Origin of the sequence: Pseudaquabacterium rugosum (assembly GCF_038066575.1) — a bacterium.
GTDB classification, from domain to species: domain Bacteria; phylum Pseudomonadota; class Gammaproteobacteria; order Burkholderiales; family Burkholderiaceae_C; genus Pseudaquabacterium; species Pseudaquabacterium rugosum.
Window position 1 is genome coordinate 1 of the sequence record NZ_JBBUTF010000018.1, and the last position, 55,510, is coordinate 55,510.

General features: G+C 73.3%; 52 protein-coding genes (1 of these 52 cut by a window edge). 26 read left to right on the forward strand and 26 right to left on the reverse strand.

The genetic code is table 11. The features are described 5' to 3' along the window. Positions 1–106: 106 nt before the first annotated feature. Both AACH11_RS18415 and AACH11_RS18420 read right to left on the reverse strand, forming a co-directional pair. Complete coding sequence (locus tag AACH11_RS18415; RefSeq protein ID WP_341375723.1) at positions 107–1,720, reverse strand: GDYXXLXY domain-containing protein; 1,614 nt, start codon at positions 1,718–1,720, stop codon at positions 107–109. Beyond that, positions 1,717–2,688, reverse strand: a complete 972-nt coding sequence (locus AACH11_RS18420) for a DUF2157 domain-containing protein (RefSeq protein ID WP_341375724.1) — start codon at positions 2,686–2,688, stop codon at positions 1,717–1,719. The genes AACH11_RS18415 and AACH11_RS18420 overlap by 4 nt, the downstream gene beginning before the upstream one ends. Before the next feature lie 277 nt (positions 2,689–2,965). Here AACH11_RS18420 and AACH11_RS18425 point away from each other — a divergent pair, with 277 nt between their 5' ends. After that, positions 2,966–4,030 (forward strand): porin, encoded by a 1,065-nt coding sequence (locus AACH11_RS18425; protein ID WP_341375725.1) that lies wholly within the window; start codon positions 2,966–2,968, stop codon positions 4,028–4,030. 96 nt (positions 4,031–4,126) lie between these two features. Here the strand turns inward: AACH11_RS18425 and AACH11_RS18430 are convergent, their stop codons facing one another. Then, a complete protein-coding gene (locus AACH11_RS18430) occupies positions 4,127–4,831 on the reverse strand; it encodes a response regulator transcription factor (protein WP_341375726.1) in 705 nt (234 codons plus the stop codon). A 21-nt stretch (positions 4,832–4,852) separates the two neighbouring features. On the opposite strand from AACH11_RS18430, the gene AACH11_RS18435 reads away from it, so the two are divergent. Then, on the forward strand, positions 4,853–5,794 hold the full coding sequence (locus AACH11_RS18435; RefSeq protein ID WP_341375727.1) for a LysR family transcriptional regulator: 942 nt from the start codon (positions 4,853–4,855) through the stop codon (positions 5,792–5,794). 25 nt (positions 5,795–5,819) lie between these two features. Here the strand turns inward: AACH11_RS18435 and AACH11_RS18440 are convergent, their stop codons facing one another. The 8 genes from AACH11_RS18440 to AACH11_RS18475 form a co-directional block, all read right to left on the reverse strand. Further along, entirely contained in the window at positions 5,820–6,707 is an 888-nt protein-coding gene (locus AACH11_RS18440; protein WP_341375728.1) for an isocitrate lyase/PEP mutase family protein, read from the reverse strand. Further along, entirely contained in the window at positions 6,704–8,212 is a 1,509-nt protein-coding gene (locus AACH11_RS18445; RefSeq protein ID WP_341375729.1) for a tripartite tricarboxylate transporter permease, read from the reverse strand. The genes AACH11_RS18440 and AACH11_RS18445 overlap by 4 nt, the downstream gene beginning before the upstream one ends. A gap of 59 nt (positions 8,213–8,271) precedes the next feature. Then, positions 8,272–8,769: a tripartite tricarboxylate transporter TctB family protein gene (locus tag AACH11_RS18450; RefSeq protein ID WP_341375730.1), complete on the reverse strand. Its 498-nt coding sequence runs from the start codon at positions 8,767–8,769 to the stop codon at positions 8,272–8,274. Then, positions 8,766–9,590, reverse strand: coding sequence for an HpcH/HpaI aldolase family protein (locus AACH11_RS18455; protein ID WP_341375731.1), 825 nt, complete (start codon positions 9,588–9,590; stop codon positions 8,766–8,768). Before AACH11_RS18455 ends, AACH11_RS18450 begins: the two co-directional genes overlap by 4 nt. Then, positions 9,587–10,546, reverse strand: a complete 960-nt coding sequence (locus AACH11_RS18460) for a Bug family tripartite tricarboxylate transporter substrate binding protein (protein ID WP_341375732.1) — start codon at positions 10,544–10,546, stop codon at positions 9,587–9,589. The genes AACH11_RS18455 and AACH11_RS18460 overlap by 4 nt, the downstream gene beginning before the upstream one ends. A gap of 185 nt (positions 10,547–10,731) precedes the next feature. Continuing rightward, a complete protein-coding gene (tynA, locus tag AACH11_RS18465; RefSeq protein WP_341375733.1) occupies positions 10,732–13,017 on the reverse strand; it encodes a primary-amine oxidase in 2,286 nt (761 codons plus the stop codon). Between the two features lie 62 nt (positions 13,018–13,079). After that, a complete protein-coding gene (locus AACH11_RS18470) occupies positions 13,080–13,427 on the reverse strand; it encodes a helix-turn-helix domain-containing protein (protein ID WP_341375734.1) in 348 nt (115 codons plus the stop codon). A 263-nt stretch (positions 13,428–13,690) separates the two neighbouring features. Beyond that, positions 13,691–14,605: a LysR family transcriptional regulator gene (locus AACH11_RS18475; protein ID WP_341375735.1), complete on the reverse strand. Its 915-nt coding sequence runs from the start codon at positions 14,603–14,605 to the stop codon at positions 13,691–13,693. Between the two features lie 147 nt (positions 14,606–14,752). Between AACH11_RS18475 and AACH11_RS18480 the strand changes: the two genes are divergently transcribed. Together AACH11_RS18480 and AACH11_RS18485 are read left to right on the forward strand one after the other, a co-directional pair. Next, complete coding sequence (locus tag AACH11_RS18480; RefSeq protein ID WP_341375736.1) at positions 14,753–15,697, forward strand: dihydrodipicolinate synthase family protein; 945 nt, start codon at positions 14,753–14,755, stop codon at positions 15,695–15,697. 78 nt (positions 15,698–15,775) lie between these two features. Then, complete coding sequence (locus tag AACH11_RS18485; protein WP_341375737.1) at positions 15,776–16,771, forward strand: Bug family tripartite tricarboxylate transporter substrate binding protein; 996 nt, start codon at positions 15,776–15,778, stop codon at positions 16,769–16,771. Positions 16,772–16,796: 25 nt separating this feature from the next. Here AACH11_RS18485 and AACH11_RS18490 read toward each other — a convergent pair whose 3' ends face one another. The 4 genes from AACH11_RS18490 to arsC all read right to left on the reverse strand — a co-directional run bounded on the left by AACH11_RS18490 (position 16,797) and on the right by arsC (position 22,759). Next, the gene (locus AACH11_RS18490; RefSeq protein WP_341375738.1) at positions 16,797–18,860 is read right to left on the reverse strand and encodes a PEP-CTERM sorting domain-containing protein; all 2,064 of its coding nucleotides are present in this window, start codon (positions 18,858–18,860) and stop codon (positions 16,797–16,799) included. A gap of 198 nt (positions 18,861–19,058) precedes the next feature. After that, a complete protein-coding gene (locus AACH11_RS18495; protein ID WP_341375739.1) occupies positions 19,059–20,012 on the reverse strand; it encodes an SHOCT domain-containing protein in 954 nt (317 codons plus the stop codon). 150 nt (positions 20,013–20,162) lie between these two features. Beyond that, positions 20,163–22,127: a methyl-accepting chemotaxis protein gene (locus AACH11_RS18500; RefSeq protein ID WP_341375740.1), complete on the reverse strand. Its 1,965-nt coding sequence runs from the start codon at positions 22,125–22,127 to the stop codon at positions 20,163–20,165. A 197-nt stretch (positions 22,128–22,324) separates the two neighbouring features. Then, positions 22,325–22,759: an arsenate reductase (glutaredoxin) gene (arsC, locus tag AACH11_RS18505; RefSeq protein WP_341375741.1), complete on the reverse strand. Its 435-nt coding sequence runs from the start codon at positions 22,757–22,759 to the stop codon at positions 22,325–22,327. 50 nt (positions 22,760–22,809) lie between these two features. Here arsC and AACH11_RS18510 point away from each other — a divergent pair, with 50 nt between their 5' ends. From AACH11_RS18510 to arsA, 4 genes are all read left to right on the forward strand, one after another. Continuing rightward, positions 22,810–23,130 carry an ArsR/SmtB family transcription factor gene (locus AACH11_RS18510; protein ID WP_341375815.1) on the forward strand — a complete coding sequence of 107 codons (321 nt, stop codon included), beginning with the start codon at positions 22,810–22,812 and terminating at the stop codon, positions 23,128–23,130. 2 nt (positions 23,131–23,132) lie between these two features. Beyond that, on the forward strand, positions 23,133–23,798 hold the full coding sequence (locus AACH11_RS18515) for an aquaporin (protein WP_341375742.1): 666 nt from the start codon (positions 23,133–23,135) through the stop codon (positions 23,796–23,798). 66 nt (positions 23,799–23,864) lie between these two features. After that, on the forward strand, positions 23,865–24,233 hold the full coding sequence (arsD, locus tag AACH11_RS18520; RefSeq protein WP_341375743.1) for an arsenite efflux transporter metallochaperone ArsD: 369 nt from the start codon (positions 23,865–23,867) through the stop codon (positions 24,231–24,233). A 147-nt stretch (positions 24,234–24,380) separates the two neighbouring features. After that, on the forward strand, positions 24,381–26,159 hold the full coding sequence (arsA, locus tag AACH11_RS18525; RefSeq protein WP_341375744.1) for an arsenical pump-driving ATPase: 1,779 nt from the start codon (positions 24,381–24,383) through the stop codon (positions 26,157–26,159). An 18-nt stretch (positions 26,160–26,177) separates the two neighbouring features. Here arsA and AACH11_RS18530 read toward each other — a convergent pair whose 3' ends face one another. Beyond that, the gene (locus tag AACH11_RS18530) at positions 26,178–27,644 is read right to left on the reverse strand and encodes a pyruvate kinase (protein ID WP_341375745.1); all 1,467 of its coding nucleotides are present in this window, start codon (positions 27,642–27,644) and stop codon (positions 26,178–26,180) included. 312 nt (positions 27,645–27,956) lie between these two features. On the opposite strand from AACH11_RS18530, the gene AACH11_RS18535 reads away from it, so the two are divergent. The 6 genes from AACH11_RS18535 (at position 27,957) to AACH11_RS18560 (ending at position 32,473) form a co-directional block, all read left to right on the forward strand. Next, positions 27,957–28,307, forward strand: coding sequence for a BufA1 family periplasmic bufferin-type metallophore (locus tag AACH11_RS18535; RefSeq protein ID WP_341375746.1), 351 nt, complete (start codon positions 27,957–27,959; stop codon positions 28,305–28,307). 34 nt (positions 28,308–28,341) lie between these two features. Beyond that, positions 28,342–29,391, forward strand: a complete 1,050-nt coding sequence (gene bufB, locus AACH11_RS18540; protein WP_341375747.1) for an MNIO family bufferin maturase — start codon at positions 28,342–28,344, stop codon at positions 29,389–29,391. Next, entirely contained in the window at positions 29,384–30,286 is a 903-nt protein-coding gene (locus AACH11_RS18545; RefSeq protein ID WP_341375748.1) for an HvfC/BufC family peptide modification chaperone, read from the forward strand. The genes bufB and AACH11_RS18545 overlap by 8 nt, the downstream gene beginning before the upstream one ends. 140 nt (positions 30,287–30,426) lie before the next feature. Next, positions 30,427–31,041 (forward strand): DoxX family membrane protein, encoded by a 615-nt coding sequence (locus AACH11_RS18550; RefSeq protein ID WP_341375749.1) that lies wholly within the window; start codon positions 30,427–30,429, stop codon positions 31,039–31,041. 131 nt (positions 31,042–31,172) lie between these two features. Beyond that, positions 31,173–31,841 (forward strand): sigma-70 family RNA polymerase sigma factor, encoded by a 669-nt coding sequence (locus AACH11_RS18555; protein ID WP_341375750.1) that lies wholly within the window; start codon positions 31,173–31,175, stop codon positions 31,839–31,841. Next, a complete protein-coding gene (locus tag AACH11_RS18560; protein WP_341375751.1) occupies positions 31,838–32,473 on the forward strand; it encodes an NrsF family protein in 636 nt (211 codons plus the stop codon). The genes AACH11_RS18555 and AACH11_RS18560 overlap by 4 nt, the downstream gene beginning before the upstream one ends. A 96-nt stretch (positions 32,474–32,569) precedes the next feature. Here the strand turns inward: AACH11_RS18560 and AACH11_RS18565 are convergent, their stop codons facing one another. Continuing rightward, positions 32,570–33,376: an SDR family NAD(P)-dependent oxidoreductase gene (locus AACH11_RS18565; RefSeq protein WP_341375752.1), complete on the reverse strand. Its 807-nt coding sequence runs from the start codon at positions 33,374–33,376 to the stop codon at positions 32,570–32,572. A gap of 137 nt (positions 33,377–33,513) precedes the next feature. Continuing rightward, positions 33,514–34,662, reverse strand: coding sequence for an iron-containing alcohol dehydrogenase (locus AACH11_RS18570; RefSeq protein ID WP_341375753.1), 1,149 nt, complete (start codon positions 34,660–34,662; stop codon positions 33,514–33,516). A gap of 314 nt (positions 34,663–34,976) precedes the next feature. Here AACH11_RS18570 and AACH11_RS18575 point away from each other — a divergent pair, with 314 nt between their 5' ends. The 3 genes from AACH11_RS18575 (at position 34,977) to AACH11_RS18585 (ending at position 37,898) form a co-directional block, all read left to right on the forward strand. Further along, positions 34,977–35,933, forward strand: a complete 957-nt coding sequence (locus AACH11_RS18575) for a LysR family transcriptional regulator (protein WP_341375754.1) — start codon at positions 34,977–34,979, stop codon at positions 35,931–35,933. 113 nt (positions 35,934–36,046) lie between these two features. Further along, the gene (locus AACH11_RS18580) at positions 36,047–37,345 is read left to right on the forward strand and encodes a CsgG/HfaB family protein (protein ID WP_341375755.1); all 1,299 of its coding nucleotides are present in this window, start codon (positions 36,047–36,049) and stop codon (positions 37,343–37,345) included. Positions 37,346–37,430: 85 nt separating this feature from the next. After that, a complete protein-coding gene (locus AACH11_RS18585) occupies positions 37,431–37,898 on the forward strand; it encodes a copper chaperone PCu(A)C (RefSeq protein ID WP_479725258.1) in 468 nt (155 codons plus the stop codon). 78 nt (positions 37,899–37,976) lie between these two features. Here the strand turns inward: AACH11_RS18585 and AACH11_RS18590 are convergent, their stop codons facing one another. Next, positions 37,977–38,381, reverse strand: a complete 405-nt coding sequence (locus AACH11_RS18590; RefSeq protein WP_341375757.1) for a hypothetical protein — start codon at positions 38,379–38,381, stop codon at positions 37,977–37,979. A gap of 130 nt (positions 38,382–38,511) precedes the next feature. Between AACH11_RS18590 and AACH11_RS18595 the strand changes: the two genes are divergently transcribed. Further along, on the forward strand, positions 38,512–38,952 hold the full coding sequence (locus AACH11_RS18595; RefSeq protein WP_341375758.1) for a winged helix-turn-helix transcriptional regulator: 441 nt from the start codon (positions 38,512–38,514) through the stop codon (positions 38,950–38,952). Between the two features lie 9 nt (positions 38,953–38,961). Here AACH11_RS18595 and AACH11_RS18600 read toward each other — a convergent pair whose 3' ends face one another. The 3 genes from AACH11_RS18600 to AACH11_RS18610 all read right to left on the reverse strand — a co-directional run bounded on the left by AACH11_RS18600 (position 38,962) and on the right by AACH11_RS18610 (position 42,389). Beyond that, positions 38,962–40,491 (reverse strand): putative bifunctional diguanylate cyclase/phosphodiesterase, encoded by a 1,530-nt coding sequence (locus AACH11_RS18600; RefSeq protein WP_341375759.1) that lies wholly within the window; start codon positions 40,489–40,491, stop codon positions 38,962–38,964. Next, the gene (locus tag AACH11_RS18605) at positions 40,488–41,030 is read right to left on the reverse strand and encodes a heme NO-binding domain-containing protein (RefSeq protein ID WP_341375760.1); all 543 of its coding nucleotides are present in this window, start codon (positions 41,028–41,030) and stop codon (positions 40,488–40,490) included. Before AACH11_RS18605 ends, AACH11_RS18600 begins: the two co-directional genes overlap by 4 nt. Before the next feature lie 195 nt (positions 41,031–41,225). Beyond that, positions 41,226–42,389, reverse strand: a complete 1,164-nt coding sequence (locus AACH11_RS18610; protein WP_341375761.1) for a glycerophosphodiester phosphodiesterase family protein — start codon at positions 42,387–42,389, stop codon at positions 41,226–41,228. A 238-nt stretch (positions 42,390–42,627) separates the two neighbouring features. Between AACH11_RS18610 and AACH11_RS18615 the strand changes: the two genes are divergently transcribed. Together AACH11_RS18615 and AACH11_RS18620 are read left to right on the forward strand one after the other, a co-directional pair. Continuing rightward, positions 42,628–44,391 (forward strand): subtype B tannase, encoded by a 1,764-nt coding sequence (locus AACH11_RS18615; RefSeq protein ID WP_341375762.1) that lies wholly within the window; start codon positions 42,628–42,630, stop codon positions 44,389–44,391. A 166-nt stretch (positions 44,392–44,557) separates the two neighbouring features. Continuing rightward, the gene (locus AACH11_RS18620; protein ID WP_341375763.1) at positions 44,558–45,103 is read left to right on the forward strand and encodes a DsbA family protein; all 546 of its coding nucleotides are present in this window, start codon (positions 44,558–44,560) and stop codon (positions 45,101–45,103) included. Here AACH11_RS18620 and map read toward each other — a convergent pair whose 3' ends face one another. Both map and AACH11_RS18630 read right to left on the reverse strand, forming a co-directional pair. Next, the gene (map, locus tag AACH11_RS18625) at positions 45,104–45,925 is read right to left on the reverse strand and encodes a type I methionyl aminopeptidase (RefSeq protein ID WP_341375764.1); all 822 of its coding nucleotides are present in this window, start codon (positions 45,923–45,925) and stop codon (positions 45,104–45,106) included. Further along, the gene (locus tag AACH11_RS18630; protein ID WP_341375765.1) at positions 45,925–46,233 is read right to left on the reverse strand and encodes a ParD-like family protein; all 309 of its coding nucleotides are present in this window, start codon (positions 46,231–46,233) and stop codon (positions 45,925–45,927) included. Before AACH11_RS18630 ends, map begins: the two co-directional genes overlap by 1 nt. A gap of 156 nt (positions 46,234–46,389) precedes the next feature. Between AACH11_RS18630 and AACH11_RS18635 the strand changes: the two genes are divergently transcribed. After that, the gene (locus AACH11_RS18635; RefSeq protein ID WP_341375766.1) at positions 46,390–46,923 is read left to right on the forward strand and encodes a Uma2 family endonuclease; all 534 of its coding nucleotides are present in this window, start codon (positions 46,390–46,392) and stop codon (positions 46,921–46,923) included. Here the strand turns inward: AACH11_RS18635 and AACH11_RS18640 are convergent. Then, positions 46,905–47,930, reverse strand: a complete 1,026-nt coding sequence (locus AACH11_RS18640; protein WP_341375767.1) for a LysR family transcriptional regulator — start codon at positions 47,928–47,930, stop codon at positions 46,905–46,907. The two genes, AACH11_RS18635 and AACH11_RS18640, sit on opposite strands and share 19 nt — an antisense overlap. Before the next feature lie 292 nt (positions 47,931–48,222). Here AACH11_RS18640 and AACH11_RS18645 point away from each other — a divergent pair, with 292 nt between their 5' ends. The 5 genes from AACH11_RS18645 (at position 48,223) to AACH11_RS18665 (ending at position 54,140) form a co-directional block, all read left to right on the forward strand. Then, positions 48,223–48,696, forward strand: a complete 474-nt coding sequence (locus AACH11_RS18645) for a (2Fe-2S)-binding protein (RefSeq protein ID WP_341375768.1) — start codon at positions 48,223–48,225, stop codon at positions 48,694–48,696. 21 nt (positions 48,697–48,717) lie between these two features. Further along, the gene (locus AACH11_RS18650) at positions 48,718–50,985 is read left to right on the forward strand and encodes a xanthine dehydrogenase family protein molybdopterin-binding subunit (protein ID WP_341375769.1); all 2,268 of its coding nucleotides are present in this window, start codon (positions 48,718–48,720) and stop codon (positions 50,983–50,985) included. An 80-nt stretch (positions 50,986–51,065) separates the two neighbouring features. After that, on the forward strand, positions 51,066–52,196 hold the full coding sequence (locus AACH11_RS18655) for an XdhC family protein (protein ID WP_341375770.1): 1,131 nt from the start codon (positions 51,066–51,068) through the stop codon (positions 52,194–52,196). Further along, positions 52,193–52,966 carry a nucleotidyltransferase family protein gene (locus tag AACH11_RS18660; RefSeq protein ID WP_341375771.1) on the forward strand — a complete coding sequence of 258 codons (774 nt, stop codon included), beginning with the start codon at positions 52,193–52,195 and terminating at the stop codon, positions 52,964–52,966. Before AACH11_RS18655 ends, AACH11_RS18660 begins: the two co-directional genes overlap by 4 nt. Beyond that, positions 52,938–54,140, forward strand: coding sequence for an MBL fold metallo-hydrolase (locus tag AACH11_RS18665; protein WP_341375772.1), 1,203 nt, complete (start codon positions 52,938–52,940; stop codon positions 54,138–54,140). The genes AACH11_RS18660 and AACH11_RS18665 overlap by 29 nt, the downstream gene beginning before the upstream one ends. A 26-nt stretch (positions 54,141–54,166) precedes the next feature. On the opposite strand, the gene AACH11_RS18670 is transcribed toward AACH11_RS18665, so the two are convergent. Further along, a protein-coding gene (locus AACH11_RS18670; RefSeq protein WP_341375773.1) for a hypothetical protein crosses the window boundary here: on the reverse strand, positions 54,167–55,510 show its 3' portion. 609 nt of this gene lie beyond the right edge of the window; the window shows 1,344 of its 1,953 coding nt (coding positions 610–1,953); the start codon falls outside the window, past its right edge; its stop codon occupies positions 54,167–54,169.

Below are 55,510 nucleotides of genomic sequence, written 5' to 3' on the forward strand. Positions count from 1 at the left end.
GCACAAACGGCCCTCACACCGCTCCCGCTGCGCATCGGCTCCCGCCTCCTCGCGCCACTGCGGCAATCAGCAGCCATGCGCTCCCCACGGTCGATCGGCGGTTCGTTCACGGCTTGTCATCCCTCAGGCCCACCAGCAACGCCCGCCCATCGGCCTGCACCCTGAACTCCCCATAACGCGCCCGCGCCCACCGCGCGCCGTCGCCTTCGCGGAAATACCAGGCGTCGGTCACCAGGGTCCAGCGTCCGTCGCGGGGGGTCAGTTCCATCAGCAGCTGTCCCGCGCCGGGGGTCTCGCCCGGCCGCGCCAGGCGCAGCGGGCGGGCCACGCCGCGCTCGTCCACGGCCAGCAGGATGCGCGGCCGGTGGGCGTCCAGCGGCCGCGTGACCGGCAGGTCGGCGGGCAGGCGGAAGGCCAGGCGCATGTAGTCGCCTTGCAGCAGGGATCGGGGGTCCACCGGCACGATCTCCACCAGCACCGGCCTGCCCTGGCGGATCAGCATCTCGTTGCGCCAGATGCCGGCGTTGACGATGAGCAGCGCGGCCACGCCGCAGGTGCAGGCGCCCCACCACCGGCGGCCGGTGGGCGGGCCGATCCGCGGGCCGGTGCGCGCGTCGGCGGACGGCCGGATCCACCCCGCGCAGGCCGCCAGCCAGGCGCCGGCCGCACACAGCAGCAGGGCCTTCTGCGTCAGCGGCAGGGCCGCCGCATAGTAGAAACCGCCCACCCCCCACAGCGCCACGGCCACCGAGGCCGCGGCCAGGCGGAAGCGGTGCATCACGGCGCAGCCGGCCGCGGCCAGCAGCGCCGGGCCCAGCGCGGGCACGAAGGCGGACAAGGCCAGGGGCACCAGCGCCGCCAACGCCCAATGTGGGCGGCGCGTCGAGGGCCAGGCCCGGGCCAGCAGGACGAGGGCCGCCGCGGCGGTCAGCACAGACAGCACCTTTGCCGGCCCCAGGTCGACCCCGCGCGGCAGCCGGGCCAGTTCACGGCCGATGTCGGCCACCGCGCCCGCCCCGGTGGCACCGCCCACCAGAAAGCTCATGCCGGAGGCGGCGGCCAGGCCCGCCAGCGCGCCCAGCAGGGCCCCGGAGGCCAGCGCGTCGACGGCGGCGGCCCTGCGCGGCGGGCCGGCACGTCCGGCGGCCACGGTGTGGAGCGCGGCCAGCGACAGGATCAGCACCAGCGGCCAGGCCCAGTGCAGACGCGCCGCAGCCGGCCCGCCGCCGAGGATCTGGCCGACCGAACCCGTCAGCATCAGCGCGGCCAGGCCGGCCGCGGCGGCGCCCAGCGGCAGTCGCAGCCAGGCCCGTGGCAGCAGCGCGCCACAGCCCAGCACCAGGGCCAGCGTCGCGGCATGGCCACCCCGCTCGGGCAGATCCCGGTGGAAGGCCGCGGCCAGGCCGAGCAGGCCGCTCAGCAGCACCGGCACCGCCATCTGCTCGATGAACAGGGCGACGCCCTGCGCGCGCAGCACCACCGCGCCCAAGGCCAGCAGCGCGCCGCCGACCAGATGGAGAACGGGGCCGTGGTCCAGCAGCCCACCCAGCAGCAGGGCCAGAAGGCCCAGCATCGGCAGGGCCGCCAGCCAGGCGCCGAAGGCCATCAGCAGGATCACCGGCCAGGGCCGCGGGTCGGCATCGTCCGCACGCGCATCCGCCGGCAGCAGACCGTGCGCAACGACCGCCTGCACGGCGGCCTGCACCCGATCGGCCCTCATGCCGGCCGCTCCGTCGTGCGGGCCTGGCGCACCCGGCGCAGCAGGCTGGCCACCGACGCTGCCACCAGCACCGCCGCCGCCACGCCCAGCACCAGCAGCTTGCCGGCCGTGTCACCGCCCGACCCGCGGAAGAGCCACCGCGCCAGCCCGCAGACCAGCAGCGTGTCCAGGCCCGCCCACGCGACGCTGAGCCCGTGCAGATCGACGGTGGCCGGCCGCGCCAGGCCCCACGTGAGCGCCAGCAGCACCACCAGCCCCAGGCCGTAGTGCGCCTGCACCGGGCTGCCGAACAGTGCGCCCAGCGCCGTGACGGTGATGGCGACCACCGCCAGGGTGATCGCCGTGCGCAGCGCCCACGGGCCGGCGCCGGTCCAGCGCGCGGCCGCCGGCGACAGCAGCGCCGGCAGTGCCAGCGTCGCACCCCAGGCCTGCAGGAAGAGCGGCAGCGTGTCGGCATCGGTGCGCCAGCGATGGCCGGCGTGGGCCTGCGTCCACAGCGACACGGCCACCATCGCCACCAGCACCCAGGGCACCCAGACGAGGTCGCTGCGCGCAGCCAGGGCCAGCGGCAGCGTCAACAAGGCCCACAGCGCGAACAGCGGCCAGGGGTCCGCCCCGGTCTGGTAGATCTGGCCGAAGCAGGCCAGCAGCCCACCCGTGACCAGCCAGGCCAGCAGGCTGAACGCCGCCCGCGCGGCCGGCCGCATCGCGGCACCCGCCAGCGCCAGCAAGAGCAGGCCCTGCAGCAACCCGAACCGCGCGGCGCGGCCCAGCGTGTCCCAGTTGGCCGCCACCCAGAACACCAGGCCCAGGCCGACCAGCGTGGCCGCCGTGGCCCGCAGCACGAAGGGCCCGCGGTGCCGCACGGCAGCGGGCTCACCCTGCAGACCGGCCGCGGCCTGCAGTCGGGCATCGGCCGCCACGCCGTGTTCAGCCGCCAGGGCGAAGAGGGTCTGTCGCAGGTCCATGGGGGCATGCTAGCGCCCGAGGTGACGGGGACGTGGCGTGGGGCGGCCCGCGCCGCTTGACGGACACGGCGCGCTCCGCAGAACAGCTGAAATCAGGGGCGATCAGCAGCCACCCCACGCGCCATGCCAGACACCCGTAAGACCCCTGCAAGGTCGCGGACAGAACGGCCTCGCGGCGCGCGCCGCGACCCGGGCGGCGACCGGGCTCGGCCGCCAGCATCACGACACCCCGGCGGATCGGCCGACCGGGGACGCTGATGACACCGGAGACACCGCCGTGAAACACCCCCTGCTGCTCGCCGCCGCCCTGTGCGCCGGCACCTGGTCGCCGCAGGTCCAGGCCCAGGCCCAGACCGCCCCCCAGACCCCGCCGCCAGCCCCGTCGCCGTCCACGTCGACGATGCAGCTCCAGGTCTACGGCCAGGTCGACATCGGCCTGCGCCACACGCCCAACCTGAGCACGGGCGCCGGTGGCACCCACGCCGTCGACGATGCCTCGCGCAGCCGCATCGGTGTGCGCGGCAAGGGGGATCTGGGCGGCGGCGCGCAGGCCTTCTTCCGCCTCGAACACAGCCTGCGCCTGGACACCGGCACCCAGCGCGACACCCGCTTCTGGGACGACAAGGCCTGGGTCGGTGTCGAGCATGCCGAGCGGGGCAGCCTGCTGGCGGGGCGGCTGCGCGCGCCGCTCGACGAGATGACCTCGGGCGCCCGCTTCGAGGCTTTCGAGGGCCTGAGCCTGGGCGCGGCCAGCGGCCGGGCCGGCCGTGCGGACGATGCCTGGGACAACGCGGTCTATGCGACGAGCCGCGCCTGGCAGGGCTGGAAGCTGGGCCTCGGCGCGCGCGCCGGTGAACGCACGGCCGGCAGCGCCCAGGGCCTGCACCTGGAGCGCACGCAAGGCGCCTGGGATCTGGGCCTGGCCGTGCAGCGCGACGGCGAATCCACCACGTCGACCAAGCGATCCTGGGGCGGTGGCCTGGCCTGGCGCGGTGACCGGCTGCGGCTGATGGCGACCCACGTGGCCACGCGCGACATCGGCGCCACCGATGCCGGGCGCGCCCGCACCAGCACGCTGGGGCTGCGCTGGCCGGCCGGGCCGGGCGAGGTGCGGGCCGCGCTGCGCCGGGTCGTCAACCACGAGATCAACGGCGCGGGCAACCGGGCCGGCGATGTCGACACCACGCACCTGGCCCTCGGCTACCAGCTGCCGCTGGCCCGCTGGGCGAGCCTGAACGGCAGCCTGGTGCACCAGCGCCGCACGACCCACGAGGCCGGCGGCGCGACGGCCACGCGGCGCTCGGGCCCGGGCGTCGAGCTGGCGCTGCGGCTGAGCTTCTGACGGTGGCGGTGGCGGGGGGCGGCCCCCAGGTCGTCCCACGGCGCACCCCTCAGGTCACCGCCCAGGCCGGCCGGTTCAGCCGGCCGCGGGCGGGCATCAAGCGCTGCCGGTCAAGGACGGGGACTGGGACTGGGGCTGCGGCTGTGCCTCGACCAGATAGCCGCAACCGCGCACGGTGCGCAGGCGCACGCCACCGCCCTGCAGCTTGCGGCGCAGGCGGCAGGTCAGCACGTCCAGCGCGCCCGGCGCGGGCGCGTCGCCGAAGACCGCCCGCACCAGCCGGTCACGGGGCACGACGAAGCCCGGGCGCACCAGCAGCGCGCGCAGGAAGCCCCGCTCGCGCGGCGAGAGCACCAGCAGTTCGCCGTCGAGATAGAACATGCCCGACAGCGCGTCCATCGACAGCGGCCCGCAGCGTGGCCCCTCGACGAGCGGGCCGCCGCTCAGGCGCCGGTGCAGCGCGCCCAGCCGGGCCACGACCTCGTCGATGTCGAAGGGCTTGCCGACGATGTCGTCGGCGCCGGCCTCCAGCCAGGTGCGGCGTGCGGCCGGGCTGGCCGCGGCCATCACCATCACCGGCACGGCCGCCCCGCCCTCACGGGCGCGCCGCAGCACGGTCAGGCCGTCCAGCACCCTCAGATCGGCGTCCAGCAGGCAGACATCGGTGGCCCCCAGCTGCAACGCATCCAGCACCCGGCGGCCGTCGCCGGCCGATTCGGCCCAGAAGCCCCGCCGCTCCAGCACCCGCTGCAGCGCGGCCGCGAACGCGTCATCGGCGGCGGCCAGCAGCACACGCATCATCGTTCCATCCCCTTAAGATCCATGCCTTTCGACGAAGCGCTCCTGACGATGGACATCGACGAGGAGGTGACCCTGCGCAAGATGCGGGTCTTTCTGTCCTTCATGCGGCTGGGCTCGCTGTCGGCGGTCGCCGACGAGCTGTCGCTGAGCACCGTCAGCGTCCACCGCGCGCTGCACAGCCTGGAAGAGGGGCTGCGCTGTCCGCTGTTCCGCAAGTCCGGCCGCGCGCTGCTGCCGCTGCCCACCGCGCACGCCTTCGCCGAGTACGCCCAGCGCTCGCTCGCGGCCTGCGAGGAAGGCATCCGCCGCACGCGCCAGGTCGCCGGCTTCGAGGACACACGCATGACGATCGGCAGCGGCTACTCGCTGACGGTGCGCACCATCCCGCAGCTGATCTTCGGCCTGAAGGCGCGCCGGCCGCAGCTCGACGTCAACCTCAAGCTGGGCTCGACGCGCGAGCTGCTGCAGATGCTGCGCGAGGAGGCCATCGACGCGGCCGTGGCCGTCATGAGCGACCAGGAGGCGATCGACGACGATGTGCTGACCGTCGAGCTCTACCGCGATCCGGTGATGTTCGCGGCGCCGCTGGATTCGCCGTACGCGGCCCTGGACACGATGGACCTGCGCCTGGCACGGGAGCAGCCTTTCGTCGCCCTCAACCAGGACTTCATCACCATGCAGGCGATGCAGCCGCTGTTCGACAAGGCCGGCTTCCAGCCCCGCATCGCGCTGCGGGCCGGCAACCTGTTCTCGCTGGCCAATCTGGTGGCCGAGGGCGTGGGCTGCGGCCTGCTGCCCAGCCGCGTGGCGCTGTTCAACACCCGGCTGCGCTTGATCCCGCTGACGGCGGAGTTCGCGCACTGGCAGTCGATCCGGCTGGTGGTGCCACGCATGCATGAGCGCAAGCCCAACGTGCTGGCGCTGATCGCCGAATGCCGCAGCCTGCCCGAGGCCAACGGCTGACGGCAGGCGGCTGACGGCGGGCCGCTCAAGCCATGCCCGACAGCGCCTGCTCGCGACGCATGAAGGCCTCCAGGCGCACCAGCGCGTCGTAGTCCGGGCGGGACATCAGGTGCGCGTCCAGGCCCCGCAGCGAGCCGCTGCGGCGGACCTCGCCCAGCACGTGGCCGACCGCCCGCGCCGCCGCGAACAGCGCCAGCGACGGCAGCGTCACCGCCGCCACGCCGAGGGCCTGCAGCGGCGCCAGATCGAGCCCCGGGCCGTGGGCCGCCTGCGACAGCGTGGCGAAATGCGGGCCCGGCACCTCGGCGATGGCGCGCGTGATCTGCGCGGCCTGGTCCAGCCCCTGGGGCTTGGCCATGTCCACCCCGATCGCCATGTAGCGCCGGCAGCGGGCGATGGCCGCGTCCTCGCCCTCCACGGCGGCCGCATCGGTGCGGGCGCAGATGAAGAAGGCCGGGTCCTCGCGCGCATCGAGCGCGGCCCGCAGCCGGGCCACCATCTCGTCGGTGCTGACCACGGTCTTGCCGGCCATGTAGCCGCAACGGTTGGGGAAGGTCTGGTCGCTGATGAACAGGCCCGCGGCGCCGGCGCCCTCCAGCGCGCGCACCGTCTCGCGCACGTTGTGCACGCCGCCGAAGCCGGTGTCGGCATCGACATAGACCGGCAGCTCGGTGGCCTGGCAGATGCGCTGACAGTGGCTGGCGATGTCGCGCAGGTTGGACTGCCCCAGATCCGGCTGGGCCAGCATGCTGCCGATGGCGGCATAACCGCCGACCGTGACGGCCTGGAAGCCCTCGGCCTCGGCGATGCGGGCGCTCAGCCCGTCGTAGACGCCGGCCAGCACCAGCAGGTCGGGCGCGGCGATCAGGCGGCGCAGGCGCTCGCGGCGCGCGGTTCGGGCCAGGGGGGTCATGCGGTCTCCAGGGCGGTGGGGGCGCGGCGGCGCAGGCGCAGCGCCAGCGGCGCGAGCACCAGCACGGCGGCGATGGCCAGCAGGCCGGCGGCGATCGGATGGGTCAGGAACACCGACGGGTCGCCCTGGCTGATGGCCAGCGCACGGCGGAACTGCTGCTCCAGCAGCGGGCCGATGATCAGCCCGACGACGGCCGGGGCCACCGGCATGCCGACCACCCGCATCGCGAAGCCGACCAGGCCGATCACCCACAGGATCACCAGATCGACGACGTTGTTGTTCAGCGTGTAGGCGCCCAGCGTGGCGAACACCAGGATGCCGGCATACAGCCAGGGCTTGGGAATCGCCAGCAGGCGCACCCAGACGCCGACCAGCGGCAGGTTGAGCACCAGCAGGAAGACGTTGCCGATGTAGAGGCTGGCGATCAGGCCCCAGACCAGGTCCGCGTTGTGGGTGAACAGCCCCGGGCCGGGCTGCACGCCGAACTGCTGGAAGGCCGTCAGCAGGATGGCCGCCGTGGCCGAGGTCGGCAGGCCGAAGGACAGCAGCGGCGCCAGCACGCCGGCCGCCGACGCGTTGTTGGCCGCCTCGGGCCCGGCCACGCCCTCGATGGCGCCGCGGCCGAATTCCTCCGGATGGCGTGAGAGCTTCTTCTCGGTCAGGTAGGACAGGAAGGTGGGGATCTCGCTGCCGCCGGCCGGCAGCGCACCGATCGGAAAGCCGATGCAGGTGCCGCGCAGCCAGGGCTTCCAGGACCGGCGCCAGTCCTCGCGGCTCAGCCACAGCGAGCCGGAGACCGCCGACAGGCTCTCGCCATCATGCACATGGCGGGAAGCGACGTACAGCGTCTCGCCGACCGCCAGCAGGCCGACGGCGACGATCACCACGTCGATGCCGTCCAGCAGCTCGGGCACACCGAGGGCGAAGCGCGCCTGGCCCGACTGCAGGTCGATGCCCACCAGGCCGAGCGCCAGACCGAACAGCAGGCTGGCCAGACCGCGCGACAGCGAATCGCCCAGCACCGCCGTCACGGTGGTCAGCGCCACCACCATCAGCGCGAAGTACTCGGGCGGTCCGAAGAGCAGCGCCAGACGCGCCAGTTGAGGAGCGACGAAGGTCAGCAGCGCCGTGGCGATGGTGCCGGCCACGAAGGAGCCGATGGCCGCCGTGGCCAGCGCCTGGGCGGCGCGGCCCTGACGGGCCATCGCGTGGCCGTCGAGCGTGGTGGCGATCGAGCTGGCCTCGCCGGGCGCGTTCAGCAGGATGGAGGTGGTCGAGCCACCGTACATCGCGCCGTAGTAGACGCCGGCGAACATGATGAAGGCCGAGGTCGGATCGACCACGTTGCCGGTCACCGGCAGCAGCAGCGCCAGCGCGAGGGCCGGCCCGATGCCGGGCAGCACGCCCACGGCCGTGCCCAACGTCACGCCGAGGGCCGACCACAGCAGGTTGACGGGGCTGAGTGCCACCGAGAACCCGTGCAGCAGGGAATTGAAGGTCTCCATGGATGGTCCTGTGGCGGCGTCGACGCGCCGCTTGTGGAAGGCGGGATCCGGCGGGCGGCTCAGTGGCCGACCGCGCCCTCGATGAGGCGGCCCAGCGGCAGCTCCAGGCCGAGCCCGACGTTGAACAGCGCCAGCGTGCCGGCCCCGAGCGCCAGCCCGATCAGCGCGTCACGCCGCCAGCGGCGGCTGCCGAAGGCCCGCGCCACACCGGTGAACACCAGCGCCGCACACGGCAGCCAGCCCAGCCAGTCGAGCAGCAGGATCTGCGCCGCCAGCGCGGCCGCGATCCAGCCGACGGCCCGCCAGTCGTGCGGCCGCTCATCGTCGGCGGCAGGGGGTCCGCCGCGCCAGGCCCGGGCACCGATCAGCAGGCCGATCGCGCACAGGCCACCGGCGATCAGGCCGGGGAACACCCGCGGGCCGACTGCCGCATAGGCCGGACCGGCGGGGATGGTGGTCAGGGTCTCGATGCCGATGAACAGGCCGAGTGTGCCCAGCACGCCGCCGACGGCCAGATCACCGAGGCGCGCGGCGGCCCTGGCGGTCCTGGCGCTCATGGCCCGGCCTCGGTCGGCGCGGCACGCAGCGCGTCGGTCTTGCCGCGGGCCGCGGCACGCAGAAAGCCCAGATCGCTGTCGGTGGTCAGGAAGCGCCCGCCGGCCTGCAGGAAGCGGCGCTGCCGCGCGACATCGCGGTCACCGCCCATGCCGGCGAACTTGCCGTGCCGCTGGCAGGCCGCCAGCAGCCGCTCGACGATGGCGGCCAGATCGGGCGAGGCGAAATCGCCCGGCTGGCCCATCTCCATCAGCAGGTCGTTGCAGCCGAGGTGGATGACGTCGACACCCTCGACGGCGGCGATGCGCTCCAGCGCCTCGACCCCCTGCACCGACTCGATCATGCAGACCACCAGGGTCTCCCGGTTCAGCACCTCGGCGGCGGTGGCGATGTGCAGCGGCTCGTAGCCCAGCGTCACGTAGCCGGTGGTCACCGAGCGCGTGCCCAGCGGTGGAAAGCGGCAGGTGCGCACGAAGGCCTGGGCCTGCGCCTCGGTTCGCGTGTCAGGCAGGATCATGCCCATCACGCCGGCGTCCAGCAGGCGCACGGTGTCGGGATGGTCCGGCCCGCCGACGCGCACCACCGGCGTCACGCCGAAGCCGTAGGCGCACAGCGAGATCTCGACCACGGTGGCGATGTCGATGCCCGAGTGCTGCAGGTCCAGCATGAGCCAGTCGTGGCCGGTGGCCGCGGCCAGCGCCGCCACCTCGCCGCTGCGGCCCAGGCGCACCTGCATGCCGAGGGCCGGCGCGTCGGCGCGCATGCGCTGCAGCGCCGCGTTCTCGATCATGCGCGGGGCGCGGTTCAGGCTGGCGCCGCTCATTTGGCCAGCCCCAGATGGGTCAGCGTGCGCTGCATCTGCGTCTGCTGCTCGGCGATGAACTTCTGGAACTCCGCACGCGACAGGTGGTAGTCCAGCCAGCCGCGCTCCTCGCGGATGCGCTTCCAGCCCTCGCTGCGGGCCAGCTGATCGATCGCGGCCGACAGGCGCTTGAGGTCCGCCTCCGCCAGGCCGGGGGCGGCGAAGACGCCGCGCCAGTTGGCCAGCTCGACGGGCACGCCCTGCTCGCGGAAGGTCGGCACGTCGATGCCGGGCAGGCGCCTGGGCGCGGCCACGCCGATGGCGCGCAGCTTGCCGTCCTTGATCTGCGCCTCGTACTCGTTCCAGCCACCGACGCCGACGCTCACGTGTCCGCCGAGGATGGACGTCATGGCCTCGCCGCCGCCGGCATGCGGCACGTAGTTGACCTTGGCCGGATCGACGCCGACGGCCTCGCCCACGAGTGCGGCCAGCACGTGGTCGGTGCTGCCGGCCGAGCCACCGGCCCAGGACACGGCCCGCGGATCGGCCTTCAGCCGGCTGACCAGATCGCCGAGGGTGCGGATCGGCGAGGCGGCCGGCACCACCAGGATCTCGTACTCGCCGGTCAGGCGGGCGATCGGCGTGACGTGGGCCAGCGAGAACGCCGACTTGTTGGTGATGGCCGCGCTCACCAGCGTGAAGCCACCGATCAGGACGGCGCCGGGCTTGCCCTTGCGCGTGGTGACGAACTGGGCCAGGCCGATGGTGCCGCCGGCCCCGGGCACGTTGGTGACCTGGGCGTTGGTGGACAGGCCCTCGGTGCGCATCGCCTGCTGCAGCGCCCGGCCGGTCTGGTCCCAGCCACCGCCGGCCCCCGAGGGCACGAGGATGTCGATCCGGCCCAGATCGGCCTGGGCCCAGGAGGGGGCGAGCGCGGCCAGGGTGGCCAGCGCCAGGGTGCGGAAGAGTCGTCTCACGGTGTCTCCAGTCAGCATCGGATCTGTTGTGGACCGCCGCCCCGGCGTCTTGAAGCCGGGGTCGACAGTGCAACGGATGCTAGGGAGACGGGACGACGCCTTCAATCAACCTGGGCGTGCCGTCATTAGCCCTGGGCTAATGATGGAAGGCGCCGCCGGGACGCCCGCCCGGCGCCCCCGCGACCTCACCGCGCCTTCTTCGGCGCCGGCACCAGGCCCAGGGTCGGCGTCTCGTTGAAGAAGTTCCAGGGCTTGAGCAACACGTTCACCCACTCGGTGGGCATGATCGGCCACTCCTCGGCACGCGCCACATGGGTGGTGCCGGTGGTCAGCCAGACCACGTTGTCGGTGTTGACGATGTTCTGGTCATCGGCGCTGAACAGGCCCAGGCCGGTGTCCTTGTTCGAACGGTTGGGGTACTTGCCTTCGGGGAAGCGTTCGTCCGCGTCGTAGCGCGTGACCCAGATCTGCTTGTCCATGAAGTGCAGGCGGTTGTAGATCCACTCGTCCTGGCCGAAGTGGGCGCCCTTGGCCACCGGGTGCGTGCCGCCGGCATACGGGATCAGCTGGTACGAGACCGGATAGCCGACCTTGTTGGTCTTGCCCGGGTTGCTGATCAGTCGGATGTGGGCCGGATCGAACTTCTGCGCCGCCTGCTTCTCGGTGGCCACCGTGCGCTCGACCGTCTGCATGGTGCTGGTGCGTGGGCCGCCAGCGGTGTTGGGCGCCACCACGTTGTCGATCTCGGTCAGCGCGTTGGCCTCGCCGTCCACATCCAGATCGAGGCGGAAGTTGTAGATGTGCTGGTGCGTGGTGCCGACGATGTTGTGGTCGATCAGCGTGCCGTACTTCGTGTCGTCCTTGGCCGTGGCGTCCTTCATCGTGCGGGACTTGACGCCCTTGACCGCCTCGATGCCGGTGGCCCCGGCGTTGATGCCGATGGTGCCGTTCTCGGCGAACACCCAGTCGAAGATGTAGTCGTAGTTGCCGACCGTGCTGATCCAGCGCACCACCAGCTCACGCCGCTCGGTGCTGACGTTGGGCTTGCCCATCTCCTGGTGCTTGTACTCGGGGCCGGCATAACGCTCGAACACGGCGATCGCCTTCGGGATCGTCATCGGCGCACCGGTGAAGTCGGCGATGGTGGCGTCCAGCAGCACCGCGTTCATCGGGGCGTCCTTGCCGGCCTCGATCGGCGAGGTCAGCGTGCCCATGCCGTACTCGCCCGAGTCCAGATAGGCCTTGAAGTACCAGCCCACGTCAGGGTCACCGTAGGGCACGATCATGCCGCCCAGCGTGCCCTCGTACATCACCTTGCGCTGGGTGCCGTGGTCGTTGTAGGTGACGGTCGACAGCGTCAGTCCGGTGCGCGAGTTCAGGCCGATGTGGAAGTCCCAGTTGCGCCAGCGCAGCGTGTTGCCGGTGATCGTGTAGTTCTTGCCCTCGGGCTCGGTGATCAGCAGCGGCTTGCGCGGCTGGGCGCGCGCGCCGGCACTGCCGTCATAGGGCGTGGCCTTCATCGGCACCGGGATCACGCCCGCGTCCTCGATCTTGACGACCTGCTTCTTCTGCAGGTCCACCACCGCGACCAGGTTCTCGATCGGGTGCGCCCAGTAGTTGTTGTCGCCCACGTCCAGGTAGCTGACGACCTTGAGCAGGCGGTCCTGCTGCTTCAGGCCGTCCTTGCCGTCGAAGTAGCCGACCGTCAGCGGCGTGGCCACCACCTTCTTCACGTCGTTGATGCCGCGCTGGGCGAGCGCCTTCGCGTAGTCGGCGCTGGCCTCGATGGCGGCCTGCACGGTGGCGAAGTCATCGACCAGCACCATGCCGTGCGCGCCGTCCACCGGCTGCCAGTGCAACAGCTTCTGGCTGGCCAGATCGACCGTGCCCTCGATCAGCTGCCGGCCGTCGAGGATCACGATGTTGGCCTGGCGCGGCGCCTGCACCGGCTTGCCTTCGAGCGCATGGGCCCAGACCTGGTCCTTGGGCGGCGCCTTCAGCGCGATCTCGGTGAAGCGGTGGCCGGGCTGCAGACGGCCCGAGGCCTTGAGCACGTCCAGCGTGGTCTTGATCTCCGCGGCCGTCAGCGGGTTCAGCGGGTGGGGCTTGCGCTCGATGGCGAAGGTCTTGTCCAGTCCGGACTGGAAGACCTGACGGAAGAAATCATGGGCCACGTAGGCCTGGCCCTTGCGCATGACCACCGGCACGTCCAGACGCAGCGGCGAGCCGTTGACCTGGGCGGTGTCGGCACCGGGCTTGACACGCACCTGCGTGCTGTTGCGCGTCAGGGTGAACAGCTGGGCATAACCATCCCAGTGCACGGTGGCGTTGAAGTCCTGGGCGGCCTTCTTCAGCGGCACCATCCGGGCGGCGCTGCCGTGGGCCTGTGCCTCGGACATCGATGCCGGTGACAGCGCGGCGATCGCCAGCGTGAGGGCACTCAAGGCCAGCGGGAGGGGACGGTGGATCATGGGGAAGGCTCTTGCGGCGGGTTCGGATGACCGTCACCTTAGGCCGCAGACCCCACCGGCCGTTATCCGGATCTTGCAATATCACGCGGCCGTGACGGTGCCTGGTCCGTGCCCCGGTCTGCGGACTCGGCCGACTGGCGGGTGACCCCCAGCCTCAATCCCAGCAGGCCGAGGATGCGGTCGAGCGTCTGCACCGTGCCGGCGCTGCGCCCCTGTTCGATGTCCTGCAGTGCCCGGCTGGACACGCCGGACAGACGGGACAGCTCGGCCGTCGTCAGCCGCAGCGTGGTCCGCAGATGGCGCACGACCCGGCCCAACGGCCATTCGGGATGGGCCAGCACCTCGTCGATGGCCTGCTGGCGCAGGGCCAGCTGCTCGGGCACGCTCAGCGGGGTATAGCGTTTGTCCATGGGGGCGTGTCGTCGTGTGTGGCGGCTCAGCGCAGGCCGTCGAGCTCATCGGCGCGGCCGACCAGATGGGGCTGCAGGAAACGTGCGACCTCAGGCTCCAGGCCCAGCGCCCCGGCCTCGTGTGCGACCGCGCGCAAGGATGGAGCTGGACCGTGCAGGAGGGCTGCATTTCAGCAGAAATCTATCCAGTTCACCGTCGAATGACGAAATGGAATGGCAGTTTTTTGCTGTATTGCAGGCACTCTGCATGACCCCGTCCACACTCACGGCTCGGTCAGCTGGTGGCCCCAGGCCTCGACCAGCGCCTGCACGCCATCGGCCACCACCGTGCAGGCGGCCGAGCGCTTGCCCTGGCGGGCGAAGGCCAGCGTCACGTGGCGGGTCAGGTCGGGTCGCACCAGACGGGTGGCCCGCAGCGTGCCGGCACGGGCCTCGGCGGCGAAGGCATAGGGGCCGAGCACGGTGTAGAGGCCGGGCGTGGCCGCCACCAGGGCCTTCTGCACCGTCAGTGAATCGGCCTCGGCCGCAGCCTGCAGGCGGAAGCCCAGGCCGAGCGCCGTCTCGTCGAGCGCCGCGCGCCAGTGGCTGGGCTGGCGCGGCAGCACCAGGCGCAGGCCCTGCAGGCGGGCGAAGGGCAGGGTCTCGGCCTGGGTCAGCGGATCGCCGGGTGCCGACACCAGATGGCTGTGGGCCACGCACAGCGGCCGCTCATCCGTGCCGCTGGGCCGGCTGTGGCGGAACAGGATGGCCAGATCCACCGCGCCGCTGTCCAGCAGCGCGTCCAGCTCGGCGCCCTGGGCCTCGGTGATGTTCAGGCGCACGCCGGGGTGATCGCGCTGCAGCCGCTCGAACAGACGCGTGACCAGAGGGTGCGCGGCCGACGGGATGAGGCCCAGCCGCACCTCGCCCATCACCTGGGCCGATTCGGCGCGCAGGTCCTGCGCCAGCTGCTCGGTGGCCTGCAGCCAGGGGCCCAGGCGGGCGACCGCGCGCTGGCCCAGCTCGGTCAGCGCCACGCCGCGGCCGGTGCGGCGGAACAGCCGGCCGCCGCACTGCGCTTCGAACTCGGTGATCTGGCGGCTGATGTGGGACTGGGCGGTCTGCCGGCGCGCGGCCACCTTGCTCAGGCTACCGGCCTCGGCCACGTCGAGGAAGAGCTGGACGGCGGGGAGGTGCATGGGGGGCGGACGCGGGTGAGGATGAAGCGCCTCCAGACTTGCCGAATCCGGCAAGTCTGAAAGCCCGGAAGTCGATCTAGGCGCAAGGGTAGCGGCTTTCTACAGTCCACCCATCCCCTCCCGCCCCACCTCTTCAAGGAGACATCGATGAGCAGCAAGCCCGGCTTCGACATGCGCGGCCTGAACCCCGCCCCGGTCACCCCGTTCAACCGCGACGGCAGCGTCGACTACCCCGCCATCGCCCGCCTCGGCCGCTGGCTGGCCAGCGTGCCCGGCGTCAAGAGCCTGACCGTGCTGGGCCATGCCGGCGAAGGCACCTTCCTGGAGCGCGACGAGCAGATGCGCGTGATCGAGGCCTTCCGCGAGGCGGTGGGCGATGCCATCCCCATCATCGCCGGCATCACGCTGGAAGGCACGCAAGTGGCCGCGGAGGAAGCCAGGCGCGCGGTCCAGGCCGGCGCCAAGGCCGGCCTGGTCTACCCCTCACATGGCTGGTTGCGCTTCGGCTACCAGAAGGGCGCACCGCAGGACAAGTACAAGGCGATCTGGGAGGCCAGCGGCCTGCCGCTGATCCTGTTCCAGTACCCGGACGCCACCAAGTGCACCTATGACCTGGACACGCAGCTGGAGATCGCCGCCCAGCCCGGCGTCTTCGCGATGAAGAACGGCGTGCGCAACATGAAGCGCTGGGACCGCGAGATCCCGGTCATCCGCGCCGAGCGCCCGGACCTGCAGATCCTGACCTGCCATGACGAGTACCTGCTGCACACGATGTTCGACGTCGACGGCGCGCTGGTGGGCTACGGCTGCATCGCGCCCGAGCTGCTGGTGCAGATGATCGAGGCCGGCAAGGCCAGGGATTATGCGAAGGCCCGCGCCCTGCACGACCGCCTGCTGCCGGTGACGGCCAACGTCTACCACCGCGGCTCGCACATGGAGGGCACGGTGGCGCTGAAGTGGGCGCTGGTGGCCCGCGGCATCCTGGAGCACGCCACCGTGCGCAGCCCGCTGCGGCCACTGGCCCCGGGCGCCGAGCACGAGATCGCCGCCGCGATGGAAAGCGCCGGCCTGGGCCGCGTGCAGGCGGGCTGAGCGCGGCCCCACGACGACACGAGAAGAACCGGCGATGATCCGTCCATCGGCATCGCCCCAGGAGACAAGGCTGACGCCATGAGCCTCACCCGCCGACACGCGGCCCGCCTGCTGGCCGCCGCCGTGGCGCCCGCCTGGGCCACGGGCGCACGCGCCACCGGCAGCGCGCCGTCCTTTCCCGAACGCGGCCAGAGCCTGCGCCTGATCGTGCCCTTCGCCGCCGGTGGCGGTGTCGACAGCGCCGCCCGCCTGCTGGCCGAGCAGCTGCGCCGCCAGCACGGCCTGAGCGTCCTCGTCGAGAACAAGGCGGGCGCCAGCGGCACGCTCGGTGGCCAGGCCGTGCGCGCCGCACCGGCCGACGGCACGACGCTGCTGTTCTCGGCCGCCACCCATGTGATGACGCGCCACGTGCTGGCCAGCGCGCCCTACGATCCGCAAGCCGACTTCGCGCCGGTGGCCCGCGTCGGCGAGGCGCCGCTGATGCTGGTGGTGCCCCCGACCCAGCCGCAGAAGACGCTGGCCGAGGTGCTGGCCGCCATCCGCCGCCAGCCCGAGGGCTGGACCGCCGCCATCCCCGCGGCCGGCGCGCCCTCGCATCTGGCCACGCTGCGCCTGGCCCGCCAGGCCGGCCTGGGCCTGACCTACGTGCCCTACAAGGGCACCCAGCCGGCGGCGATGGACGTGGCGGGCGGCCACGTGCAGCTGCTGCTGGATTCGATGATCTCGCTGCTGCCGCTGGTCAAGGGCGGCCGCGTGCGGGCGCTGGCCGTCACCTCGAAGGCGCGCAGCCCGCTGGTACCCGACGTGCCGACGATGGCCGAGGCCGGCGCGCCCGGCTTCACCTTCGAATCCTGGTACGGCGTGTGGGCGCCCAGGGGCACACCGGCCGAGCGCATCGCCGGACTGAACACCGCCATCAACGCCGCCGGCACCGAACTGGCGAAATCAGGTGCCTGGGCAGCCCTCGGCATCAGCCCGGTCAGCGAGAGCCCCGAGCAGTTCCGCCAGCAGATCGCGGCCGAGGTGGCCGAAGGGGTGGAACTGCTGCGGGCGGCGGGGTTCAGGCCGGAGTGAGGTCGGCTCCGGGCGGCTTCTCGCGTCAGCGGCCCGTCCACCGCCGACGGCAGACCACCAGGCCCGCCAGGCCGCACAACCACAGGGCATAGGTCGACGGCTCGGGCACGGCCGCGGTCACGCTCAGCGTCAGGCCGGTGTCACCGTACTGCCAATCGAAGGTGCCGGCATCCAGGCCTTCAAAGACGATGGCGTCGAAGGTCGAGCCCGCACGCCGGCTGCCATAGGTCGCGATCAGGAAGCTGTCACCCGCCTGGAGAGTGAAGCCCGGAGCGGCCCGCAGCGTCAAGGTGCCATCCCACAGGACCGAGCCGGTGATCACCAGCTGGTCGGACTGGCCAGCCGGCCCCAGGTCCAGCAGGATGTTCGAGGCATCGGTGCTGATCAGGTCGCCGTCGATGGTCAAGGTGCCGATCCCGGGCAGGCTGCCGGTCGACAGCCTGACGACAGCCTCATCGGGCGCGGCCAAGGCCGACAGCAGCACAGCCGGTACGGCGTCGACGCCCGGCGACAGCGTGCCCCGGTTGGTCAGCGCACGACCCGCGGTGTTCACCCGGACGAGGCCGTCTCCGGTGATCCAACCGTCATTGGCCAGCACACCGTTGCTCGCGAGCAGCACGGTCTCGGTGGCCAGCCGCACTTCGCCCGTGTTGGAGAGGTCCTGCGTGACCGCCAGTTGGCCGGCCTGCAGGTCGACGAGACCGGTGTTGACCAGACCTCGCGCGTAGGTCGTGCCTTCCCCCTCGCGCACGAAGGTGCCGGCATTGACGAAAAGACCACCGGCACGCAGTTCCTTCGTGCCCGTCGCGCTGCCGGCGCCCTGGTCGACGAAGGTGGCCCCCGCCATCACGTTGATCTGCGAACGTGGATAGGGCGTCATCCCCATCTGGAACGCACTGCCCACGCCCAACCGCCCCTGACCGGCCGTCCAGGTCGTCTCGCCGTACAGGTTGACGGTGGTGCTGTAGTCCACGTCGAGCACCGCACTGCCGCTGAGGCTCGCGGGGCCGGTCACGTCCAGCACGCCGCCGCCCATGGACACCCCCGTGCCGATGCGGCCCTCCGTCCAGGCGAGACCACCGACCTGCAGGCGCTGCCTCGTGTTCAGCCAACCGCCGTCCAGCACCAGATCCGCCAGCGTGTGGGCCCCGTTGAACACCGTCGTGCCGCCCGAGACACGCCACGCCCCGCCCACCTGCGCCGACCCGGCGATCTGCACCACCGTGCCACCCGTGACCCAGGTCAGGCCCTGGTTGTCAACCCGGCCCGTGATGTCGATCTGATCCGCATTGCTGCTCGAATGCAGGCGCAGCACCGTGCCCGCCGCCACGCGCGTGAGGCCGCCCAGCACCGTCTCGTCGCCCCCTCCTCCATTGCCGGTGAGCACCAGGGTGCCCGAGCGGATGTCGACCACGCCGGTGTTGTGGAGGTTGCCCAGCCAGGTCGTGCCTTCACCCTCGCGCACGAAGGTGCCGGCATTGGCGAAGATGCCACCGGCACGCAGTTCCTTCTCGCCCGTCGCACTGCCCGCGCCTTGGTCGACGAAGGTGGCCCCCGCCATCACGTTGATCTGCGAGCGCGGATAGGGCGTCATCCCCATCTGGAACGCGCCGCCCACACCCAGTCGCCCTTGACCGACCGTCCAGGCGCTGTCGCCAAACAGGTTGAGGGTGGTGCTGTAGTCCACGTCCAGCACACCGGCACCATGGAACACCGATGGGCCCAGCACATCGATGATGCGACCGGTCGTGGCGGGCGTGTTGCCCAGCGTGCCGCCGGAGAACACCAGCACGCCCGTCGTCAGCCGCCCCGTGCCACCGAGCCGGCCGCCGTCCATGTACAGCGCGTCCAGCAGCGTGTCGGCCTCCAGCCGTACCCGCCCCGTGCCGGTGAACGCGATGCGCGCGGTGTCGCCCGAACCTGGCACACCGAGCAGCGTCCACATCGATGCATCGGACCAGAGACCGTCACCCCCCCGCCAGACGAAATCGACGGCCGAAGCCGGCATGGCAAGACTGGCGATGGCCACGGCGACAGCCGAAAGACCCGGAACCCGCGCCCTGGCACGGAACGATGACGGACGGAACATGCGGTCGACTCCCCTGGATGAAACGGGAAGATCACGACCCACGGACGCCGGCGGCCCCCGCCGCGCGGGTCCGCGCCTTCTTCAGCCGGTCTCCCCGCCCCGATCCTGACAGGCGACGGACACCCTCGGCCCACGCCGCTGCCACACCGCCCCGCCGGCATCGTCAACGTGAAGGATGAGCGGCACGGCCGTGTGTGCTCACAACCTCGCCAGCAACTCCGCCTTCTTGGCCGCGAACTCCGCATCCGAGACGATGCCCTTGGCGCGCAGGTCACCCAGGCGCTCGAGCGTGGCCAGCACGTCGCCCGCGCCCGCGGGGCCTGACGAGGCCGATCCGGTGGCGCTGCCGGCCATCGGCGGCGGTGCCGAGGAGGCCATCGGGGCCCAGGCTGGCGCAGGGGCGAAGGCCGGTGCCGGCATCGGCGAGGCCTGGATGGAAGGCTGCGCCTGCGGCGGCTGCCCGTTGGACGACACCACCGGCAGCCGGGTGACGTCCATCAGCCCGTACTGGCTGGTGAACGACAGCGTGCCACCGCCCGACTGCTGTTGACCGAAACCGCCGATGTGATGGTCCAGCGTGTCGTAGACGGTGACGGTGCCGCCGATGTCGATCACCAGGCGGTGGGCCTGCGAGAAGTAGGCGTAGCGCACCTGGTTCTGTGCGCCGGTGCTGTCCGGCCAGCGCAGGTCCGACGGCCACCAGTCACCCGTCGTGCCGGGCACGAAGAGGCTGGCCGACGGGTCGTGGCCCGCCGGCAGGCCGCCGCCCTGCCCGTCGTTGCCGCCGAGGCCCGCGCCAGCACCGGCCCCCCAGGCCGTCGCTGGGGAGCCCCAGGTGCCGCCGCCCTGGCTCGGCGACTGGAAGCTGCCGCCGCGCACCAGATCGGGCTGGGCGGCCACCACCCGGGCCAGTTCGGCGCACAGGCTGGCCACGCGGCCCGCCAGCTGCTGGTTGAACATGTCCGAGACCATCGTCATGCCGCCGCTCATCCACTGGCCCGAGCCGGAGAAGTCGGGATGGGAGAACTGCGCCATGCCCCCGTTGCCGGCGATCACCGCGTCCAGCATGTGCAGCACGCCGTCGGGGCTGAAGCCGTGTCGGCGGGCGATGTCCTGGACCAGATCCTGGCCGGCGGGGGAAAGCTGTCGCATGGGAAGTCCTGTGGCGGGCGCGCGGCTCGGGTTGAACCGCACCGCCCGGCGGCCATCGTACGCGGCCGTGTGCGGCGGTCCGGTGTCAGATGCGGGATCGACCCGCGCCCGGTCGACCCTGATCAGAACCTGCCGCGGCCATGCACAGGGTCAGGCGTCCTGCCGGCCCGTCACCCGGAACCGGGCCACGCTGGCCGCCAGGCGCTGGCCGCGCTGGCGCAGCGCCTCGCAGGCGGCGGCGGTCTCCTCGGCCAGGGCGGTGTTGCGCTGGGTGGCGGTGTCCAGGTCGGTCACGGTGCGGGCCACGCCGTGCACCTGGCCGGTCTGGTGGGCGGCGGTGTCGGAGATGTCGCCCAGCAGCCCGCGGATGCGGCCGGCGCTGGCCACCATCCGGCCCATCGCGTCGCCAGCCTCGCCGGCCACGCCGGTGCCGTGGGCGGTCAGTTCGGCGTTCTGGCCGATCAGCGACCGGATCTCGCGCGCGGCGGTGGCGCTGCGCTGCGCGAGGCTGCGCACCTCGGCCGCCACCACCGCGAATCCGCGTCCCTGCTCACCGGCACGCGCGGCCTCCACGGCCGCGTTCAAGGCCAGGATGTTGGTCTGGAAGGCCAGGGCGTCGATGGTGCCGTTGATCTCGCCGATGCGCTGTGAGGCCGCCTGCAGGCGGCCCATGGTGTCGACGACCGCACGCACCACGCGGCCCCCATCGCTGGCCTGCGCCTCGTTGGTCGAGGCCAGGCGTGCCGCTTCCGCGGCCTGCCGCGTGGCCTCGTCGGCGTGCGCGCGGATGCCGCAGAGGCTGGAGGCGGCACGCTGCAGATCGGCGGCCGTGTGCTCGGTGCGGGCGGACAGGTCGCTGGAGCCGGCGGAGATCTCCTGCGTGGCGCCGACGATGCCGTCGGCCGCCTGCCGCACCTCGCGCACGATGGCGTTCAGCGCATCGTGCGTGTCCCGCAGCGCGGCCAGCATCTGTGCGGTCTCGTCGCCGCCGTCGATCTCGGGGCGCACGGTCAGGTCCCCGGCGGCCATCCGCTGCAGATGGTCGGTCACCTGGCGGATGCCGTCCTCCAGCACCCGGCGGAAGGCGATGAACAGGTAGCCGGCCAGCGCCAGGCTGACCCCGGCCGTCAGCAGCAGCAGGGCGCGCTCACGCTCCAGCCGGTGCTGCCGCTCGGCCAGCACGGCGTCCAGCGCCGGCAGACCACGCGCATGGACGGCGGCCACCGCGGCCAGCGCCGTCCGGCCGTCCTGCAGCACCTCGTCGGTCGTCGCGGCGGCGCGGACCAGGTCGGACGGATCGGCCCCCTGACGGAAACGCTCGGCCCGGGCCAGGGCCGGGGCGTCCAGCACCGTGGCCAGCGCCGGGCGGATCTGCACGGCCCGCTGGATGGCCGCCTGCAGATCGGCCAGACCCACACCGGCGCGGGAATTCCAGACGGCCACGTCCCGGTACTGCGCCGGGTGGTCCAGCGCACCCCGCGTGACGCCATACAGGCCGTAGCCCCAGACCTGAGCCAGATCGGCGATCAGGCGGGGCAGCACCCGCCCCAGCGCGTGGGCGAGCGCCGCGCTGCCGATCTCCGGGTCCAGCGTCAGGCCCGCGGCCTCGCCCGTGCGGTCGACCACCCGGCCCAGGGCAACGGCCGCGGCCTCGTGACGGGTGTGGCTGGCGGAGGCGGACCGGGTGGTCTGCCAGGCAGTGTGCAGGGTACTCAGATCAGGCGTCAGGCCCAGCGGATCCCCGTCGGCCGCCACCTGGCGGCCCAGAAGCTGCAGGCCCTGGTCGACACGGCGGGCCGCCGCCGCAGCGGCCGCAGCGGCCGCAGCGGTGTCGTGTCCGGCCAGCTCGGCCCGGCCGAGTGCCGCACACTCGGCCAGCGCGGCCATCACCGGGGCCAGTCGCTGCAGCGTCGCCACGCCGAGGCGCTCCTGCCGCACCCCGTCGACCTGCTGCTGCAGCGTGCGCAGACACGCCCCGCCGAAGATCAGGATGGGCACCAGGAAGACGAGCGAGATCAGCAGTGCCTTGGCGCGGAATCGCAGACGGCCGAACAGGGCCAGGCCCGGCCGCCAGATCGCCGGGGCACGCGCGAGGCGCGAGCGGTGCAAGGTCATGGATGAGGTCCGTACCAGAATGCCCGCGCTTTCGGCCACGGACGGACAGCCCTGTAGATCCCCCGCACAGCCCGCCGACAGCGCCGAACCCGCTTCGGCAGCGCAGCACGGCGGGGCCGCGCTGTCATCCGGTGGACATCAAACGGTCATCGATGGGCCGGCCCGGGCAGGGTGCGCGGAAGCTGCCCCGCGCACCGTCAGGCCCCGCGCCGCACCCCGTCATCGGTCACCACCTCGCCGTCCTCCTTGGTGAACGGCGGCAGCGCCGGCACGGGCAGCAAGGCCAGCACCCGCTCCGACGGCCGGCACAGCGCGGTGCCCAGCGGGCTGACCACCAGCGGGCGGTTCAGCAGGATCGGGTGCTGCAGCACGGCGTCCAGCAGCGCCTCGTCGCTGCGCTGCGGATCGCCCAGGCCCAGCTCGGCGAAGGGCGTGCCCTTCTCGCGCAGCAGGGCGCGCAGCGGCTCGCCGGTGGCGGCCGCCAGCGCGCGCAGCGTGGCGCGGTCGGGCGGCGTCTTCAGGTACTCGATGACGGTGGGCTCGATGCCGGCATGGCGGATCAGCGCCAGCGTGTTGCGCGAGGTGCCGCAGGCGGGGTTGTGATAGATCGTGATGGCGATCGGCGTGTGCATGGGACGGGTCCTGGACTTTGTTTCAACGTTTCAATTATCATTGAAACATGATCGATGACGAGCAGGTGGTGCGCGCGCTCGGCGCGCTGGCCCAGGCCCACCGGCTGCGGGCCTTCCGTGCGCTGGTGGTGGCCGGGCCCGAGGGGCTGTCGGCCGGCACCTTGAGTGAACAGTTGGGTCTGGCGCCCGCAGCCATGTCCTTCCATCTGAAGGAGCTGCTGAACGCCGGTCTCGTCACGCAGACGCGTGACGGCCGCCACCTGATCTACCGCGCCGCCTTCGACCGCATGAACGCGCTGCTGGGCTTCCTGACCACCAACTGCTGCGGCGGTCAGCCCTGCGACCTGAAGCCCACCGGCCCCTGCTGCTGACGATGTCCTCCACCCTCCCCCGCCGCCTGCTCGGCGAAGCGCTCGGCACGGCACTGCTGCTGGCCGTGGTCATCGGCTCGGGCATCATGGCCGAGCGTCTGTCGGGCGGCCACGTCGGCGTGGCGCTGCTGGCCAACACGCTGGCCACCGTCGGCGGCCTGTACGTGCTGATCGAGGTGTTCGGGCCGGTCAGCGGCGCGCACTTCAATCCGGCGGTCTCGCTGGTGATGGCCGCCCGTGGCGCGCTCGAGAAGTCCGCGCTGCCGCCCTACATCGTCGCGCAACTGGCCGGGGCGGCCTGCGGCGCCTGGCTGGCCCACGCGATGTTCGATCTGCCGCTCGCCCAGCTGTCGACCAAGGTGAGGAGCAGCCCGGGCCAGTGGATCGCCGAGGCGGTGGCCACGGCCGGCCTGCTGCTGGTCATCCTGAGGGCCCCGCCCGCCCGTGTGGCGGCGATGGTGGCGGCCTACATCGGCGCGGCCTACTGGTTCACCGCCAGCACCTCCTTCGCCAACCCGGCCGCGGCCTTCGGCCGCATGTTCTCCGACAGCTTCGCCGGCATCGCGCCGGCCAGCGTGCCGGGCTTCGTCATCGCGCAGCTGGCCGGTGCCGGCCTGGGCGTGGCGCTGCACCGGCTGCTGGGCGCGACCGACACCCGCGGGGCTTGAGCCCGCGTCAACGCAGCGCCGCTCCAGCGGCACCATCCTCGTCCCTGAACCCCACGGAGCCCCGCCATGTCGACCCTCGCGATCTTCGAACCCGCCCTGTGCTGCCCGACCGGCGTCTGCGGCACCGACGTCGACCCGGTGCTGGTGCAGTTCAGCGCCGACGTGCAGGCGCTGCAGGCCGCCGGCCAGGCGGTGCAGCGCCACAGCCTGAGCCAGGACCCGGCCGCCTTCGCCGCCCAGCCCGAGGTGCTGCGCGCGATGGAGGCCGGCATGGACCGCCTGCCCATCGTCACGCTCGACGGCCAGGTGGTGTCCACCGGCCTGTACCCGTCGCGCGCGCAGATGGCGCAGCTGCTGGCCCGGCCCGCCGTCGCCCAGCCGGCGGAAGCCGCCGCGGCCGCGCGCAGCTGCTGCGCGCCGGGCCAGTGCTGCTGAGCCCCGCCCGCTGCTGACGGGCATCCTGAGGGCCCCGCGGATGATCGCCACGCGGGATCCTGCCTGACGGCCCCGGCGATCCCTGACGCCCGGCCTGCGCGGCTCCGCTCCGCCCAGGCCAGGCCACTTTCCGCCCCCATCACCACCATGAGCCTGCCCCCGCTGCACACCCGCCACCTGTTCTTCACCGGCAAGGGCGGCGTGGGCAAGACCTCGCTGGCCTGTGCCAGCGCGCTGCGCCTGGCGCGCGACGGACGGCGCGTGCTGCTGGTCAGCACCGATCCCGCGTCCAACCTGGACGAGGTGCTGCAGACCCCGCTGGGCCGCACGCCGACGCCGGTGCACGACGTGCCCGGCCTGCTGGCGCTCAACATCGATCCTGAGGCGTCGGCGGCCGACTGGCGCGAACGCGCCGTGGCGCCGTACCGCGGCGTGCTGCCCGCGGCCGCGCTGCGCAGCATCGAGGAGCAGTTCTCCGGCGCCTGCACGGTCGAGATCGCGGCCTTCGATGCCTTCGCCGCACTGCTGGCCGGGCGCACGCCGCTGCCCGAGATCGACCACATCGTCTTCGACACCGCGCCCACCGGCCACACGCTGCGCCTGCTGGCGCTGCCCATGGCCTGGAGCGGCCATCTGTCGACCAGCACGGCCGGCGTGTCCTGCCTGGGCCCGCTGTCGGGGCTGGAACAGCAACAGGCGACCTACGCGGACGCCGTGCGCACACTGTGCGATGCCGGCCAGACCACCGTCGTGCTGGTGGCCCGCCCCGAGCGCGCCGCCCTGCGCGAGGCCGACCGCAGCGCGCAGGAGCTGGCCGCGCTCGGTGTGCGCCACCAGCATCTGGCGCTCAACGGCGTGTTCGAGGCGCACGGCGACGATGCGGTCGCCCTCGCGATGGCCGCGCGCCAGGCCGAGGCGCTGCGCGGCATGCCGCCCGCCCTCGCCGCCCTGCCGCGCAGCGCGGTGGCCTTCCGCCCCTGCGGGCTGACCGGACTGGCCGCGCTGCGCGCGCTGATCGACGATCGGGCCGCACCGGACGCGGCGGACGCCCACGCCGCCATCACCCCCTGCCCACCCGACGGACTGCGTAGCCTGATCGACGACATCGCCGCCGCCGGCCACGGCCTGGTGATGACGATGGGCAAGGGCGGCGTGGGCAAGACCACGGTGGCCGCCGCCGTGGCGGTGGCGCTGGCCCGGCGCGGCCACCGCGTGCTGCTGTCGACCACCGATCCGGCCGCCCACCTGGCCTGGACGCTGGAAGCCGACGCGCTGCCCGGCCTGACGCTGGCGCGCATCGACCCGGCCGCCGAGGTCGAGGCCTACCGCGCCCAGGTGCTGGCCGAGGCCGGCGCACCGCTGGACGCCGCCGGCCGCGCGCTGCTGGAGGAGGACCTGCGCTCGCCCTGCACCGAGGAGATCGCGATCTTCCGCGCCTTCGCCCGCACGGTGGACGCGGGGCGCGAGGGCTTCGTCGTGCTCGACACCGCGCCCACCGGCCACAGCCTGCTGCTGCTGGACGCGGCCGAGGCCTACCACCGCGAGGTCAGCCGCACGCAGAGCGGCCGCCTGCCCGAGCACGTGCGGGCCCTGCTGCCGCGGCTGCGTGATGCCGCCTGGACGCGGGTGCTGATCGTCACCCTGGCCGAGGCCACGCCGGTGCACGAGGCCGAACGCCTGCAGGACGATCTGCGGCGCGCCGGCATCGAACCCTGGGCCTGGGTCATCAACCAGAGCCTGCTGGCCAGCGGCACCCGCGATGCGGTGCTGCGCCAGCGCGCCGCCGCCGAAGTGCCCTTCATCGACCCGGTGCGCCGGGTGGCAGCCCGCCGCAGCGCGCTGCTGGCCTGGCAGGTGCGGGCGCCGGTGGGGGTGGCGGCGCTGGCCGCGCTGGCCGAGTCCAGCGGGGCTGCGGCGCCGGACTGAGCGCGCCAGCGCCCCGACTCACCAGCTGTGCAGCGGCCGCAGCAGGTGGCTCTTCTTGCGGATGTGGCCGGCCATGCGCGCGAACAGCGCGTCCAGCATCTCGATGGCCTCGAACAGCCAGGGCCCCTTGTTGAGCATCACGCATTCGGCGCGGGCGGCCATGGCCGCATCGGTCATCTCGCCGCGCGAGGGCACGCCGTTCTTCAGATAACTCTCCATCACCTGGGTCGCCCAGATCACCGGCACCTGGGCGGCCTCGCACAGCCACAGGATCTCCTCCTGCATCTCGGCGGTGCGGGCGAAGCCGATCTCCACCGCCAGATCGCCGCGCGCGATCATCACCGCCGTGGGCTGACGGCTGGCCGCGCAGACGATCAACTGCGGCAGGTGGCGCACCGCACGCTGTGTCTCCACCTTCAGCACCAGGCCGATGCGCTGCCAGTCCTGCGGGCGTTCGGCCGCCAGCGCCACCTGCAGCACGCGCACGTCCTCGGGCGTCTGCACGAAGGAGTACTCGATGGCGTCCGCATGGCGGGCGACGAAGCGCAGGATGCGGCGGTCGTCGGCGGTCAGCGCCGGCAGGTCCAGATCGGTGTCCGGAAAGGCCAGGCCCTTCTCGGGCTTGAGCTTCCAGCCCTTGTCGGGCGGCGCCACCTCGACCTTCAGCAGCAGGCCCCAGGCCGGGCAGGCCAGCACCCGTGCGCTGACCTTGCCGTCGTCGATCAGCACCCGGTCATCGATGCCCACGTGGCGCAGCACCTCGGGCGCCGCGCAACTGAGCACCGGCAGCCGCTCGGGCACCTGAAGCAGCTGATCCGGTGCCACCAGGGCCAACTCCTCGCCCACGTGCACGCGCAGGCGGTCGGCGCCCTCGCGCACGGCAGCCGTGCGGATCTTGGGGCCGGGCAGATCCATCAGGATGCGCAGGGGCTCGCCGCTGGCGCTGCGGACGGCCCGCACCCGCTCGACCATGGCCGCCCAGGCGGCCTCGTCGTCATGGGCGGTGTTGATGCGCACCGCCTGCACGCCGAGTGCGGCCAGGCGCGGGATGAAGTCGGGCGAGGTGGCGGCCTCCGTGGGCAGGGTGACCATCAGGCGCACCGGGCTGTCGGTGCCCGGTGCGCCGAACAGGCCGCTGGCCGCGTCGGCCACGCGCTGCGCTCCGGCATCGAAAGCCGCGGCATCGGCTGCCGGCAACGCCGTGCCGCCGAGCGCGGCATGCAGCAGGGCCTGCACCGCATCCAGCGTCGGCAGCACATGGGCCTCACAGCGGCCGAGCGAGGACAGCCCGGCCTGCCGCAGCCGCGGCTGCAGCGGCCGCAGGTCCTGGCGCCGCAGCGCCAGCCAGGCGGCCAGGTTGGCGGCCGAGGGACCGTAGTCCGAGCCCTGCAGCCAGGGTTGCCAGTCGGCCAGGGTGCGGTCGACCGCGGCACGCACGCCGTGGCGCAGGGTATCCAGATCGTGGGCGAGGGCTTGCAGGCTCATGATGGGCGACGCGACCGGGGCGCGCACGGCACGCCCCGCGCCGCGGGAGGCGGACGGTGGAGTCCGGCTTGTACGGCGCGCACGGTGACAGGCCGACGACAGCGCCACCGCCCTCACCGGACGGTGGGCCGCCTTTTGCTCCAGGTCATGCTCCAGGTCATGCGCCGGGTCATGCGGCGCGGACGGATGCGGTCGCGAAGGAGGATGGGGCGCGGGACGCCCGTAACCTTTTCGACACCCCCGTCGACAGACGCAGGGAGACGCGCTGCCGCCGGCAGCCCTCCCCCCCTTCCACCGGATCGGAGCCCTGCGATGTCGACCCTCAACACCCTGCCGAACGCCCACCGCACCGCGACCCGCGACGCCGCCACCCCCACGCTGGCCTTGACGCTGGCCCTGGCGCTCGGCTCGGCCCTGAGCCTGGCCAGCGCGCCGGCCCAGGCCCAGTCCGGCAGCGAGATGGACAAGTGCTACGGCGTCGCCCTCAAGGGCCAGAACGACTGCGCCGCCGGCCCCGGCACCACCTGCGCCGGCACCTCGATGAAGGACCACCAGGGCAATGCCTGGAAGAAGGTGGCCAAGGGCAGTTGCGAGAAGATGGCCTCGCCCACCTCCCCCACAGGCCAGGGTCAGCTGATGGCCTTCAAGGAAAAGAAGGCCTGAGCCCGGCCCCGCCCGCGACCGACCCCGGACCGCCATGCGCCCCGCCCTGGCCGGCATCGGCCTCAAGGACGACTTCATCGACCCGCTGCTGGACGGCACGGCATCGGTGGACTTCGTCGAGGTCCATGCCGAGAACGTGATGGACTGTCCGCCGCGCCTGCGCCGCCTGCTGGCGCTGCGCGAGCGGCTGCCGCTGTCGGTGCATGGCGTGGGCTTGTCGCTGGGCGGCGCCCGGCCGCCGGACGCCGCCCATCTGGAGGCCCTGGCCACGCTGCTGCAGCGCCTGCAGCCGCGCTGGCTCTCCGAGCACCTGGCCTGGTCCGGCCACGACGGCCGCTTCTGCAACGATCTGCTGCCGCTGGCCTGGAACGCGCCGACGCTGCGCCGCGTCTGCGCCCACATCGACCAGGTGCAGGAGCGCACGCGCCGCACGCTGCTGCTGGAGAACCCGGCCACCTATCTTGAATGTGACGCGTCCACGATGGGTGAGGCCGAGTTCATCGCCGAGCTCGTGCGGCGCACCGGCTGCGGCCTGCTGCTGGACGTCAACAACGCCCATGTCAGCGCCGTCAACCACGGCCGCGAGGCCTGGGACTTCATCCAGGCCCTGCCGGCCGCGGCCATCGGCGAGATCCATCTGGCCGGCCATGCCGAGGACCGCGACGCGGCCGGCGCCCGGCTGCTGATCGACCACCACGGTGCGCCGGTCGATGACGCCGTCTGGCAGCTGTACGCGCGCACGGTCGCGCACCTGGGCCCGGTGCCCACGCTGATCGAGCGCGATCAGCACATCCCGCCGCTGGCCGAGCTGGTGGCGGAAGCGCACCGGGCGCGCGCGCTGCAGAGCGGTGCCGTCGCCCGCCTGGCCGGCCCGGCCACCTGGCCGTTGATGGCGCACGCCGTGGCCACGGCCGCCCGTGCAACGCCCGCCGGCCACGCCGGTCACGGCAGCCATGCCGGCCATCCCCGCCACGGGCCCCTGCAGACCGGCCGCCCCGAGAGCCCTGACGGCCCCGGTAGCCCCGGCAACCCGCACACGCCGCCCGCGCCACGGGTCCGACCGGCGGAGCAGCCCCATGGATGAGGCCGCCCTCGCCGACTTCGCCGCCGCGCTGCGCGATCCGTCGCGGCCGGTACCGCCGGGGCTGCGGGCCTGGAACGGCTCGGACCCGGCAGTGCGCCTGGCCGTGCACCGCAACACCGTCACCGTCTCGCTGCTGCAGGCGCTGCGCGAGGCCTTTCCGGTGCTGCGGCGCAGCCTGGGTGAGCGGGCGTTCGATGCGCTGGCCCTGGCGCAGGTCCGCCAGGATCCGCCCACGTCACCGGTGTTGGCACATTATGGTCAGCGCTGGGTGACGGCGCTGGCGCGGCAGCCGACGTCTACCGGCCCGGCCTGTCCCACCGATACCACCTGCGCCACCCATCCCGCCTGGGTGGCCGATCTGGCCCGGCTGGAGCAGGCCCGGATCGACGCCTGGCACACACCCGACGCGCCTGCGCTCGACGCCACCGAACTCGCCCGCCGCACGGCCGACCCGCAAGGCCTGCCCGGTGCCCGGCTGCGCCTGCACCCGTCGGTGCGTCTGCTGAGGCTGCATCCGCAGGCCGTCGCGCTCTGGCAGCAGGCCCACACGCCGGCATCGGCATCGACGCCAACGATGAACCCGAGGGCCACCGCAGCGGCTCAAGCGGACGAACCGAACACCGCCGCGGCCCCCGTCCATCTGTTGCTGCTGCGCGATCCACAGGACCGCGTGCCGCTGCTGCCCTTGCCGGCCGCCGACGCCGCCCTGCTGCAGGCCCTGCACGACGGCCAGACGCTGGGCACGGCCCTGCACGCGGCATCGCAACCCCCCGCGCCAGACGACACACCACCCGACACGCCACACGACAACCCACCCGACCTCGGCCGCCTGCTGGCCCTGCTGCTGCGCCACGGCGCGCTGGTGGACTGGCTCGCCCCGGATCCGCCGACATGAACCCGTCGCCCCACCCGGGCCCCCTATCGGCATCGGAACCGGCATCGGCATCGGCATCGGCATCAGAGCCGATCTCGAAGCAGGCCTCGGAACCGGCCGCCATTCCGCCCCTCGACACGACCGCCAACAGGACCGCCGCCATGGCCTGCTCCCATCCGGGTACCGCCCCGATCTCCGGCCTCGCCAAGCGCGTCCGCCCCTGGGCCGAGGACCTGAGCGCCCTGCTCGCCCGCATCGCCCTCGCCGCGGTCTTCTGGCGTTCGGGCCAGACCAAGATCGAGGGCCTGGCCGTCGATCTGGTCGACGGCCGCTGGCAGCTGGGCTGGCCGCATCTGGCCCCCGCGGCCATCGAGCTCTTCCGCGACGACTACCGCCTGCCGCTGATCCCGCCCGAGCCGGCCGCGCTGCTGGCCGCCACCGCCGAACACCTGCTGCCGCTGCTGCTGCTGGCCGGGCTGGGCACCCGGCTGGCCGCCAGCGGCCTGCTGGCCATGACGGCGGTGATCCAGCTGCTGGTCTACCCCGGTGCCTGGCCGGTGCACGCCACCTGGGCCGCGCTGTCGCTGGGGCTGATGCTGAACGGCGGCGGCCGGCTGTCGCTGGACGCCATCTGGCGCCGGCTGCGCCACGGTCGCCAGCCCTGCCACGGCGGCCGGGAACCGGCCACGTCCGCAACGCCGGCACGGGCATCGACATCGACGTCAGCATCAGCGTCTGCCTCGATCCGCAGCAGCGGCCAGCAGGCCTCACGATGACGTCCTGGAGCCTGCCACTGCCGGTACCGGTGCCCGCGGCCGGTGCCGGTGCAGGAGCTCACGGCGGAACCACGCCCCGGCGCCCGGGCCCGGTCCGGCCGGCCGATGCCGGACGGCACAATCCAGCCCCGATGAGCGCCTCCGACGGCGGCACGACCGCACCCGATCCCGGCACCGCCGCAGCCCCCGCCAGCGGCATGGCCGCCGCCACGGCCCCGCCGCGGCCGATCGACGACCCGCGCCATGCCGACGCCGCCGCCTTCGAGGCCGCACTGCATCCGCTGTGGCAACGCGCCCAGGCCGGTGACGACGCGGCCTACCAGCAGGCGCTGACCGCGATCGCCCGGCGCCTGCGCGCCTGGCTGCGCCGCCGCCTGCAGGACAGCCCTGACGAGATCGAGGATCTGGTCCAGGAGACCCTGCTGGCGCTGCACCTGCAGCGCGGTACCTGGGCGGCCGATGTCACCGTCACCGCCTGGGTGCTGGCCATCGCCCGCCACAAGCTGATCGACCACTGGCGGCGCCAGGGCCGACGGCGCGACGACCTGCGCTCACTCGACACCCTCGACGAGCACGAGCACCCGGCGGCCGAGGCGCCCGAGCCCGGCGCCCGCCGGGACCTGGACCAGCTGCTGCGCACCCTGCCCGCCGCCCAGCGCGACGCCCTGCTGCTGACCAAGGTGGAGGGCCTGAGCGTGGCCGAGGCCGCCGAGCGCACCGGCGCCAGCGTGGCGGCGATCAAGGTGCAGGTGCACCGGGGCCTGAAGAAGCTGGCCGACCTGGTGAGGAGCCCCCGATGAAGACCGACGACCTGATCACCCTGCTGGCCCGTCAGGCCGGGCCGGCACCACGCCACGCGGTGGCGCGCCGGCTGGCACCGGTGCTGCCCCTCGGTCTGGCGGCCAGCATCGCGGGGGCCGGATGGCTGCAGGGCTTCGTGCCGGGCAGCCTGTGGGCCCAGCCCGGCCCCTGGTTCAAGCTGGCCTATGCGCTGGCGATGGCGGCCATGGCCGCCTGGTGGTGTGCCCGCCTGGCCCGACCGGCCGCACCGCAGCGGGCGCCGGCGCGCGGCGTGCTGCTGCTGGGCGCCGCCGCCCTGGCCGTCGGCCTGCTGGGCTGGCAGGCGGCGCCTGAGGCCGGGCGTTTGCCGCAACTGCTGGGGCATTCGGCCGCACGCTGTCCCTGGGCCGTCGCCGGCCTGGCACTGCCCGCGCTGGGCGCCGGCCTGTGGGCGCTGCGCGGCCTGGCGCCGACCCACCCGCGGCGCGCCGGCTTCGCCGTCGGCCTGCTGGCGGGGGCCTTGGGGGCGGCCGGCTACGCGCTGGCCTGCACCGAGCTGGCGCTGAGCTTCATCGCCGTCTGGTACAGCCTGGGCATGCTGCTGGCGGCCGCGCTCGGCGCCTGGGCCGGGCCGCGGGTGCTGCGCTGGTGAGCGGTCGGGGCGCACCGTTGGCGTACACCCGATGCAGCGGGTGCAGCGGGTGCAGCGGGCGCAGCGGGCACGTCAGGCCGGCGTCCGGCTGCGGCGTCAGAGGAACATGCCGCCCGAGGCCTCGACCCGCTGGCCGTTGACCCAGTGCAGGCCCGGCGACAGCAGGGCCACCACGGCCGCGCCGATGTCCTGCGGCAGCCCGACGCGGCCGAGCGCCGTCTGCTGCGCGACCCAGCCGTTGAGCTCCGCGTTGTCGCGCACCGCGCCGCCACCGAAGTCGGTCTCGATCGCCCCGGGCGCCAGCGTGTTGACGCGGATGCCGCGCGCGCCCAGCTCGCGCGCCTGGTAGCGGGTCATCACCTCGACCGCCCCCTTGGCCATCGCGTAGGCCGCATAGCCCGGCAGGCTGAAGCGGGCCAGTCCGCTGGAGACGTTGAGCACGCTGGCCCCGTCGCGCAGCCGCGGCAGCAGCGCCTGCGTGAGGAAGAACGGCGCCTTGACGTGGGCATCCATCAGCGCGTCGAACTGCGCCTCGGTGGTCTGCGCATAGGCGGCGTGGACGCCGAAGCCGGCGTTGTGCACCAGCGCGTCCAGCGGCGCGCCGTCGAAGTGCGCGGCCAGCGCGCGCTCGACGGCCGGTGCGAAGGCGGCGCGGCTGTCGGCAAGGCCGACGTCGAGTTGCAGGGCCGCGGCACGGGCGCCGGCGGCCGCGGCCTCGGCCAGCACGGCACGGGCGGCATCGCGGTCGCGGTGCCAGGTGATCAGCAGGTCCCAGCCGGCGGCGGCCAGGGCGAGCGCGGCCGCGCGGCCCAGGCCGCGGCTGCCGCCGGTCAGCAGGGCGATCGGGCGCGGGGCGGTGGACGGCGCGGCGGGTTGGACGGGGTCGATCAGGAACTCGGACATGGAGAACTCCAGGGCGCTGTGAGGGACAGGCGCCACTGTAGGAATCCCGCCGCTTCAGATAAACACACGAACATCGCCAAGACTGTTCCAGTCCATCGACCAATGGTCGAGGCCCGCGCCCGCGCCGGCAGGCCCGCTCACAGCGCCAGCGTCAGGATCTCGCCCAGCGCCTCGGGCGTGTAGGTCTCGGCCAGGCCGAACCAGCGGGCGTTGCCCTGCAGGTTGTCGAGGATGGCCGGCAGGTCGGCCTCGGTGATGCCCAGTTGGCCCAGGCGGGTGGGCGTGCCGATGCGGTCGAACCAGGCCCGCAGCGCCGCGATGCCGGCCTCGGCGCCCTCGACACCGAAGACATGGCGCGCGAAGCGCTCGAACTGCGCCGGGTTGCGGCCGTGGTACCACGTCATCCAGGCCGGCATCACCACCGACAGGCCGGCGCCGTGCGGCACGTTGAACAGCGCCGACAGCGCATGCTCGATCATGTGGTTGGGATAACCGTAGCCGCCCGTGCCCGCGTAGACCGTGCCGTTGAGCGCCAGCGTGGCGGCCCAGGCGAACTCGGCCCGTGCCGCGTCGTCGGCCGGGTCGTCCAGCAGGGTGCCGGTGGTCTCGATCACGGTGGCGATCAGGCTCTCGACCAGGCGCGACTGCAGATGCGGCTGCACGGTGGCCGTGAAATAACCCTCGATGCAATGGGCAATGACATCGGCCGCCGAGTACACGAGGTAGTCGCGCGAGACGGTGCGCATCAGCGCCGGACTGACCACCGACACGCGGGGATGCAGCAGCGGCGACTGGATCGCGAACTTCTCCTTCGTCGCCTCGTTGGTGACGACCGCGCCGCCGTTCATCTCGCTGCCGGTGGCCGCCAGGGTCAGCACGGCGAAGATGGGCAGCGCGCGGGTCAACGGCGCCTGGCCGATGAACAGTTCCCAGACGTCGCCCTCGTGCGGCACGCCGGCGGCGATCGCCTTGACGCTGTCCAGCACCGAGCCGCCGCCGACCGCCAGCACGGCGTCGACCTGCTCGCGGCGGGCCACGGCGATGGCCTCGCGCACGGAGGAGATCACCGGGTTGCTGACGATGCCGCCGAAGGCGACGAAGCCGATGCCGTGCGCGGCCAGGCTGCGGGTGACGGTGTCGTACAGGCCGTCGGCCTTGATGCGATCGCTGCCGTGGACCAGCAGCACCTTGCGCGCACCGTGTTCGGCCAGATGCTGACCGATGGCGGCTTCCTTGCCGGTGCCGAGTTCGAGGCGGGTGGGGTTGTGGAAGGTGAAGTCCTGCATGGCGATGGCGGGGATGGCGGAGGTGGCGGAAGTGGGCGGGGCTGCGGGCCGCGGGGACGGTCCCGGAGGACAGGGCCGGCGGTCACCGATGACGGCACTGTAGGCAGCGCCGTCATCAAGCGGTAGTGGTCACTTGTTTGCCGCAGAATCAATCTGATCTTGCGAATCAACGCCCCGACCGACCGCGGCCTGTCCGCCGCTCGTGGGTCGATCGCGGGGCGATCGCCGGCTGGGGCAAGATGCCGCGGCCCCCGTTCCAGGCCCCCCCCGGGCCCCGGGCTCCGCCCGCTGGCCGTCCGGCCGACCGCACCGCCATGCCACCACTGCCCTCCCGCCTGTCCCCCGACGACCTGCGCGTCTTCATCCGCGTGGCCGAACGCGCGAGCTTCAGCGTCGCCGCCGAGCAGCTGGGCCTGCCGCGGGCCACCGTCTCCACCGCGGTGCAGCGGCTGGAAGCCCGGCTGGGTGCGCGCCTGCTGCAGCGCACGACGCGCCGGGTGCAGCTGACGGCCGACGGCCAGACGCTGCTGGAGCGGGCGCAGGACCTACTGGCCGATCTCGACGAGCTGCAGGGCCTGTTCCTGTCCGACGCGGCGCCGCTGGCGGGCCGGCTGCGGGTGGACATGCCACTCGGCGTGGCCCGCGCGAAGGTGCTGCCGGCCATCGACGGCTTCCTGGCCCGGCACCCGGGCCTGCAGGTGGAGGTCTGCAGCACCGACCGCCGGGTCGATCCGATCGCCGACGGTTTCGATTGCGTGCTGCGGGTGGGCACGCTGGGCGCCGACGGGCTGGTCGCGCGGCCACTGGGCGAGCTGCCGATGGCCAGCATCGCCAGCCCGGCCTATGTGGCGCGCTGGGGCCGGCCCGACAGCCTGCAGGCGCTGGGCGATCTGGCTGCCGGCCATCATCAGGTGCTGTACCGGCCGAACGCCGGCCAGCGTCCGGTGCCGTTCGAGGTGCTGGACGGCGACGGCCACCCGCAGGTGCTGGCCCTGCCCGGCCGCGTCACCGTCGACAACAGCGAGGCCTGGCTGGCCGCCTGCGAGGCGGGGCTGGGCATCGTGCAGATCCCGCGCTGGCGGGCGCAGGACCTGGTCGACGCCGGCCGGGCGATCGAGATCCTGCCCGACCATCCGCCGCCGCCGATGCCCGTCACCCTGCTCTACCCGCACCGCCGCCACCTGCCGCGACGGGTGAGGGTCTTCATGGACTGGCTGGCCGGGCTGTTCACCGAGGAGGCAGCCGCCACTTGCAGTCCGACACGGTTGTGACGGGTGGATGCATGCCCGCATCCGGTGCGTCCGGCAGGCACGGCCAGAATCCGGCCGGCCCCGGGCCGGGCAGGCCGGTCCCGACGGGCCGCACCCAGGAGGAAAGAACCCGCATGTCAGTCGTCATCCGCCACCATGTCATGGCCGGTCTGGGCCTCGGCCTGGCCACTCTCGGGGCGCTGGCCGCCGACGAGCCGCAGGTCGAGAAGTGCAGCCGCAAGCTCGGCGTGATCGCCCTGGTCGAGCCGCAGCAGGGTTGGGGCCATCTGGGCCAGTACGGCCTGGGATCGCCGGCGGCCCTGCTGCGCGGCATGGTGCAGCAGTCCGGCTGCTTCGATGTCGTCGAGCGCGGTGTGGCGCTGCAGAACCTGCAGCAGGAGCGCGCGCTGGCCTCCGGCGGTGATCTGCGTCAGGAATCGAACCTGGGCAAGGGCCAGATGCAGGCGGCCGACTTCGTGATGACGCCCAACGTGCAGATCGGCGCGTCGACCACCGGCGGCGTCGGTGGGGCCCTGCTCAGCCGCTTCAGTGGCACGTTGGGCGCGATCGCCGGCAGCCTGAAGTTCAAGGAGGCCCAGACCAGCCTGCTGGTCGCCGACGTGCGCTCCAGCCTGCAGGTGGCCGCCGCTGAAGGCAAGGCCACCAAGACCGACTTCGGCATCGGCGGCTGGCTGGGCCTGGGCGGTGCCGGCGGCTTCACCAGCACGCCCGAGGGCAAGATGGTGGCCGCGGGCTTCCTCGACAACTACAACAAGATCGTGCTGCAGATCCGCGACCAGCCGCAGCTGATCCGCAGCCACAGCGCCAGCGGCGATGCCAACGCGGCCGGATCCACCCGCGCCGAGGCCCCGCAGGCCGCCGGTCAGGTGCTGCAGCCCAAGATCGCCAACGTCAAGGTCCATGCCCAGGCTTCGCGCGAGTCCAGGGTGCTGGCCACGCTGCAGCGCGGCGACGAGCTGATCGCCAGTGGCGAGGTCAAGGACGGCTTCGTCTTCATCGACTCGGCCAACGTCAGCGGCTGGGTGCAGCGCACGCTGGTCGGGCCGGCCGCAGCCCAGAACGGCGCCCAGGCCGCGCCGGCGGCCGGCCTGCCGCTGGCCGGTGGCGCCGTCCTCGCCCCGGCGCTGGTCGGCACCTATGCCGGCAGCTTCAGCGGCAGCGAGAACGGCCATTTCCTGGTCACCGTCACGGCCAACGGGCAGGTCATCGGCAGTGGCAGTTCGCAGGCCACGGGGGCCTTCAGCGTCAACGGTCGCGCCGATGCGAACGGCGGCCTGTCGCTGGCGGCCACCGGCCGCGCCGGCTCGGCCCTGTACGCGGGCCGCATCGATCCGGCCCGCGGCCAGCTGTCGGGCCAGTGGCAGTACCAGGGCCTGCCCGGCGGCGGGGACTTCGTCGGTCAGCGGCAGTGAGCCCGGCGGGGCTCAGGCTCAGGGTCAGGGAACTGTCGGCGGGCCCGGCCCTCTACACTGGCCGCTCCGTCACCCCGTCGCCGCCATGATGAACGCCCCGATCCGCACCGGCCTGCTGGCCCTGGCCCTGTCCGTCTCCGCCCTGGCCGCGCAGGCCCAGACGGCCCACAAGGACGCCTGGGTGCGCGGCACCGTGGCGCAGCAGAAGGCCACCGGCCTGTTCGTCACCCTGACCTCGAAGACCGGCGGCACGCTGCTGTCGGCCAGCTCGCCGGTGGCCGGCGTGGTCGAGATCCACGAGATGAAGATGGAGGGCAACGTGATGCGCATGCGCGCGCTGTCCTCCGGCCTGCCGCTGCCCGCAGGCCAGGCGGTCGAGCTCAAGCCCGGCGGCTACCACGTGATGCTGCTGGACCTGAAGCAGGCGCTGAAGGACGGCGATGCCGTGCCGGTCACCCTGGTGGTGCAAGGCGCCGACGGCAAGCGCGAGCAGCTGGAGATCCAGGCCCCGGTGCGGGCGCTCGGCGGCATGCAGGGCCAGCACAAGCACTGACCGCCCGCCGCGGCGCTGCGGGCGACCGGCGCCGACGCGCCCTCGCCCGCCATCCCCCGCCGCCGGCCACCTCCGGGATCAGGCCATCGCCAGGTCGCCCGTGCCGCGCGGCCGGCGCCCGGCCTGCAGACACACCGCGGCGATCCACACCGCGTTGACCATCGGGAAGCCCGACAGCGCCAGCGTCACCGTGCCGCTGGCCGTGGCCACCACGCCCGCACCCAGGTCGATCAGCTGGATCAGCGCCATCAGGCGCAGCCACGGCGCATGGCGTCCCGGCTCACCCGCCGCCCACCACAGGCCGATGCCATAGGCGATGAAGCGGGCGGCCAGCATGGCCAGCGGATACAGCAGATCGGCCGGCGCGGCCGAATGGCCCATCTGCGCCAACAGCCATTGCGGCGCCAGCAGGTACAGAAAGCCCAGTACCAGCTGGATCGCCCCGATCAGGCGCAGCAGCGCCCGCGTCAGTCCGTCGGACATCACGCACTCCTTCTTCGCTCGTTGCCGCCGGGCATCCCCTTGACGCCCGGCCTGGGGCACACTGTCGCCCGGCCACTTCCGAATGTGAAGCAGTTACCGGAAGTGAAGTACCACCCACCGGACCACGACGATGACGCCCCCGAGACCCGAGCCACGACCGGACAGCGACACCGCCGACTGCGGCACCGGCTGCCCCGTGGCCCGCGCCGCCCGCGTGCTCGACGGCAAATGGACCACGCTGATCGTGCGCGAGCTGCTGCCCGGCCCACAGCGCTTCGCGGTCCTGCTGCGCGGCATCGGCGAGGTCAGTCCGCGCCTGCTGACGGCCCGTCTGCGTCTGCTGGAGGCCGAGGGGGTGGTCCGGCGCACCGTGCTGCCGACCCAGCCCCCGGGCACCGAATACGCGCTGACCGCCCATGGTCAGCAGCTGTACGACGTGATCCGCGCCATGGCCGCCTTCGGCACGGCGGCGCAGCAGCGCGATGCCGAACAGGCCCTCGAAGCCCGGCGTCAGGCCGAGGCGGCGGCCCGCACGCCGGCACGGCCCCGGCAGGTGCACCGGCTGCGCTGATCCGGCCCCTCAGGCGAGCGGCCCGAACCACGCCGCCAGATCGGGCCCCGGACGCGCCAGCCAGTAGCCCTGCTGCGCATCGCAACCGGCCTGATCGAGCAGGCGCGCCTGTGCCGCCGTCTCGACGCCTTCGGCCACGACCGTGATGCCCAGGCGCGAGGCCAGTTGCAGGATGCACTCGGCCACCGCTCGGGCATCCGCATCGGCCTCGATGTCGCAGATGAGCGTGCGGTCGAGCTTCAGCACCTTGAACGGCAGCTGGCGCAGCAGCGAGAAGTTGGAATAGCCGACGCCGAAGTCGTCGATCGCGATGCGCATGCCGGCGGCCTGCAGCGCCTCCAGCATCTCGCGCGTGCGGCCGATGTCGTGCAGCAGGGCGGTCTCGGTCAGCTCCACGACCAGGGCCGACGGCGGAAAGCCGCTGTCGAGCAGCAGCTGCGGCAAACGGCTCTGGGCCCAGCCCTCGTTGAACTGCGTCGGCGAGACGTTGACGCTCAGGTAGTTCAAGCGCCCCTGCGCCACCCAACGGGCGACCTGAGGCAAGGCCTGGCTGAGCATGCCCTCCATCATCGCGTCCAGCAGGCCCAGCGCCTCGACCGTCTCCAGAAAGGCCGCCGGGCTGCGCACCTCGCCATCGGGCAGATGCCAGCGCGCCAGCAGCTCGGCGCCGACGAAGCGGCGCTTGGCCCGCATCCGCACCGGCTGGTACCAGGCGCGGATCTGCTGCAGCGCCACCGCCTGGCGCACCTCGCGGTCGAGCGCGGCGCGCCGGTCCATCTCCGCGCGCAGCTCGACGCGGAAGGGCATGACGCGGCCGCGACCCGCCCGCTTGGCGGCGTACAGCGCCAGATCGGCATCCCGCAGCACGTCGTCGGCCTGACCCGGCCCGGCTTCGGCCATGCCGATGGAGCAGCCGCAGGGCACGCTGCGGCCCAGCAGCAGCACGGGCCGGCACACGCGGTCCAGCAGGCGATGGGCCAGGGTCGAGGCGGTCGGCGCATCCGCCACGGCGCGGGCCAGCACCGCGAACTCGTCACCGCCCAGCCGGGCCACCAGATCGCCCGGCCGCACCGCCGCACAGAGCCGCCGGGCCACCGTGACCAGCAAGGTGTCGCCAGCGCCATGGCCCAGCTTGTCGTTGACGCCCTTGAAGTCGTCCAGGTCGATCAACAGCACCCGCACGCCGGCCGCCCGCGTCGGGTCATCGGCCAGCGCCTCGCGCAGGCTGCGCTCGAAGGCGGCACGGTTGGCGATGCCGGTCAGCGCGTCCAGATCGGCGCGCTGCAGCGCGCGCTGGCGTTCGTCGTCCAGTTCGCGGGTGCGCTCGGCCACCCGCTGCTCCAGGTCCGCCGCGGCCGCGCTGAGGGCCTGGTTGGCCTCGTAGAGCTCGCGCGACTTGCCTTCGAGCAGGCGCTCGGCCTCCTCGCGTGCCCGGCGTTCGCGGGCGACCCGGGCTTCCAGCCGGCGGGTCAGGGCGTCCAGCGCATCGGCCGTCGGCGCGACCGGGCCGCCGGAGGGGCAGGCGGCGCCGTCGCTCACACCAGGTCCACGGTGAAGCGCAGCGCCTCGCCCTCAGGGCCGGCCAGCGCCTCGGTCCGCACCCGGACGTCCACGCCGAAATGCCGGGCCGAACCGGCGATCAGGCCCTCCGCCAGAGGTCCGAGGCGGCGCGGGCTGCGGTAGTCGAGCACCAGCCGGGTCGCGCTGCGTTCGGCGACGTCGAAGGTGGGCAGCTCGGCGTCGGGATAGAGCTTGCGCACCTCGACATGGATGTGGCCCTCGATGCTGGCCAGAAAGTCGAACAGGTGGCCGGCCCGCGCGAAGAAGGCCGGATGGTGGCGCGCGAAGCTGTCGCTGAGATGGGCGCCGAAGTCGCGCACCAGGTCGGCCGCCGGCCGGCCGCAGCGCGCCGACAGCGCCCCGCACAGGGCCTGCATCTCGCCGTGCGGATAGGTGCCGACGGCGGTGTAGGCGCCGCCGCTGGGCAGCGCGCAGGCCTCGATGATGTCGTCGGCCATGTCCTCGCCATGGCCCTGACGGACGAAGGCCAGGAACTCCGTGAACACCACACCCTTCATGCCGGCTCTCCTCGCGGATCACCCGGCGGCCTGTGCCGGGCCGGGACCGCGCCGTACTCTAGCCAGCGCGACCGGGGAGCGGTCACGAAAAATGACAGGGAAAGCGCGGGTGTCCCGCCTGCGATCGACGAGGAGCGGCCGGACAGCCCGGGACACCGACCGCCGCCGCACCATGCCCGTGCGGCGGCCCGGGGTTCAGAGCCCGTTGCGCGCCGCCACCCCGGTGCCCGGGAAGTCGGTGAACACGCCGTCGACACCGAGCGTCATGTAGTAGGCCATCTCGGCCTGCGGATCGCTGAAGCCGTAGCCGCTGGCGTCGTTGCGGAAGGTCCAGGTGTGGACGGCCAGACCGGCGGCATGCGCGGCCTCGATCACGCCGGTGCTGCCATCGACGCGGCGGTCGTTGAGGGTGATGGCGCCGTCGCCGTTGCGGTCGAGGCCGTCGGCCACGGTCTTCACCAGATAGGGCTTCCAGGGGCCGATGGCGTCGGCATAGCCCTTGACGAAGGCCAGGCCGCTGGCGGTCAGCAGATCGGAGAACCTGCGCGTGTCGCCGGCGACGACGAAGTCGTAGGGCTGGGCGAAGGGCGCGACCAGCGACATCGAGCCGTCGGCGTTGACGTCATCGGCATCGACCAGCTGCACCAGACGGATGTTCGTCTTCGTGTTCAGGTACTGCAGGTTCGCGACCTCGAAGGACTGGATGAAGACCGGCGCCGAACCCGTGTTGCCGTAGATCGGATGCAGCGTGGCCAGCAGCTTGTCCTCGAACACGTGCGTGCCGAACAGGCCGGCGTGGAAGGTCGAGTGCTTGATCTCGGGGTAGATGCCGACGGTGCGGCCGACCTTGGCGCCTTCGGTCTGGGCCAACGCGATCACCTCGGCCAGGGTCGGGATCTCGTAGAGGCCGTCGTAGGCGGCCGAACGGCTGCTGCGCGACTGCCTGGCGCGCAGGGTCTTGATCTCGGCCAGCGTGAAATCGCTGGCGAAGAAGGCGGTGGTCGACACGCCGTCGACCATCTTGGTCGTCTTGCGGCTGGCGTCGAACCGGGTGGCGACGTCGGTGGTGTCGTCGAGCATGGGCTCGTGGCGGGCGATCAGCACGCCGTCGCGGGTCATCACCAGATCGGGCTCGATGTAGTCGGCGCCGCGGGCGATCGCACGCTCGTAGGCGGCCAGCGTGTGCTCGGGCAGCTCACCGCTGGCACCGCGGTGGCCGATGACCAGCGGCGCCTTGCCGTCGAGGGTCTTGTAGGCGGTGGCGTCATCGCCATCGCTGCCGCCACAGGCCTGCAGCACGGACAAGGCCAGCACGGCCGACACCCACAGCGGGCCACGGCCCATCCACACACGCGACATCAGGAGACTCCGGTACGACTGAACGATCTGGACGATCTGGAAGGCGCCGGCGGATCCGCGACCCGCCCACGCACGGACCGTGCGCCCGACACCTTCGGACAGGTCCGGACACACGACTTCACGAGCGGGCGCAGTGTGGCGAGGCCGCATGACGGGCGCGTGAACGAAGCCCGCCGTGGCGACGCCGCATCACCGGGCTCTGCACGATCGCTGCACAGTCCAGGCAGAGCATGGCGGCATGACGATCTCCCGCCGCACCTTCGGTCTGACCCTGATGTCGACCGGGCTGGGCACGGCCTGCAGCCTGCCCGCGCCCGCCTCCCGTTCCGCCGCGCCCGGCGCGGCACGCCTGCCGGCCAGCACCACCACCACTTCGACCTCCGCCGGTGACGCGCCGTCGCCGGCCTTGCAGCTGGATCCGCAGGCCGGCCAGCGCATCCACGTCGACCTCGGCGACGGCCGCCGCCTGGCCGTGCGCGCCTGGGTGGGCCTGCCGACCGTGGCGCGTCCGCTCGAAGCCGACCACCAGCAGCTCAACCTCTACATCCCCGAGGCCTATCTGCGCGGCGAGCGCATCGGCCGCCACACCGCCCGCAGCGCGCCGATCTTCCTGCCCAACCAGGTGGGCGGCTACATGCCGGCCCGGCCGGGCACGCCGGAGGGACGGGGCATGGGGCCACCACCTGCGGCATCGGCGGCATCGGCGGCATCGGCGGCATCGGCCGCTCAGATGGCACAAGGCGCACAAGGGGCACGGACAGCACCAGCCGTGGCCGGCGGAGCGTCGGGCCCGGTCGGCACGGTCGCTGCGGCAGGCCCGGCCGGCGGCGCGCCCTCGTCCGCGCCGTCGACCATCGCCCAGGCCCTGGCCCGCGGCTACGTGGTGGCCGCACCCGGCGCCCGCGGCCGCACGCTGCGCACGGCCGACGGCCGCTGGAGCGGCAAGGCACCGGCCGCCATCGTCGACCTGAAGGCCGCCGTGCGCTGGCTGCACCACAACGCCGACCGACTGCCGGCCGGAGACGTCGAGCGCATCGTCTCCAACGGCACCAGCGCGGGCGGCGCGCTGTCGGCCCTGCTGGGCGCCAGCGGCAACGGCGCCGACTACACGGCCGAGCTCGACGCCGTCGGCGCCGCACCCGGCCGCGACGACATCTGGGCCGTCAGCGCCTACTGCCCGATCACCGCGCTCGGCCTGGCCGACGGCGCGCACGAGTGGCAGTTCAACGCCGTGCACGACTACCGCCGCATCGAGATGTCGATGCTGGACTACCGGATGCAGCGCACCGAGGTGCCGGGCACGCTGACGCCGTTGCAGATCGCGCTGTCGGACGCGCTGAAAGCGGGCTTTCCGGCCCAGGTCAACGCGCTGGGCCTGACGGACGCCACCGGCCGCGCACTGCGGCTGGAGGCCGACGGCCGCGGTAGCCTGCGCGACCATGTGCAGGGCCTGCTGGTGGCCTCGGCCCAGGACGCGCTGGATCGCGGTCAGGCGCTCGGCGAGCGCGGCTGGTTGCAGCTGCAGGGCGGACGCGTGGTGGCCGCCGACTTCGACGCCTATGCCCGCGCCGTGGGCCGCATGAAGACGGTGCCGGCCTTCGACGGCGTGGCCCTGGACACCGGCGAGAACCAGCTCTTCGGCGACGCCACGACCGACCGCCGGCACTTCACCGACTTCAGCCTGGCGCACAGCCAGGGCGATGCCGCGGGCACCGCAGGCCGCGCCCCCGACCTCACCGTGCGCCAGATGGACGCGCTGCGCCAGCTGGCCGACGGCCGCAACCGTGTGGCCCCGCACTGGCGCATCCGCCACGGCACCGCCGACCGCGACACCGGCCTGGCCGTGCCGGCGCTGCTGGCCGCCGCCGTCCGGCCACGCGCCCGCAGCGTCGATCTGGCCCTGCCCTGGGATCGCCCGCACAGCGGCGACTACGATCTGCCGGCGCTGTTCGACTGGATCGACGAGCGCCTGGATGCCCATCTGGACGCCCGCAGGGGCTGAAGCCGGGCCTGAGCCCTCATGACCGGCTGTCGGCCGCCGTCCGCGAGGACGGGCCGGCACCGGGCTGCGGCTCAAGGCTCAAGGCTCAAGGCTCAGGGTCCCCCGCGGCGTCCCGCGGATCCACGTGTCACCTCCCCCCGACGACCTCCCACAGGAACCACCCACCATGCATGCCGACCCGCTGGTCTGGGGCCACGGCCCCCGCAGGCTCGAGGTTTTCCTCGAACCCACCTGCCCGTTCTCCGCCCGCGCCTTCGCCAAGCTCGACGAGCTGCTGCAGCGCGCCGGCGAGGACCGCCTGACGATCCACCTGCGCCTGCAGCCACAGCCCTGGCACGCGTTCTCGCCGATCACCACGCGCGCGGTGCTGGCCGCCGCGACCACGCCCGGCGGCAAGGCCGCGGCCCGGGCCGTGCTGACGGCGATCTTCGGGCACCGCGAGGCCTTCGAACCGATCGAGCACTGCCAGGGCGAGCTGCTGGAGCGCAGCCCGCACGCGCTGATCACGCAGATCGAGGCGCTGTCCGGCGTCGCCCTGATGGGCGCCTGGCAGGACCCGGCGCTGACGCCTCACATCAAGTGGCAGGCCCGCTACGCGCGCCAGAACGGCATCCACGTGACCCCGACCTTCATGATCGACGGCCTGGTCGTCGCCGACATGGGCAGCGGCGAGCCGGTCGAGCAGTGGCTGGGGCGGTTGGGGCTGGGTTGATCAGGGCGTCGCCCGATCCGGGGCCGACGCTGCCCCCTGCAGCGCCCCCTCCGCCACCGCCGTCAGCACCTCGCAACCATCCGCGGTGACGGCCACCATGTGCTCCCACTGCGCCGACAGCGAGCGGTCCTGCGTCACCACCGTCCAGCCGTCGGCCAGCTGGCGGCACTCGCGGCGGCCGGCGTTGAGCATGGGCTCGATGGTGAAGATCATGCCCGGCTCCAGGCGCAGGCCGTCGCCGCGGCGGCCGTAATGCAGCACCTGAGGCTCATCGTGGTAAATGGTGCCGATGCCGTGGCCACAGTATTCGCGCACGACGCTGAAGCGCTCGCGATGGGCCACGGTCTGGATCGCATGGCCGATGTCGCCCAGCGCCGCGCCCGGGCGCACCTGGGCGATGCCGGCCAGCATGGCCTCGCGCGTGGTGTCGATCAGGCGCCGGGCGAGCGCGCTCGGCGTGCCCACGCAGTACATGCGGCTGGTGTCGCCGAACCAGCCGTCCTTGATCACCGCAACGTCGATGTTGAGGATGTCGCCATTCTTCAGGATCTGCGTGTCCGACGGAATGCCGTGGCAGATCACGTGATTGACCGAGACGCAGACGGTCTTGGGAAACCCCATGTAGCCGACGTTGGCCGGGATCGCGCCCTGCACCTTCACGATGTGCTCGTGGCACAGGCGGTCGAGCTCGCCGGTGCTGACGCCGGCCACCACGTGGGGCTCGATCATGGTCAGCACCTCGGCGGCCAGGCGGGCGGCGATGCGGGCCTGGGCGATCTCGGCGGCCGAGCGGATCGGCACGCCCTTGGGTCCGCGCGCCATCAGTGGGCTCCACCCGGGGTGTGCGCGCCGGCCACGTCCGCCAGGCGGACGGGTGCGGTGGCGGGGCCGGCCGCTGCGGCCGCGGCCTGCGGCGCCAGGGCCAGCGCCGCGGCCAGGTCCAGGCCGCCGGTGGCCTCGGCCTGCACCAGCAGGCGGGCGATGGCCTGGTGGTCCAGGCCGGGATGCAGCTCGGCCAGCATGCCGACGCGCATCCAGTGCTCGGCCTGGGCATTGATCGAGCGGCTCAGCGCCTGGCTGGCCACGCGCAGGTTCTCGTGCATGGTGTCCGATATCTTGACGATGCCCATGGTGTGCGGTGCGACTCCGGAAATGAATACACGCATTGTATGCGTTTCATATATTCCACCCCGCCGACCGGGGCCACGATCGCCCGCCCCCGGCCTATGATGCGCACCTGCCCGACCACCCCAGGAGCCCGCCATGGGTGACCTTGCCCACCCGTGATGACCGCCGCCGACTACCTGGCCTGGGAGGCCACGCAGACGCAGCGCCACGAGTTCGTCAACGGCGAGGTCTGGGCGATGGCCGGGGCCGAGGAGCGCCACGTGACCATCGCGCTGAACGTCGCGATGGCACTGAAGCAGCACCTGCGCGGCACCCGCTGCCGCACCTTCATCAGCGACATGAAGCTGCATGCCGAGACCGTCGGCAGCTACTTCTATCCCGACGTCTTCGTCACCTGCAGCGAGGCCGACCGCGGCGCGCCGCTGATCAAGCGCCAGCCCACGCTGGTGGTCGAGGTGCTGTCCAGGGGCACGGCCGCCTACGACCGCGGCACCAAGTTCACCCACTACCGGCAGATCCCGGGGCTGCGCGAGATCGCGCTGATCGACCCCGACAGCCGCCGCTGCGACGTCTACCGCCGCGGCGAGGACGGCCTGTGGGTACTGCACCCCTTCGAGACCGCCGAAGGCCTGGGCCTGGCCAGCGTCGATCTGGTGATGGACAGCGCGACGCTCTACGCCGATCTGGACTGAGCGGCACCCCGCCGGCGCCGCGCCGGCGGACCCGGGCGCGCCATCGCGCCGGCAGCAGCGCCAAGCGCCGCCGCCTGCGCCGCCCGCAGCTCCGCGTCCGTCATCAGATAGGCCGGGCTGTCCTGCAGCCGCTCGACCGCCAGATCGATGAAGGCGCGCACCCGGCGCGGCAGCGCGGTGCGGGTGCCGTAGTACAGGTGCAGCGCGATCGGCGCGCACAGGTGGTCCAGCAGCAGCGGCACCAGCTGACCGCTGCGGATCAGCGGCGCGGCCTGGATCATGCCGAGCTGGGCGATCACCTCGCCGCACAGCACGGCCTGCAGCTCCAGCTCGGTGTCGTTGGTCGACAGGGCCGGGCTGACCATGCGGGTCTCGGTCTGGCCGTCGACCTGCACCCACCAGGGAAACACCTTGCCGTTGCCCGCATGACGGAACACGCTGCAGCGGTGGGCCGCCAGATCATCGAGCGTGAGCGGCACGCCATGGCGCGCCAGGTAGGCGGGCGAGGCGCAGATCGGCAGCTGCAGCGGGAACAGGCGACGGCCGATCACGCCGTCATCGGGCGCCACGCCGATGCGAAAGCCCACGTCCACCCGGTCGCGCACCCAGTCGCCCAGGTTGTCGTCGAGCTGCACGTCGGGCAGGATGGCCGGGTGGCGTTCGCGGAACTCGCGGATCACCGGCATCAGCAGCGGCGCGAACGACGAGCGCGGGCCGACGATGCGCAAGGGCCCGGCGATCTCGTCCTGGCCGCCACGCGCCAGCAGCAGCGCGCGGTCCAGCGCGGCGAGTGCCGGCTGCGTGTGTTCCAGGAAGCTGCGGCCCTCCTCGGTCAGCGCCAGGCTGCGGGTGGTGCGGTGCAGCAGGCGCACGCCCAGCTGCTGTTCGAGCTGGGCGATGGCCTGGCTGGCGGCCTGCGGGCTGACGCCCTGGGCCAGCGCGGCCTGGCGGATGCTGCCCAGCTCCACGGCCTTGGTGAAGGTGGCGATGGCGCGCAGTTCGTTCATCGGGGCGGTCGGCACGGATGCAGTGTCAGGGCCTCCAGTATCAAGCCCGGCTTGCGACAGTGACAAGCCCGGCCGCGCTACCGGTGCCGCGGCGGCGCCCCTAGAGTCGGCTCCCTGCGCCGGAAGAACGCCGACCTGTCGCGCGTCCGCCCAGGCCACGCAGGCCGCCCCCGCCCCGACACCGACCAACGCCGGCCGACACCGGTCAAGGGCGACCGGGCCGGCACCGGCCACGCCCACCCCACCCCGCCCCGATCCCGCCACGCCGCCCCTCGCCCGGGGCCACGCCGCCATGACACGACTGAACATCAACGGCCGGAACCAGACGGTCGACGTCGATCCGTCCACCCCGGTGCTGTGGACCCTGCGCGATGCGCTGGGCATGACCGGCACCAAGTTCGGCTGCGGCATCGCCGCCTGTGGCGCCTGTACCGTGCATGTCGACGGGCAGGCCACGCGGTCCTGCGTGACGCCGATCTCGGCGGTCGAGGGCCGCCGCATCGAGACCATCGAGCACGTGACCGCCGGCGCCGACCGCGTGGGCCGCGCCGTGCACGAGGCCTGGGTGCGCCACGACGTGGCCCAGTGCGGCTACTGCCAGAGCGGCCAGATCATGGGCGCCACCGCCTTCCTGAAGTCGCTGCCCCGCGGCAAGGTGCCCGATGCCGCCGAGATCGACGCCGCGATGGCCGGCCACATCTGCCGCTGCGGCACCTATGCCCGCATCCGTGCGGCCATCGCCGACGCCGCCCGCGCCCTGGCCTGAGCCCCGCAAGGAGAGTCCGACATGATCGACCACGCCCTGACCGCCGCCCTGCCACGCGCGCTGCAGCACCTGGCGCAGCGCCAGGCCGCCGCTGACGAGGACACCGCCACGCCGGCCGCCGCCCTGCCCCGCCGCAGCTTCCTGAAGCTGGGCGGGCTCGGCGGCCTGGCCCTCGGCCTGGGTCTGCAGACCGCTGATGTCCAGGCCCAGGCCACCGCCGGCGGCAGCGCATCCGGCGGCCTGAAGCCGATCGAGCAGCCCGCCTCCTTCGTCCAGATCCAGCCCGACGGCCAGGTCATCGTCACCATCAACCGGCTGGAATTCGGCCAGGGCGTGGAGACCGGCCTGGCACTGATCCTGGCCGAGGAGCTGGATGCCGACTGGTCACGCGTCAGCAGCCGCCTGGGCGGCAACGACGCGGCCTATGCCGATCCGCGCTATGGCCTGCAGATGACCGGCGGCTCCACCGCCACCGCCCACAGCTACAGCCAGTACCGCGAGCTCGGCGCCCGCGCCCGCGCGATGCTGCTGGCTGCGGCCGCCGCGCGCTGGCAGGTCGACGTGGCGCAGCTGCGCACCGACGCCGGCCAGGTGCTCGGCCCCGGCGGACGCCGCGCCGGCTACGGCGCGCTGGCCGAGGCCGCCGCGGCGCTGCCGGTGCCCACCCAGGTCACGCTGAAGGATCCGAAGGACTTCCGCCTGATCGGCCGCGCCACCCACCGGCTGGACGCCCGAGCCAAGAGCAGCGGCCGCCAGGACTTCGGCATCGACGTGAAGCGGCCCGGCCAGCTGACGGCCGTCGTGGCCCGCCCGCCGGTGTTCGGCGGCCGCCCGGCCACGGTCGACGACACCGCCGCCAAGGCGGTGCGCGGCGTGCGCGCCGTGCTGCGCATCCCGCTGCCCGGCGGCGGCGAGGGCGTGGCCGTGCTGGCCGACGGCTACTGGCCGGCCAAGACCGCGCGCGACGCGCTGCAGATCGGCTGGGACAGCGCCGGCCGCGAGGCGGTCGACAGCACCCGCCAGCTCGCCCAGTACCGCGCGCTGGCCGAACAGCCCGGCCCGCGCGCCTTCGAGGCCGACGTCTCGGCCCTGACCACGGCGCCGCACCGCATCGACGCCGAGTTCGTCTTCCCCTACCTGGCCCACGCGCCGATGGAGCCGCTGAACTGCACCGTGCAGCTCGATGCGGACGGGGCCCAGGTCTGGACCGGCACCCAGTTCGCCGGCGTCGACGCGATGGCCGCCGCGCGCACCCTCGGCCTGAAGCCCGAGCAGGTGCGGGTGCACGTGCAGATGGCCGGTGGCGGCTTCGGCCGCCGTGGCGTGCCGTCGAGCGACTTCGTGGTGCTGGCCTGCGAGGTGGCCAAGGCCGCCCGCGCGGCCGGCGTCAGCGCCCCGGTGCGCACGCTGTGGAGCCGCGAGGACGACATCCGCGGCGGCCACTACCGCCCGCTGCACCTGCACCGCGCGCGCATCGGCTTCGACGCCCAGGGCCGGGTGCTGGCCTGGGACCATGCGCTGGTCGGCCAGTCCATCGTCGGCGGCACGATGTTCGCCGGCATGATCAAGAACGGCATCGACCCCACGGCCACCGAGGGCCTGCGCGATCCCTACCCGCTGCCGATGCGCCTGACCGTGCACCACCCGCAGGTCAACGTGCCGGTGCTGTGGTGGCGCAGCGTGGGCTCGACCCACACCGCCTACGTGATGGAGACGCTGATCGACGAGATCGCCCGCACGACGAAGCAGGACCCGGTGGCCTACCGTCTGGCCCTGTTCGGCAGCGGCCACCGCCGCCACCGCGAGGCGCTGCAACTGGCCGTCGAACGCAGTGGTTATGGACAGCGCCAGCTGCCGGCCGGCCGTGCCTGGGGCGTGGCGGTGCACGAGAGCTTCAACACCGTCGTGGCCTGGGTGGTCGAGGCGTCGCTGCGCGACGGCCGGCCGGTGCTGCACAAGGCCACGGCCGGCGTGCACTGCAACCTGGCCGTCAACCCGCTGAGCATCGAGGCGCAGATCCAGGGCGCGGCCATCATGGGCCTGTCGATGTGTCTGGAGGGCAGTGCCATCACGCTGAAGGACGGCGTGGTCGAGCAGAGCAACTTCGGCGACTACCCGGTGGCCCGCATCACCGACGCGCCCGAGTTCGCCGTGCACATCGTGCCGAGCGCCGAGCCGCCCACCGGCATCGGCGAGCCGGGTCTGCCGCCGCTGGCCCCGGCCCTGGCCAACGCCATCGCCGCGCTGACCGGCAAGACGCCGCGCGCGCTGCCCTTCGCGCTCGGCTGAGAACGTGCCCGCCGCGCACGCGGGCCGCACCGTCGCCCGCCACACCTCGCCTGCCACCCACTGACCGCCGCCCCTGCCCCATGGACGATCTCGACACCCAGGTGCTGCGCACCGCCTGCGCCTGGCAGGCCGCCGGCGAGGCCGTGCTGCTGGTGACGGTGGCCCGCACCTGGGGCTCGTCGCCGCGGCCGCCGGGCGCACTGATGGCGCTCGACGGCCGCGGCCGCACCGTGGGCTCGGTCTCCGGCGGCTGCATCGAGGACGATCTGGTGCGCCGTGTGCGCGAGGCCGGGCCGGGCGCGGTCTGTGCCGGAGGCACGCCCGAGGTGCTGCGTTATGGCATCTCGGCCGACGAGGCCCACCGCTTCGGCCTGCCCTGCGGCGGCACGATCGAGCTGGTGCTCGAACCCGTGGCCGCCCACAGCCGCCTGCCCGAGCTGCTGCAGGCCCGCGAAGCGCGCCGCGCCACCGAGCGCCGGCTGGATCTGGCCACCGGCGCGGTGACGCTGCGCGAGAGCGGGCACGACGGCCTGCCGCAGCTCGACGACCACACGCTGACCACCTGGCTGGGCCCGCAGGCCCGGCTGCTGCTGATCGGCGTGGGCGACATCGCGGCCTTCATGGCCCGGATGGCGCAGGGCCTGGGCTTCGACGTCATCGTCTGCGACCCGCGGCCCGAAAGCCGCGCCAGCTGGACGCTGGGCCACCTGCCCGTCAGCCCCGAGATGCCCGACGACCTGATCGCCCGGCTGCGGCCCGATGCGCGCACCGCCATCGTCGCGCTCAGCCACGATCCGAAGATCGACGATCTGGCGCTGATCGACGCGCTGCGCTCGGACGCCTTCTACGTCGGCGCCATCGGCTCCCGGCGCAACACCGCCGCGCGGCGCGAGCGCCTGCGCCAGCACTTCGACCTGAGCGAGGCCGAGCTCGACCGGCTGCACGGCCCGGCAGGGCTCTACATCGGCAGCAAGACCCCGGCCGAGATCGCGCTGTCGATCATGGCCGAGCTGGTGGCGGCCAAGAACGGCGTCGCCCGCCAGCAGCGGGTGGCGGTGGAGGCGGGCAAGGCCGGCGCCACGCGGGCGCGGCAGGTGGGACAGGCGGAACCGACGGCACGGGCCGAACGGGCTGATCCGGCTGAGCGGGCTGAGCCGGCCGCAGAGGCTGGAGCAGCCGCAGAGGCCGGACACCTGCCCGCCCCCGCATGACGCCGCTCCACGCCTGGGTACTGGCCGCCGGGCAGGGGCAGCGCCTGGGCGGCCGCACCAAGGCCGCCCTGCGCATCGACGGCCGCAGCCTGCTGGCACGGCTGCTGGACGCCCTGCATGAGGGCGCACGGCCGGCCGCACTCGGCGTGGTCTGCGGCCGCGACCGGGCGGCCTGGGATGCGCTGCAGCGCGAACTGCAGGCGTCGGCGCACACCCCGGCGCCTGCACTGCACCATCCGGACGGCGCCCTGCCCACGCTCGGCCACAGCCGCCAGTGGGCGCTGCACCGGCATCTCGGTCCGCACCTCGATCAGCCCCTCGGTCCGCCCCTCGGTCCGCCCCTCAGGTCGGCGGCCGGGCACGCTCTCTCGCCAGAGACCTCGCCAGCAAGCTCGCAGACACCCGACCTGCTGCTGTGCGTGGCCGATCTGCCGCGGCTGCAGGCCGCCGACGTCGCCGCGCTGTGCCGGGCCTGGCGGGCCGATCCGCAGCGCCCCTTCGACGCGCTGCGCCCGGTCGTCGATGGCCGGCCCGGCCATCCGGTGCTGCTGTCGGCCCGCGCCGTGCGCGTGCTGGCCGCCGCGCCGCCCGAGACCGGCCTGCGCGAGGCGCTGCAGGCCGCCGGCCTGCGGCTGTCGGTGCTCGCGCTCGACAGCCCCGGCCCGGTGACCGATCTGGACACCCCCGACGACCTGCAGGCCCTGCGCGCCGCCTGGCCGCAGGCCGACATCCGCTGGCCCGATGACGGATTCCCACCCTGTGCCCCCTGATGAAAATCGCGCCGCTGCCGGCGGCTGCATCCCCCGCCGCCGCACGGCCCTGCTGCTGTCGGCCGCCCTCGGCGCACTGGCACTCGGCAGCGGCTGGAAGGCCTGCCAACGCCTGCTGCAGCCCACCGGCTGGGAACTGCGCCCGCTGCCGGCCACGCCGGCCGCCACGGGCGAGGACATCGATCCCCCCGGCCTCCTCCAATCCCTGACGATCGGCCGCGACATGCTGTTCGACAAGCCCGCCGGCACCCGGCCCGACGGCCCGCTGCCGATGCAGGCGCTGACCGGCGACGACCTGGCCGCCGCGCCCGATGGCAGCCTGTGGCGGCTCGGCCATTCGACGGTGCTGATCAAGCTCGACGGGCATTTCTGGCTGACCGATCCGGTCTGGGCCGAGCGCGCGTCGCCGCTGCCCTGGATCGGGCCACGCCGCTTCCAGCCGCCGCCGATCGCGCTCGATGCGCTGCCACCGCTGGCCGCCGTCATCCTCTCGCACGACCACTACGACCACCTGGACCGCGACACCGTGCGCGCCCTGGCCGCGCGCACCGGCGTCTTCGTCACGCCCACCGGCGTCGGCGATCTGCTGGTCGACTGGGGCATCCCGCGCGACCAGGTGCGCCAGCTCGGCTGGTGGCAGCACACCCGCCTCCACGGCCTGACGCTGACGGCCACCCCGGCGCGCCATTTCTCGGGCCGCGGGCTGTTCGACCGCAACCGGCGGCTGTGGGCATCCTGGGTCATCCAGGGCCCTCGACAAACGATCTACTTCAGCGGCGATTCCGGCTACGGCCCGCACTTCGCGCAGATCGGCGAGCGCCTGGGCCCCTTCGACCTGACGCTGATGGAGAACGGCGCCTACGACCGCCGCTGGCCCGCCGTGCACATGCACCCTGAAGAGACCCTGCAGGCCCACCGTGACCTGCGCGGCCGCCGCCTGCTGCCGGTCCACAACGCCACCTTCGACCTCGCCTTCCACCGCTGGGACGAGCCGCTGGAGCGCCTGAGCCAACTGGCCGCGGCCGCGGGCCAGCCCCTGCTGACCCCCCGCTTCGGCGAACGGGTGGACCTGCACCGGCCGCAGCCGACGAAGGCGTGGTGGCGGGAGGTCGTCGCGGCCCCGGCCACGGCCGCCGCCACGGTCTCCGCCACGACGGCGGATGCACCGCGCTGAACCCGGCCCCCGGCCCGGATCCGCGTTCAGCCCCCCGGCCGCTCCACGGCATCGAAGCGCAGGCCGCTGGCGCCCTCGCCACGGCCGGTGGTCTTGCTGCGGCCGATCCACAACAGCGCCCGGCCCCGCGCGTCGCGGGCGTAGTTGAAGGCCCGCCGCAGCTCGATGCCGGCGCGCGGCACGGTCTCGTCGTCCAGCCGCAGGAAGTCGGTGGCCAGACCGGCCGCGCCCGTGGCGGGACGCTCGCGCAGGATCTCGCCACGCGGGTGGAAGGCGAAGCCCTGCAGACCGGCCTGCTCCGGCTCGGCCTGGACCCAGGGCGCGGCACGCAGCCGGGCGATGACGGCGGCCAGATCGGCCTGGCGCGGGTCGGCCAGCCGCGCGGTATCGACCGGCAGGTGCTGCACCACGACGCCGCGCTGCAGCTGGATCGACCACTGCTGCGGCGTCGCGCCCGGCCGGCGCACCGGCAGGAAGGGGATCCAGTGCGGGGCCACCGGCGTCTGCAGACGGTGCACCAGCCCCCCCGCACCGCCGCCGCGCACCGACTGCAGCACCGACAGCCGGGCGGCTTCGTCGCGGCGGTCCAGCGGGTCGCCGGAGCTGCCCTGCACCCGCTGCTCGATCGCCCAGGCCAGATTGGCCATCTCGTCGCGCATCAGCAGCACCTGCTCCAGCGGCGGGCCTTCCTGGGCCTGCAGCGACGGGCACAGGTAGAGCGGATCGCCACCGCCGGAGGCCGCCGCCGGCCCCTGGCGCGACAGCGCGTACAGCGACCACGGCGTGCCATCGGGATTGCGCGCCGGCGGGATCTCGACGCCGAGGCCGAAGTTGTCGCGCACCGTCAGGCGGCCGACCTGCCACAGGCTCTGCACCGGCAGCGTCAGCGGCAGCACGTACCAGTCGTGGCCCCAGGCCAGCGCGTACTCCAGCAGGGCCAGGCGGGCCAGATCGCCGCGGCCGGCGCCGATGGCGCCGAAGTTCACCCGCCCGTCCTCGAAGGACCAGTGGCGGTCGGCCGGCATGCCCGGCCAGCGGGCCTGGGCCGGCATCAGCGCCCGGCCGGGGGAGACGTGCAGCACCGCAGGGCGCGGGCCGGCATGGGTCGGCGACGGATCCGCGGCCCAGCCGGCGGCCGGCAGCCGGGTGGCGGTGAAGTCGTCCCAGTCCAGGCGGCCGTCGGTGTAGGCCGCGGCCTGGATCTGCGCGGCCGGCGAGGTGCCGGCAGTGCCGAGGCCGAAGGCGTAATCCAGCCGTGCCGGCTGCCAGCAGGGGCTGGCACCGCTGTCGCTGCGCGGATCCAGGGCCAGCGCGTCGATCCAGCGCAGCCAGCGGTCGAGCAGCGGCGGCAGCGCCTGCGCATCCAGATC

Bases quoted from the DNA above. Each gene is read 5' to 3' on its own strand.
- AACH11_RS18535 (WP_341375746.1), top strand. From the start codon at position 27,957: ATGTCGACCCTCAACACCCTGCCGAACGCCCACCGCACCGCGACCCGC.
- AACH11_RS18610 (WP_341375761.1), bottom strand. From the start codon at position 42,389: ATGTCGCGTGTGTGGATGGGCCGTGGCCCGCTGTGGGTGTCGGCCGTG.
- AACH11_RS18640 (WP_341375767.1), bottom strand. From the start codon at position 47,930: ATGAACGAACTGCGCGCCATCGCCACCTTCACCAAGGCCGTGGAGCTG.
- AACH11_RS18665 (WP_341375772.1), top strand. From the start codon at position 52,938: ATGACGGATTCCCACCCTGTGCCCCCTGATGAAAATCGCGCCGCTGCC.
- arsD (WP_341375743.1), top strand. From the start codon at position 23,865: ATGTCGACCCTCGCGATCTTCGAACCCGCCCTGTGCTGCCCGACCGGC.
- AACH11_RS18570 (WP_341375753.1), bottom strand. From the start codon at position 34,662: ATGCAGGACTTCACCTTCCACAACCCCACCCGCCTCGAACTCGGCACC.
- AACH11_RS18475 (WP_341375735.1), bottom strand. From the start codon at position 14,605: ATGCACCTCCCCGCCGTCCAGCTCTTCCTCGACGTGGCCGAGGCCGGT.
- AACH11_RS18620 (WP_341375763.1), top strand. From the start codon at position 44,558: ATGCATGCCGACCCGCTGGTCTGGGGCCACGGCCCCCGCAGGCTCGAG.
- AACH11_RS18500 (WP_341375740.1), bottom strand. From the start codon at position 22,127: ATGACCTTGCACCGCTCGCGCCTCGCGCGTGCCCCGGCGATCTGGCGG.
- AACH11_RS18445 (WP_341375729.1), bottom strand. From the start codon at position 8,212: ATGGAGACCTTCAATTCCCTGCTGCACGGGTTCTCGGTGGCACTCAGC.
- AACH11_RS18565 (WP_341375752.1), bottom strand. From the start codon at position 33,376: ATGTCCGAGTTCCTGATCGACCCCGTCCAACCCGCCGCGCCGTCCACC.
- AACH11_RS18650 (WP_341375769.1), top strand. From the start codon at position 48,718: ATGATCGACCACGCCCTGACCGCCGCCCTGCCACGCGCGCTGCAGCAC.
- AACH11_RS18480 (WP_341375736.1), top strand. From the start codon at position 14,753: ATGAGCAGCAAGCCCGGCTTCGACATGCGCGGCCTGAACCCCGCCCCG.
- AACH11_RS18450 (WP_341375730.1), bottom strand. From the start codon at position 8,769: ATGAGCGCCAGGACCGCCAGGGCCGCCGCGCGCCTCGGTGATCTGGCC.
- AACH11_RS18560 (WP_341375751.1), top strand. From the start codon at position 31,838: ATGAAGACCGACGACCTGATCACCCTGCTGGCCCGTCAGGCCGGGCCG.
- AACH11_RS18435 (WP_341375727.1), top strand. From the start codon at position 4,853: ATGCCTTTCGACGAAGCGCTCCTGACGATGGACATCGACGAGGAGGTG.
- AACH11_RS18595 (WP_341375758.1), top strand. From the start codon at position 38,512: ATGACGCCCCCGAGACCCGAGCCACGACCGGACAGCGACACCGCCGAC.
- AACH11_RS18660 (WP_341375771.1), top strand. From the start codon at position 52,193: ATGACGCCGCTCCACGCCTGGGTACTGGCCGCCGGGCAGGGGCAGCGC.
- arsC (WP_341375741.1), bottom strand. From the start codon at position 22,759: ATGCACACGCCGATCGCCATCACGATCTATCACAACCCCGCCTGCGGC.
- AACH11_RS18575 (WP_341375754.1), top strand. From the start codon at position 34,977: ATGCCACCACTGCCCTCCCGCCTGTCCCCCGACGACCTGCGCGTCTTC.
- AACH11_RS18415 (WP_341375723.1), bottom strand. From the start codon at position 1,720: ATGAGGGCCGATCGGGTGCAGGCCGCCGTGCAGGCGGTCGTTGCGCAC.
- AACH11_RS18655 (WP_341375770.1), top strand. From the start codon at position 51,066: ATGGACGATCTCGACACCCAGGTGCTGCGCACCGCCTGCGCCTGGCAG.
- AACH11_RS18585 (WP_479725258.1), top strand. From the start codon at position 37,431: ATGATGAACGCCCCGATCCGCACCGGCCTGCTGGCCCTGGCCCTGTCC.
- AACH11_RS18555 (WP_341375750.1), top strand. From the start codon at position 31,173: ATGAGCGCCTCCGACGGCGGCACGACCGCACCCGATCCCGGCACCGCC.
- arsA (WP_341375744.1), top strand. From the start codon at position 24,381: ATGAGCCTGCCCCCGCTGCACACCCGCCACCTGTTCTTCACCGGCAAG.
- tynA (WP_341375733.1), bottom strand. From the start codon at position 13,017: ATGATCCACCGTCCCCTCCCGCTGGCCTTGAGTGCCCTCACGCTGGCG.
- bufB (WP_341375747.1), top strand. From the start codon at position 28,342: ATGCGCCCCGCCCTGGCCGGCATCGGCCTCAAGGACGACTTCATCGAC.
- AACH11_RS18645 (WP_341375768.1), top strand. From the start codon at position 48,223: ATGACACGACTGAACATCAACGGCCGGAACCAGACGGTCGACGTCGAT.
- AACH11_RS18615 (WP_341375762.1), top strand. From the start codon at position 42,628: ATGACGATCTCCCGCCGCACCTTCGGTCTGACCCTGATGTCGACCGGG.
- AACH11_RS18550 (WP_341375749.1), top strand. From the start codon at position 30,427: ATGGCCTGCTCCCATCCGGGTACCGCCCCGATCTCCGGCCTCGCCAAG.
- AACH11_RS18630 (WP_341375765.1), bottom strand. From the start codon at position 46,233: ATGGGCATCGTCAAGATATCGGACACCATGCACGAGAACCTGCGCGTG.
- AACH11_RS18580 (WP_341375755.1), top strand. From the start codon at position 36,047: ATGTCAGTCGTCATCCGCCACCATGTCATGGCCGGTCTGGGCCTCGGC.
- AACH11_RS18605 (WP_341375760.1), bottom strand. From the start codon at position 41,030: ATGAAGGGTGTGGTGTTCACGGAGTTCCTGGCCTTCGTCCGTCAGGGC.
- AACH11_RS18440 (WP_341375728.1), bottom strand. From the start codon at position 6,707: ATGACCCCCCTGGCCCGAACCGCGCGCCGCGAGCGCCTGCGCCGCCTG.
- AACH11_RS18530 (WP_341375745.1), bottom strand. From the start codon at position 27,644: ATGAGCCTGCAAGCCCTCGCCCACGATCTGGATACCCTGCGCCACGGC.
- map (WP_341375764.1), bottom strand. From the start codon at position 45,925: ATGGCGCGCGGACCCAAGGGCGTGCCGATCCGCTCGGCCGCCGAGATC.
- AACH11_RS18420 (WP_341375724.1), bottom strand. From the start codon at position 2,688: ATGGACCTGCGACAGACCCTCTTCGCCCTGGCGGCTGAACACGGCGTG.
- AACH11_RS18485 (WP_341375737.1), top strand. From the start codon at position 15,776: ATGAGCCTCACCCGCCGACACGCGGCCCGCCTGCTGGCCGCCGCCGTG.
- AACH11_RS18490 (WP_341375738.1), bottom strand. From the start codon at position 18,860: ATGTTCCGTCCGTCATCGTTCCGTGCCAGGGCGCGGGTTCCGGGTCTT.
- AACH11_RS18635 (WP_341375766.1), top strand. From the start codon at position 46,390: ATGACCGCCGCCGACTACCTGGCCTGGGAGGCCACGCAGACGCAGCGC.
- AACH11_RS18590 (WP_341375757.1), bottom strand. From the start codon at position 38,381: ATGTCCGACGGACTGACGCGGGCGCTGCTGCGCCTGATCGGGGCGATC.
- AACH11_RS18515 (WP_341375742.1), top strand. From the start codon at position 23,133: ATGTCCTCCACCCTCCCCCGCCGCCTGCTCGGCGAAGCGCTCGGCACG.
- AACH11_RS18470 (WP_341375734.1), bottom strand. From the start codon at position 13,427: ATGGACAAACGCTATACCCCGCTGAGCGTGCCCGAGCAGCTGGCCCTG.
- AACH11_RS18495 (WP_341375739.1), bottom strand. From the start codon at position 20,012: ATGCGACAGCTTTCCCCCGCCGGCCAGGATCTGGTCCAGGACATCGCC.
- AACH11_RS18430 (WP_341375726.1), bottom strand. From the start codon at position 4,831: ATGATGCGTGTGCTGCTGGCCGCCGCCGATGACGCGTTCGCGGCCGCG.
- AACH11_RS18545 (WP_341375748.1), top strand. From the start codon at position 29,384: ATGGATGAGGCCGCCCTCGCCGACTTCGCCGCCGCGCTGCGCGATCCG.
- AACH11_RS18455 (WP_341375731.1), bottom strand. From the start codon at position 9,590: ATGAGCGGCGCCAGCCTGAACCGCGCCCCGCGCATGATCGAGAACGCG.